The organism is Parazoarcus sp. PS-13 R2A (genome assembly GCF_057621855.1).
This window is the reverse complement of record NZ_JBYEXN010000003.1, coordinates 281919-338969: the sequence shown is the minus strand read 5'-3', so window position 1 is coordinate 338969 and position 57051 is coordinate 281919. Positions and strand designations below refer to the sequence as shown.

Sequence of the window (57051 nt, the reverse complement as noted above, 5' to 3'; positions counted from 1 at the left end):
AAGCACCAGGGGCATCGTCAGAACTACACCGAAATCCGCATCGACGCGATTTCGGCCTGAGCCAGGAGGTAAGTCGACATGGCACATAAAAAAGCTGGCGGTAGTTCCCGTAACGGCCGCGACTCAGAATCGAAACGACTCGGCGTAAAGCGCTACGGCGGTCAGTTCGTACTCGCAGGCAACATCATTGTTCGCCAGCGTGGCACCGAATATCACCCGGGCGACAACGTCGGCATCGGCAAGGATCACACCCTTTTCGCACTGACCAACGGCACCGTCAAGTTCATGGTGAAGGGCCCTGCCCGTCGCCGTACCGTGACGATTCTGCCTGAGGCAGCCGAGGCCTGATTTTCGCCTCGCGACCGGAAAAGCCCTATCCTTGCGGTAGGGCTTTTTTGTTTGTATCGCATCACCTGCTTTACCCGCTCCATAACCAGTACCCCTGCGACCCGGCTCGCGGCACCTGCCGCACCTGCCGCGTCCCTGCCAGCCGGAAGCATCATGAAGTTTTTTGACGAAGCCCGAATTGAAGTTGTTGCCGGAGACGGCGGCAACGGTGTTGCCACCTTCCGCCGCGAGAAATACATTCCGCGTGGCGGCCCCAACGGTGGCGACGGCGGTCGCGGCGGCAGCGTGTACGCAGTGGCCGACCGCAACATTAACACCCTGATCGACTATCGCTATACCCGCCACTTCCGCGCTGAGCGTGGCGAGAACGGCGGCAGCCGGGACTGTTACGGCAAGGGCGGCGAGGACATCACCCTGCGCTTCCCTGTCGGCACGGTGATCACCGAGCACGAAACGGGCGAGATGATTGCCGACCTCGACGAGGACGGCAAGAAGATCCTGATCGCCAGCGGCGGCCGCGGCGGTCTGGGCAACATCCACTTCAAGTCGAGCACCAACCGCGCACCACGCAAGCGCACCATGGGCCAGGAAGGCGAGCGGCACATGCTGCACCTCGAGCTCAAGGTGCTCGCCGACGTCGGTCTGCTCGGCCTGCCCAACGCCGGCAAGTCGACCTTCATCCGCGCCGTCTCTGCAGCCAAGCCCAAGGTCGCCGACTACCCCTTCACCACGCTGGCGCCGAACCTTGGCGTTGTCCGCACGGCCGAAAGCCGCAGCTTCGTGATTGCCGACATTCCCGGCCTGATCGAAGGCGCGGCCGAAGGCGCCGGCCTCGGCCACCAGTTCCTGCGTCACCTGCAGCGCACCCATGTGCTGCTGCACCTGGTCGACCTCGCTCCCTTCGACCCCGAAGCCGACCCCGTGCGTGACGCCAAGGCCATCGTTGATGAGCTGCGCAAGTACGACGAGGAGCTCTACAACAAGCCGCGCTGGCTCGCCCTCAACAAGCTCGACCTGATCCCGGAAGAAGAGCGCGCCGAACGCATCGCCGCCTTCCTCGAGGCCTACGGTCCGGTGGAACGCCACTTCGAGATCTCCGCACTCAAGGGCGACGGCTGCAAGCCGCTGGTCTTCGCCATTCAGGACTTCCTCGACGGTGAGCGCGCGCGCATCGAAGCCGAACGCCAGGAACGCCTCGCGGCCGAGCAAAGCCGCCTTGCAGCGATCGACGCCGCACGTGCCGAGGCAGAAGCTGCCGCGCTCGAAGCCGACCTCGACGAAGAGGACGACGAGGATGATGAGCGCGACGACGATAACGGCAGCGAAGCCGATCAGCAGGACGACACCACTCCCCGCTAACACTGCACCCAGGCAGTCGAACACCATGAGAGAGAAGATCAGGAATGCGCGCCGGCTGGTCGTAAAGGTCGGCAGCGCCCTTGTCACCAACAACGGCGCAGGCCTCGATCACGCCGCACTCGACGACTGGGCGCGTCAGATCGCGGTACTGCGCAGCAACGGCCGCGAAGTCGCCCTGGTCTCCTCCGGCGCCATCGCGGCGGGCATGCAACGACTGGACTGGACCAAGCGCCCGCAGGAGATGCACAAACTGCAGGCCGCTGCTGCAGTCGGCCAGATGGGCCTTGTCGAAGCCTACGAGAAGGCCTTCTCGCGCCACGGCCTGCAGACCGCGCAGATCCTGCTTACGCACGCCGACCTCGCCAACCGCACCCGTTACCTCAACGCCCGTTCGACGCTCACCACCCTGCTCGGACTCGGCGTGATTCCGATCATCAACGAGAACGACACCGTCGTGACCGACGAGATCAAGTTCGGCGACAACGACACACTGGGCGCGCTGGTCGCCAACCTGATCGAAGCCGAGACACTGATCATCCTCACCGATCAGAACGGCCTGTACACCGCCGACCCGCGCAAGGACCCTGCAGCAAGCCTGATCGGAGAAGGTCGCGCGGAAGACCCCGTGTACGAGTCCATGGCAGGCGGCGCCGGCAGCGGCATCAGCAAGGGCGGCATGATCACCAAGATCAAGGCCGCGCAGCGCGCCGCCCGCAGCGGTGCCCACACCTGCATTGCCAGCGGCCGCGAAACGAACCCGCTGCTGCGCATTGCCGCAGGCGAACCCGTCGGCACCCTGCTCTACGCCAGCAGCTCGCCGCTTCAGGCGCGCAAGCAATGGCTTGCCGATCACCTGCAACTGGCCGGCGATCTTGTGATCGACGATGGCGCAGTTACCGCGCTGAAGAACGGCCGCAGCCTGCTCCCCGTGGGCCTGATCGAGGTCAGGGGCGACTTCAGGCGTGGCGCAGCAGTGGCCTGCCGCAGCATCACCGGCGAGGAAGTGGCCAGAGGCCTGGTCAATTACAGCGCATCCGAATGCCGCCGCATCGCCCGAAAGCCGACCAGCGAGATCGAGAACCTGCTTGGCTACATCGACGAACCGGAACTGATACACCGGAACAACATGATTGGTCGCTGAGGGTTGCGCGTCGCTCTGCGACGAAATGCACACGCACCCAAAGAGTGCAAAGTACAATCTGTCTGTGCTTCCGGAACAATGGTTATGCAAATAACATGCCTGGGCAAATAGGATCGCCTTTGCGCCAGGCTGCACAGGAGGCGTCAGAATGACCAAGTGCAGAAAATGCCTGCTCCCGGCCTCAGCACCTGGAGCGGACCTTGACAACGCGGGTGTCTGTGCGTTTTGCCGGCAGAGCGCACCGCAAGAGAAGACCCCCCCTTCGTCGGCGGCTTTTCTCGACGACCTCGAGACAACGCTTGCCGCCTGTCGCAACAATCCCAATTCAGAATACGACTGCATCGTCCCACTCAGTGGCGGCAAGGACAGCCTCTACCTGCTACACCGCCTGAAGGTCGACTACGGCATGAGGGTGCTGGCGTTCACATGCGACATCGACCTTCCGCCCGTTGCGTGGAAGAATATCCGACTCGCACTCAAGAAACTCGATATCGACCATCTGGTATTTGCGCCCGCCTTTGGCTTTCTGAGCAAGCTCTTCCGCTACCTGCTTTGCAACCAGGAAGCCCGCGGTGCCGTATATACCGTTTCATACGTCTATGCCCCGCTTTTTGAGGGTGCAGCGATTCGGCTGGCGATCGAGAAGAACATTCCACTGATTCTGGCCGGCTACTCGCCGGGCCAGCCGGAGCCGGAGCGCATGCTATACGAGTTTTCTCCGACGCTCATTCGCGAAGAAGACTGGACGCCGCCTCACCTTGCGGCCTGCGGCGAGTTCTCGGAAGCTGAACTCACCGCCTTTTACAACCCGAAGAAGCTCCCCGCCGCAACCGCATTCCCGCGTTACCTTGCCCCGTACCACGCCTGGGACTACGATCAGGACAAAGTCATCCGGAAGGTCACCGAACTCGGACTGGTGCAGCGCAGCTCGCATGCAAGCCCGATCGTTAGCAATTACCCGATCAACTGGCTCATGATGTACTCGGATCTCAAACAATTCGGCTACAACCCATACGCACCGGAGTTTGCAGCGCTGATCCGCGAGGGAAAGGCGAGTCTTGCATACTGGCGCGTCATGGCTCCCGTCGTCGACTTCATGATTCGCAACAAGCTGGGCCTTGGCAGGGAGGTCAGACGCAGCATGGAATGGCTCGGACTGCGAGACGATGACCTGCGCATCAACCTGCCCAAGGGCGCGTACGACCCTCCGTTGCTGCGCGACGCCTGACATGCCCGCCCCGACAACAACCCTGCCAGAGCGACTGCTCGCGCGGTGCAAGGACACCCCGGATGCTGTCGCCTATCTCCATCAGGGTGATGATGGAAAATGGCTGCCCGTCACGTGGCATACCGTTGCTCAGCGAGCAATCGGCATCGCTCGCGGGCTCTCACTGCTTGGCGTGCAAGCAGGTGATCGCGTGGCAATCATGCTGCCCACCTCACCAGAATGGGAATACTGTCAGCAGGCCGTGCTCATGCTTGGCGCAACGGTGGTCGGAATCGACGCTCATGACGCCCCGTCCAATCTGCACCATATCCTTGAGCTGACTCAGCCGCGCGCGCTGGTCACAGGTAACGAGCGTCAGGTTGCGGTCATCAGGGAAACCTGGCGGGCGCCCGAGATTGTCGTGGTCGCCGTACCCGAGGAGACCCACCCGGATATCCACGCACTTGCGGACTTTTTGCAGACACTTGAGACGCACGCGACGCCCCCCCCAGCGCCCTCGCCCGACGACGTTGCAACAATCGTATTTACATCGGGAAGCACGGGGACACCGAAAGGCATTGCGTACACTCACCGCCAGGTTGCGCTTGCCTGCGATGCGATTCTTGATCGCTTTCCCTCGATTTCCAACGAGACCACCCTCGTTTGCTGGCTGCCACTCTCCAATCTGTTTCAGCGCATCATCAACCTGTGCGCAATTGTCTGTGGCGCAAGATCCTATTTTGTTTCCAACCCGCAGGACATCGTCCGCCTTCTCCCGGAGATCCAGCCCTCCCTGTTTATCGGCGTACCGCGATTTTTCGAGAAGCTGCATGCGGGCATCATGGCAGAGGTCGCGAAGCAGCCCGCACCTGTCAGGCTGCTGATTGCTGCGGCTTGGACAACGGGCATGAAGGCTGCAGCAATGCAACGGTCTCATGGTCAGGTCAGCCTCACCTGGCGCGCCCTGTCCATGCTCGCCAACCCGATACTGGCACGCTTGCGCGCAGTCATGGGCCAGCGCATGCAGTTCATGGTCAGCGGCTCGGCGCCGCTACCCTCGTGGCTCATGGATCGCTTTCACGGCCTTGGCTGGCTTGTGCTTGAAGCCTACGGTATCAGTGAAAACGTCATGCCGGTCGCACTGAACACCCCGACGCAGTACCGGTTCGGCAGCGTAGGGCGCGCATTGCCAGGAAACGAACTCCTTGTTGCCGAAGACGGCGAACTACTCATACGTGGAGATGGCGTGTTCAGCGGCTACTACGGGGCAGACGCGCACGACACCCCCATAGACAGCGAAGCGTACCTGCACACCGGGGACTTCGCCCGACTCGACGCCGACGGTTACGTCTGGCTTGAAGGGCGCAAGAGCGAGGTCTTCAAGACCTCGACCGGGAGGCGGATCGCGCCAGCCCCACTGGAGGCAGCGCTCAAACAGATCGATTATGTCGATCACGCCATTATCGTGGGGCGGAACCGCCCTTTCCCGGTGGCCATCGTTACTCTCAGCCCTGAACACGAAATGGGAAAGCAGGTACAAACGCCTGAGGGGCAAAGGACGATAAGCAGTGACGTCGCCAGGGCATGCGAAGCATTTACCCCCTACCAGCGCCCAGGCGCGGTCATCGCAAGCACAAGACCACTCGGAATTGCGACTGGCGAGCTTACCGCAAACCTGAAAATTCGTCGCAAACAGGTTGAAACGCGATTCGAGCGCGATATCGAGCGGGCCTATGAAGCCCCGCGCCTGTCACCTGACACGGACATCCGAACCAACCCTCCGGTGATTCTGACCCCATGAATACTTATTTCCTGACCGGCGCATCCGGTGCCGTTGGCAGCGCGATCGTCCCCCTGCTTCATGCCAACGAGAACGTGAAACTGCGCATTCTGCTGCGCGCTGAATCGGATCAGCATCTCGCAGAGAGATTCGAGAAACTGTGTGCGTTCTGGGGGATCGCGGCTGACGCCGAAACCCGGCGCCGTATCACCCCCCTGCGCGGAGACGCAGCCGAACCCGACTTCGGAATGCCTCCCGACGATTACGCCAAAGTCGTCAGTGACACCACTCATATCGTTCATTGCGCTGCGAGCGTACGGATGAACCTCAGCCTGGAAGAGGCCCGTCACTCAGCGGTAGGTTCGATGCAAGCCATTCTGACGCTCGCCCGGAAGCTTGCCGAGAACGGCACCCTCCGCAAGATCGATCTGGTGAGCACTGTCGGCATTGCGGGAAAGCGCTCGGGCGCGCTGCCCGAGACCTGGATCGATGAGCCCCGCGAGTTTCACAACACCTACGAACAATCGAAATCCGAAGCCGAGGCCTTGGCACGCAAAGCCCTCGAAGAGGAGAAACTGCCCATCACGATCCACCGGCCAAGCATGGTGATCGGCGACTCGCGCGACGGCAAGATCATCCACTTTCAGATTTTCTACTTTATCTGTGACTTCCTTTCCGGGCGCCGCACGTTTGGCCTGTACCCGGACTTTGGAGACGTTCGCCTCGACACCATTCCGGTTAACACGGTTGCCAGCACGATCGTCTCCTCAAGCACCGATCCCGAAACAGTCGGATCGATCTTCCACCTGTGTTCGGGTCCCGAGAAATCGATCAGACTCGTCGACCTTCGCCTGCTTGTCAGGGACGCATTCCACAGGCACGGACTCAACGTCCCGTTTGCACTGAAACTGCCTATTGGTCTTTTCATGGGCGCGCTCAACCTTGCCGGGCGATTCATGCAACCGGAGCAGAGGCGAGCGCTGGCAACGCTTCCGATCTACATGGACTACCTTGCCGATCAGCAGGGCTTCGATAATCGGAAGTACAGCGCCTGGCTTGAAAGCCGAAAAGAGGCGATTCCCGACGCCAAGGACTACTTGCCGCGAGTGCTCGCACGTTTTCTTGAGCAGAAACATCCGCTCGGGCCCAACTGAAGGGTCTCTGCGAGGTAGCGACAGCCAGACAGCTCACGAGCCTCCCGCAACGTCCGCATCTGTTGTCACAGAGCGGGGATCACACCACAAAAAAAGGGCACCCGAAGGTGCCCTTTTTCACAGCCACTGATCAACGATCAGGCGCGACGGCGACGTACCAGACCACCGCCGAGAAGGCCGAGGGCCAGAAGCGCCAGCGTACCGGGTTCCGGAACCTCTGCAACACCGCGGGTGTTCAGCGTACCAGCCAGACACCATGCGCCGGTTGCTGCAGTACCGGTCGAGCAACCGTTTGCCAGTCCGCCAGAAACGTCCAACGGATTCAGAACGAAGTTGTTGGCCGATTCCGTGTAAGCGAGGTCAGCCGTACCACCCGCAGCGTCGGGCACGCCGTTGCCGTCAAGGAAGGCAGCAAAAGCCGCATTTCCAGCAGCGGTGTCAACATCAAGCAGACCGTTGCCGAAGAAGTTCAGCGTTGCGCCGCTGAGGTTACCGGATGCCTGACTGACCACGTTGGCCGGAGTCGCGCCACCAAGGTTGCCGTGTCCGGTCAGCGACGCATACAGCGTGCCGCCCATGATCGTAGCCAGGTTCGCGTTCGAGTTCTGCGTCAGCAGGTTCAGCAGCGGACCGTTGAGGTAGTACAGGTTGACATCGGTACCGGTGAACTGGATGTCGGTTGCCGACGTGAAGGTACCGCCGGTGAAGTTCACCGTGTAGAACAGGCCGCATCCACCGCCAGCGGTGCAGTAGTTGCTGTTGCCGTTGATCGTGGTGATGTAGCCGTAGCCCATGCCAGAACCCGTACCCGGTGCAGTGGTGGCCGGATTGATGAACTGCTGGGCAAGCGTCATCGTTTCGATGTGGGTATTGGACGCACCAAGCGTACCAAAGTCAATGCCTGCAACCACCACGGCGGAAGCAGGAGCACTTGCCAGGGCTGCGCCGGTTGCGAGTGCGATCGCGATAAGATTTTTTTTCATTCCAGCACCTCTTGAGTAGTGTGAATTCGTTGCAGAACATCCGCTGCTACCAATAAGCAGTTAGCGTGCCAACAGTGTGGAATGACGTCTAAGCCAATGTTTTACAATAATTAAAAACAAAAACTCTCATTGCGAAAAAGCGTCCTGGATTCGTGAATGTAAAAAATCCCGACAGCCACACCAGCATCACAAAGCGGTTAATCCCGCCCGAAACCTGAACGCTTCCCCACACACCCGCGATGCCAATGCCTTTCCTTGAATTCACCGCGATGTGCCGGAGCATGCGGCTTCACACCACGGGTCAGAGGCCGGGAGGATCAGTCGGCTCGACGCCGCTCGCCGGCATTGCACTACCGACATCGTAGCGGCCCGGCGCTATCACCCCCTTGGGGTCCAGCGCCTTCTTGATGCGACCATTCAGACTCTTCAGTTCGGGGGCTCCGCGATAAACAGAGTCCCACCCGGCCAGCCCCGCGCGATACTGTTGAAGATTGACCGCCTGCATATCCTGCACCAGACGCGCGTAAAGTCCCTTTGCGCGCTCTACCTCATCAGGACTTTCCTTGTCATAGATGATCGCCATCAGGCACACGACTGAGCGCGGATTCATCATGAGCATGGCAACGTAGAAATCAAAGTCGTACTCTTCGAAGGTTTTTCGCGAGTCGGCAAGGTAACGGACGATCTCGGCGCCGATCACCGGCAGGATCGGCGCAAACCAGATCAGCCCGCAGCGGTCGGCAGCTGGATCGACATCGCTGTCCGGACGCGATGCGCCATGCCGGTAATAGGCATGCCGCACGAAGTACTCTGTCGGAATGCCTTTCAGAATCCTGTGCGCGTGAGGCGCAAGCTCAAGGACTGGAAGTGAGGTCTTGCCCAATCCATGCAGGAACGGCAGCATCCAGTCGTTTTTCTTCACCAGTCTGACGAGCTTATCGAGGAGCGATAGCCGCCCATCGGTCAGAAAAATCAAGCGCCCATAGGGGCCGAGCTCGCGGCGCAGCAGCTTGCGCTGCACCTTCACCTGCTCGCGCGTACCGTACAGCCCTCCGCCACAACTCCAAGGCGAGATTCGATACTTGTGCCGAAGGCCGTCAAGGTCAGCGGCGGAAAGCCGCCCCTTGGACGGCACATCTTCATGCAGGCGTTGTGTCAGAACGGTGATTGTGACGAAGTCATTGATCATGTGCAGCTTGCTTACAGCCACGCCCAACAGCGCAAGCTTGCGGTATGCGTCCATGACGGCCGGCACGTCGGCCTCATTTCGAATTTCAAAGACATAGGAATTGTATTCTTCAGGCTCAGGCATCAACCACAAGCCCGCCTGTGTCACCACCCCGAGGTTCGACTGGCTGAACAGCCCCTCGATATAGGGCCCCAAGCCCCATTTGTGTGTATGCCAGGTTCTTTGCGATTTCGACGAAGTACCAATCTGAACCAACTCGCCTGTCGGCAAGACGACTTCAAGGCCGCAGAGGTTTCCGAAGTGATCCCCGTAAGGCGTTTCACCAATACCTCGCTCCAGGGCGTTGCCAATGACGCTGCCTTCCGGAGGACCATCTGTGCAGTCCGCCCAAAGCCTGGAGCCTGTCTCCCTGAGATAGGCGTTCAACTGCTGGTAGCTTACGCCGGGCTCAATGACGACATAGGCGAGTTCTTCATTTACCTCAAGCACGCGGTTCATGCGCTCAAGGATGAGCACGATCGCGCCATCCTCAGTCGCCAGCGACGCCCCATAGCCCCAGTTCTTTCCCGTGCTGAACGGCCAGATCGTCAGTCCGTGCTCGCCAGCAAGCTTGATGACCCGGGAAACCTCCTCCCCGCTCCTCGGGAAGACGACCGCTGCGCAACGTTTCTGCCACGGAATGGTGCACCGGGAATAACGATCGAGATCTTCGCTGCTTGTACAGACGAACTCCGACCCGACGATTGCTTTCAGCTGGTCGGAAACCTGCTGCGTAAACCGCGTTTCGCTTTGTGTATTTGGCATCGTTCGTCCAGTCCTATTTGAGCGAATTTTGTGGATTGAGGCTTTGGAGCATTCAGCAGTACAAGGCTTCCCGATTGTCTCCCGAGCCTTCGCCTGCAGATCCTGTTCGTCCAGAGGCAGTTGCAGAGCCAGCCATTGCCGCCGACTGCGATGCGCCCTTCAACGATCCCCAGACATCCTGCAGGCAGTACTGAGGCAAGCTTACCAAAACCCTTCCCGTCCACGCACCGGAACTGCAGGGCGCACCTCTCGCCATCGCGCACAGTCAATCAACCTCGGTCTGCGCCCTCACGCAGCCGTTGCGCCAGAGACCTGCGCTCGCTTGGCACCGCTTCCAGGCGACAACTCCGTGCATTATTGGTCCAATGAAAATATGATAAGCGTCAAATGATGGACGCCGACCTCTAATGCATCTCCCCCCAGTGACACTCGCTCGCCAATCGATCGCGCTGGCAGCACGAAACGTTGCTCGCCAGAGGAGACGGGCACTTCTCGCGTTGGCAACATTGGCCGGAGGAGTGATTGCATATCTTCTCGCCGGTGGTTTCATCAACTGGATATACCAGGATATGCGGGAGTCGACGATCCACTCCCAGCTTGGCCACATCCAGATCACACGCCCAGGCTACTTTCGCGAAGGACTGGGTGATCCATACGCCTATCTGTTGCCCAGCGACACGGCTGCGGTGACCGAAGCGGTGGGCGAGCGACTCCGTACGGTAGCCCCACGGCTCGCATTCAGCGGCCTTCTCAGCAAGGACGACGCAACGGTGTCGTTTGTTGGCGAGGGTATCGACCCGGAACGAGAAGCCCCAATCACGCGTGCAATTATTATTGCCGCGGGATCCGATCTGCCAAACAGCCCACCTAACTCGGTTTTGCTGGGCGAAGGGCTGGCGGCAAATCTGGGTGCAGTACCGGGAGACTCGGTCGTACTGCTCGCGACCACTGCGTCCGGGGGGGCAAATGCAGTAGAGCTGACCGTGTCCGGCACCTTTGCAACTGTCACCAAGGCCTACGACGATACAGTGCTCCGGGTCCCGATTGACGTCGCTCGCAAACTCATGAGGGTGGACGGATCGACCAGTTGGGCGGTGCTTCTTGATCGCACCGCGGCAACGGCGGAAGTTGCCCAATCTCTCCGCAAAGCCCTGCCTGCCGCAGAGTTCGAGGTTATCCCCTGGAGTGAGCTCGCCGATTTCTACAACAAGACGGTAGAACTGTTCTCGCGCCAGATTGGTGTCGTACGGATCCTGATTGCACTGATCGTCATACTCAGTATCTCCAATACGCTTTCAATGGCCGTCATTGAACGCACTGGCGAAATCGGAACCTCCATGGCGCTTGGAGTTCGGCGACGTGGCGTTCTGACGCTGTTCATTTTCGAGGGGGCGCTACTGGGGCTCGCTGGAGGCATCATCGGCGTTGCGCTCGGCTACCTGTGCGGGGAGATCGTTTCGCTGATCGGCATTCCAATGCCGCCACCGCCAGGCATGGCACGTGGGTATATCGGCGCCATTTCCATTTCGCCGGCCTTGGCAATCGATGCGTTCCTACTGGCATTCGTGACGACCCTGCTCGCCAGCGTATTCCCCGCATGGAAGGCGTCACGCATGAATATCGTTGACGCGCTGCGTCACCAGCGGTGAGCACGATGCTATTCAAACTCGCTCTGCGCAATATCTTCCGCCAGAAAGTCCGGACCGCAATGACACTTGCAGCGATCATCTTCGGCGTAGCCGGACTGATTCTGTCGGGTGGCTTCGTTCAGGACATTTTCGTGCAGTTGGGGGAGGCAATCATTCACTCCCAAACAGGCCACGTACAGGTATTTCGCCAAGACTTTCTGGAGAAGGGCACACGTCAGCCGGACCGCTACCTGATCGACCAACCGGAAGCCGTCGCCGACCTGATCAAGGCGCAACCGGGGGTCAACGAAGTGGCTGCGCGTCTGAGCTTTGCAGGCCTGCTCAACAATGGCAAACGTGACCTGCCGATCATCGGCGAGGGGGTAGAGCCGGACAAGGAGTCCCGTCTGGGCACCTATCTCAGCATTACGGCGGGGCGTCAACTGACCGACGACGACACCTTCGGAATGATGATCGGACAGGGCGTCGCTCACTCCCTCGGCGTCAAGCCCGGCGACTCGGTCATCCTGGTCATGAACACGACAGATGGCGCACTCAATACGCTCGACTTCGAGATCATTGGCGTCTTCCAGAGCTTTTCCAAGGATTTCGACGCCAGAGCTGTACGCATTACCCTTGGTGCCGCCCGCGAACTGATGGCTACGGCGGGCGCTAATCTGCTGGTGGTAACGCTCGATCGCACCGAGGACACAGAGACTTCTCAGGCGGCCATTGCAGGCGCCCTCCCTGCGGGACTGGACTCACGCAACTGGCGGCAACTTTCGGATTTCTACGACAAGACCCTGCAGCTGTATGACAGACAGTTTGGCGTGTTGCAGCTGATCATCCTTTTCATGGTCGTGCTCTCTGTTGCAAACACCGTCAACATGAGCGCCTTCGAGCGCCTTGGTGAGTTCGGAACCTTACAGGCGTTGGGCAACACGCGCAGGCAGGTTTTCCGCCTGATCCTGCTCGAGAATGCACTGCTGGGTCTGATTGGTGCGACACTCGGTGTGCTGGCTGGCATCATCCTTGCGGTAACGATTTCCGCAATCGGCATCCCGATGCCTCCGCCTCCGAATGCAAACGTGGGCTACACGGCATTTATCAGGGTAGATTCCGCCACTATTGCGATTGCCTTCCTGATCGGGGTGGCTGCAGCTGCGCTTGCTGCCATATTTCCTGCGAACCGTGTAGCGTCAACGCCTGTCGTCGACGCACTCCGGCAGAGCAACTAACGCTTTCAGGCTCACGAATCATGAAGATCTTCGAACGCTTCAACCTCGGCCACGGCTTTCGCAAGTACTTCGAGATTGCACCGGCAACGAACGAAGCCCTGCGCAACGACGTCTTCCGCATCCGCCACGAAGTCTATTGCGAAGAGCTGAAGTTCGAGCCGGAGCGTCCTGACCGGCTTGAAACCGACGAATACGATCCGCACAGCCTGCACTGCCTGATCCGCACCTCGAACGCACCCAATCACCTGGTGGGGTGCACCCGGCTGGTATTGGCAAAGCCGGACGATCCGCTTGCGCCGCTGCCATTCGAACGTACCTGTGCGAGCACGCTTGACCGCTCGATCATCGATCCGCTAAAGCTTCCGCGCGGCCGCATCGCAGAGGTGTCGCGCCTTGCGGTGCGAGGCACGTACCGGCGACGGAAAGGCGACGACAAGGCCGCAGTCGCGATCAGTGACGATGACTTCGGTACGGGCGACCGCCCTCGCTTTCCCTACATTCCGATCGGCCTCTACCTCGGGGCCGTGGCACTGGCTGCGCGCAGCGGCATCGACACGTTGTTCGTCCTCACCGAACCGCGTCTCGCGTCGCACTTCGGCAAGCTCGGCGTCGACATCCGTCAGATCGGCGGGCCGGTGGAGCACCGGGGCACTCGCGTTCCTTCAATGATGGACGTGCCCAGCATCATCAAGAACATGCGTTTTCTTGTAAAGCCGATGTGGCGCGTGGTGCAGGAAGAGATCGAGAACGGCTTCGAAGACGCATCAGGCAGCAAGAAGCTCACCGGGGACTGAACGCGCGTGCGGCACCTTGCCTGCGCCCTCTCCAAATAAACGAAGGCCCGCAACATGCGGGCCTTCCTGTTACTGCTCAGGCTTCATCCGGATGGATCACCCAGCCAGCGCCTGCTTGATCTGATCGAGCGTGCTCGGATCGTCGATCGTGGTCAGGTCTCCGGCATCGCGGCCTTCTGCCAGCGCCTGGATGGAACGACGCAGCATCTTGCCTGAACGGGTCTTGGGCAGACCGTTGATGAACAGCACACGGGCCGGACGGGCGATTGCGCCAAGGCTCGCATCCACCTTTTTCATCACCTCTTTCTCAAGTGCCGCACGCTTCTCTGCCGTATCGACCACGCTGGCATCCTTCACCACCGCGAACGCCATCGGCATCTGACCCTTGAGTTCGTCGTGCACACCAACAACCGCCACCTCGGCAATTGCGGGATGCGTCTGCACCGCCTCCTCAATCTCGCGGGTTCCCAGACGATGGCCGGCGACGTTGATCACGTCGTCCATGCGCCCAAGGATGGTGTGATAGCCCTTCTCGTCCTTGATGCCCCAGTCCGACGACGAGTACACCACCGGATCGGTAAAGAGCGTGAAGTAGGTCGACACGAAGCGCTCGTCCTGCCCCCACACGGTGGACAGGCAACCCGGCGGCAGAGGCGGCACGATGCCTACAATGCCTTTCTCGTTGGCGCCACACTCGGTGCCGTCCTCGCGATAGATGCGAAGGTCGTAGCCGTAGACCGGGAAGGCCGGCGAACCGAGCTTGATCGGGCTGTCTTCGACACCGCGGCACACGGCCAGCATCGGCCAGCCGGTTTCGGTCTGCCAGTAGTTGTCGATGACCGGGATGCCGAGCTCTTCCATGATCCACTGGTGCGAGGTCTCGTCCAGCGGCTCGCCCGCCAGGAAGAGGTGCTTGAGCGAGGAGAGGTCGTACTTCTTGAGGAAGGCTGGATCCTGCTTCTTGAGCACACGCACCGCGGTTGGCGCCGAGAACATCACGCTCACTTTGTACTTCTCGACGATCTGCCACCAGATGCCTGCATCAGGACGCAGCGGCGTACCTTCGTACATGATGGTCGCCATGCCGCCGACCAGCGGGCCATAGACGATGTAGCTGTGACCGACCACCCAGCCGATGTCCGAGGTCGAGAACATGGTCTCGCCTTCGCCGCCGGTAAAGATGTGTTTCATCGACGCAGCCAGCGCCACCGTGTAGCCACCGGTGTCGCGCTGAACGCCCTTGGGCTTGCCCGTGGTGCCGGAGGTGTACAGGATGTAGCTCGGCTCGGACGATTCAAGCCACGTCACCGGCACTTGCGCATCCATATGCTTGGCACGAAGCGCAGCGTAATCGACGTCACGCCCCTCGACTTTGGGGAAACCCTTGTCCAGTCCGCGGTCGATGATCAGCACCTTGGCCGGCGGAAACTCGGCCAGCTTGCAGGCTTCGTCGACCAGGTGCTTGTAGGGCACCGGCTTGCCGTTGCGCATGCCGGCGTCCGAACTGACCATCAGCACGGGCTTGGCATCGTCGATACGAGTGGCCAGCGAGCCGGCGGCGAATCCGCCGAACACGACCGAGTGAATGGCGCCGATGCGGGCGCAGGCCAGCATGGCAAACGCAGCCTCGGCAATCATCGGCATGTAGATCAGCACACGGTCGCCACGCTTCACCCCGAGTTCGAGGTAAATCGCGGCCATGCGCTCTACTTCGCGCTGAAGTTCGGAGAAGGAATACACCTTCTCCTCATTCGTCTCGGTGGAAATGTAGACCAGCGCGCGATCGTTCGGCCGCTTTGCGGCATGACGGTCTACTGCGTTGTAGCAAAGGTTCGTTTCGCCGCCCTTGAACCACTTCACGAAAGGCGGGTTGGAAAAATCGCAGACCTGGTCGGCCGGTTTGTGCCAGTCGACCAGCTGCGCCTGCTCGCCCCAGAAGCCGTCGCGATCCTCGATCGACCTGCGGTGAAAGTCCATATACGTAGTCATAAGCATCCTCTCCCTTGTATTTTCCCTGTACTTGCAAATGACATGCCGTCCACCGAAAGAAGCCGGCAATACGGCACGGATACAACTCACACGGAGGTTTGGGTTCCCTCCGTATCATCACTGCCGGACACGCGCCCCTTGTCGTATTGTTTGAGCTGTTCGAGCGGAAGCCCGCATTGCAGCCGGGACTCCATTAACTCGAGCAGGGGAAGCAGTGTGGCAATGACATCCGGCAGTCGCTCAGCCACCTCGTCGGCGGCTCCGACCCGGAGTTGAAGCAGGGCATGGTCGATGCTGATTGCCTGCTTCAAATGACGGTCGACCATGGCCTGATCGACTTCTCCCTGATCACCGACCACCCGGTTGCCGCCCGCGACGACGCCGCGCTGCACCCGTTTGGCCGCTGTTTCGATCAGGTGTTCCACTGTCTGCATTCCGTCGACCGCAGAACTGGAAACACCGATCGTGACACTGATGCGAATCCGCTCGTCGCGGTAGGTCATCACCAGCTTTTCCATTGCACGCTGCAGCCGCAGGGCAAAGGCGCAGCACCCCATAAGGTCCGTGCTGGGTGACAGGACAGCAAAGCGCGATGGCGCCAGCTGCGAGACAGTGTCCTCCTTGCGCACCTTGGTGGACAGGATCTTGGACAGCTTGCGTGTGATCAGCTCGGCGACATGTGAACCATGCCACTCGCCCAGCTGCTCGTAGTGATCGATATCAATCACCATGACCGAGATGTCGGCCCGATGCCGACGCGCAAGTGCCATTTCCTGCTCGGCATGGTGACTGAGGTAGGAGGCCGTGGCCAGGCCGGACACGGGATCGAGCGGACTCTGTGTGGCGAGTGCGGCACGACTTTCATCGAGCTCACGCCGGGTGCGTGCATGGCGGACGAGCGAATCCAGTCGTGCCAGCAACTCGACGCTGCTGGCGCCCTTTGCCACGAAGTCGTTTGCACCGAGCCTGAGCGCCTTGTCCCTCGCCTCGTCGTCCTCGTCGCCCGAAATGATGATGACGGGGAGGTCCTGAACCCGCTGGACCCGCGACCCGCGAATACGCTCCAGCAGGCCAAAGCCGTCCAGACGCGGCATGCCGATATCGGTCAGCACCACCTGTATTGCCGGATCCACCAGCAAGGCCTCCCAGCCCGCCTCGCCATCGGCTTCGTCGCGGACATCAAAGCGGCCGCGAATATGCTTGGTAATCGTCGCCCGCACCATGCGCGAATCGTCGACAACCAGCACCTTTGTCATCGGCAGGCTTTCGTCATCGCTCATGGTCGGCTCGCTTTCAGGGTCTCAGGCGCCGACGCGAACGACGGTCCGCCCCTTCACCCGCCCCTCGATGAAGGCACCGAATGCATCGGGCAGTTCATCGAGATCAATCATACGGGTGACTTCGGCAAGGTGCTGCGGTTTGAGGTCGCCCGCCAGACGATCCCACACGCGCTGGCGCGTCGGAAAGCCCATGTAGCCCGAGTCGATGCCAAGCAGGCTGACACCACGCAGAATGAACGGAAACACGGTGGTATTGATGTTGAAGCTCGCCGCGTTGCCGATGCTCGCCACCGTACCCGCCTGCTTCATCGTGGCCAGAACCCAGTGCAGCACCTGACCGCCGACGTTGTCTACTGCGCCGGCCCACTGCGCGGCTTCGAGCGGACGCGTCTTGTCGAAATCGACGTCGCTTCGCAACAGGATCTCGGCCGCACCCAGGCCGGTGAGGTACTCACGCTCGGCGGCTTTCCCGGTCAGCGCAACCACGTGATAGCCAAGTTGCGCCAGCATGTCGATGGCCAGGCCGCCAACGCCTCCCGTTGCACCGGTGACGACGACCGGGCCATTGGCAGGCGCCAGCCCGTTGTCTTCCATGCGCACCACGCCCAGCGCGGCGGTAAACCCGGCCGTCCCAAGCGCCATGGCCTCGAAGAGATCGAGACCCGCAGGCAGCGGGACAACCCAGGCTGCCGGCACGCGCGCGTATTCTGCGTAACCACCGTGATGCGCAACACCGATATCGAAACTGGTTGCGATCACCTTGTCGCCCGCAGCGAAGCGGGGATCGGCACTTTCGACCACCTCGCCCGACATGTCGATACCGCCTACACAGGGAAAACGACGAATGATCTTGCCCGTCCCGGTAGCCGCCAGTGCGTCCTTGTAGTTGATGCTGGAGTAATGAACCCTGATCAGCACCTCACCCGCATCCAGCGCATCGGGCGCAAGCGTCGTCAGCGCGCCACCGGCTTTGCGGTTCTCGTCCTGCGTGATTACGTAAGCCTTGAAAGCGTTCATCCGGGCTGTCTCCGTAGCGGTCAAGCGGAAAGTCGCCAAGGATAGCCGGCGTCCGCTGTTATTCTGATCTGATTATAACGAAAAGCGGAGGCCTGCCCTTTTCGGCAGCACGATGCGGATCCCCTTTAATTTGCGACCGGGCCGGTCGATAATCAAACCAATGATCTCCGGGCGGACGACGACATGGCTTTTCTGACTCACGCACTTCCTGCTGTCGACGACTACGTGGAGTTCTTCTCCCATCAGCAGTTGCCGGTTCTGCGTCATACCGTGCGCGAATTCGACGCAATGCGGGAGGAGATCGACAGCGTGAGCGGCAAGCGTGTCGCGAGCGTCGTGCTGGGCGATCCATTGATGACGATGAAGCTGCTTTCCCATCTGGAGCAGCACCGGCGACGTTCGCAGAATCACGATATCACCACGATCGATCGCGCCATCATCATGATGGGCATCACACCGTTCTTTGAAACCTTCCGGGAACTGACAACGGTGGAGGAGACGCTCTCAGCACACCCCAAGGCACTGATCGGCGTGCTCAAGGTCATCGGTCGAGCCCGCAAGGCCGCCAAGCTTGCGCGTGACTGGGCCGTCATCCGGCACGACCTCGACGTGGACGAGATCACCGTCGCAGCGCTGCTGCGCCAGGCCACCGATATCGTGTGCTGGATTTTCGCACCGACACTCACGCAACAAGCCTATGCGCTGCAGGAGGCCGATCACACGCTGCGCAGTTCGGACGCCCAGCGCCAGGTGTTCGGCGTCTCCGCCCGCGACATTCAGCTCGCGCTGGTGCATGCCTGGAAAATGCCTGAACTCCTTATACACCTGCTCGACGAAAGCCGCAGCGACCACCCCCGGGTGCGCACGATCACGCTTGCTGCAGACGTCACCCGCCACCTGGCACATGGCTGGGAGGACGATGCGCTACCCGACGACATCGCCGACATCTGCGCCTTGCTGCATATTGCACCCGACGCCCTGCTGCGCCGACTCAACGCCCCCGATTCGGCCTTCTCCCGCTTTCTGCCGCCCGATGCCTGAGCGACCGGATCGCAACCAGAACAGACGCAGCAGCCCATTCCTGCGCAGTCCTGCCAAGGCAGTTCGCAGCCGTCGCGCATCGGCAGCCGCCCCCGCAGCAGGCACCTGAGCGCCAGGCCCCAAGGCGCAGATGCAGGATTCATGCACCAGCACGCACGTCACATGCCGGCACTTGCGTTAACATGGCGAGTACAAGATATGCGAGCATGGATATATTGGGGGCCGATGCATGAGTGTAATGAGTGCAGTCTTTCTCGGCGGGGCGGTCATCGCCCTGCTTTATGGCATCGTCGTGTACAACGGCCTGGTGCAGCTCAAACACAACGTGGCCAAAGCGTGGGCCAACATTGATGTGCTGCTCAAGCAGCGCCACGATGAACTCCCCAAGCTGGTGGAAGTCTGCCGCCAGTACAAACAGTTCGAGCAGGAAACCCTCGCCCGCGTGACCGAGGCACGTGCGCGCGTCTCCAGCGCTCGCGAAAAGCACGATGTCGCCGCCCTTGGCGCAGCAGAGGGAATGTTGCGGATGGGGCTCGGTCAGATCTTCGCCGTTGCCGAGGCCTATCCGGAACTGAAGGCCAACGAGCATTTCATGCAACTGCAGACCCGCATCACGGCACTCGAGAACGCCATTGCAGACCGTCGCGAGCTCTACAACGAATCGGTCAATGTCCACAACATCCGGATCGAACAGTTTCCGGACCTGTTCGTTGCCAGGCTATGCCAGTTCGTCGCCCAGCCCCTGCTCGAGTTTGCGACAGCCGAAAAGGCCGACGTGGACATGAAGGCCTTGTTCGGTGCCTGAGAACGGGTCGCCCTTCCCTGCAACGCGCTGACGCATGCTGGTTCGCCTGCGCCGCGACGGCTTCAATGCTGCGCTTCCGTTTGCCCAGCTCGCGCTGATCGTTTTTGCACTTCGTGCCGACACCGGCTGGGGTAGCGTGCTCGCGCTCGCCCTCTTGCTGGCGACGGGGCTTTTCGGCTGGTTGCGCTCGGTCCGGCATGCGCGGCTCATTCTCGACACGCCCACGTCACGCATCGCCTCGGCGGCCCAGGGCTATACCGAACTGCGCGGACGCGGTCACCCTCTGGACGGCACGCCAGTACTGTCCCCGCTCAACGGTCTGCCCCTGCTCTGGTACCGGCTCTCCGTTTATCGCAAGACCAGTGACGGAAAATGGCGCCATGCGGAGACGCGTGAGAGCGACGCCTCGTTTCTCCTCGACGATGGTTCCGGCGTCTGTGCAGTCGATCCGGAAGGCGCGGAGATGCTCGTGCGTCGTCGCGACGTCAGCGAACGTGGCGACCTGCGCCAGATCCAGTGGTCATTGCTCAAGAATGACCCGGTTTACGTGCTGGGTGATTTCTTCACGCTTGGCAGTATCTCGCCGGATCTGGACATCTCCCGCCAGGTGCGCGAACTGCTCGCGCACTGGAAGTCAAACCAGCCCGAACTCCTCAAGCGCTTCGACCTCGATGGCAATGGCAGCATCGACCTTCAGGAGTGGGAACTCGCCCGTGCGCAGGCCAGACGCGAGGTGCTGCGCCAGCGCGACGAAATCCTCACTGCGCCGGAAGCGCACGTTATACGAAAACCCCAGCAACGCCTGTACCTGATCTCCGACCTTGACCCTCAAGCCCTCGCACGCCGCTACCGCCGGTGGTCGATCTTTCACCTCGCGGTCTTTCTGGGCGCGGCGGGGGCCACGGCCTGGCTTCACCAGATCGGCGTCTTCTGAAAAGGCCTGGGCTGCTCGGATTACAGCCCTCCAGGCCGGCCTCAATCTAGCCAGCGCCGCGACTCTCGAGGGCCTCCCAACGCAACATCGCGGCATCAATCTCGCCTTCGATCTCATCCAGACGGGCGCTGAGCTGGGCCACCTCCTGCGGTGCACGCTGGTACAGGCCCGGATCGGCGAGCCTGGCCTGCACTGAGGCCTGCTCGGCCTCAAGCTTTGCGATTCTGTCGGGCAGACTCTCAAGCTCGCGCTTCTCGTTGAACGACAGCTTGTCGGCACGCTTAGCCACTGGTTTATCTGCCGCCACCGCCTTGCTTGCGCTCGCCTGCGTGCGCTGCGCGGCGACTCGCTGCGCTTCGCGCTCGGCCTGCACCCGCTGCCATTCAGCGTAACCGCCTGCATACTCGCCCCAGTGACCATCCCCTTCTGCCGCGATCACCTGTGTGACCACGTTGTCGAGAAAGGCGCGGTCGTGGCTGACCAGAAACAGCGTGCCGTCATAGCTTGCAAGCAGGTCTTCGAGCAGATCGAGGGTTTCGATATCAAGATCGTTGGTCGGCTCGTCCAGCACCATCACGTTGGCAGGCCGTGCAAACAGGCGGGCCAGCAACAGGCGGTTGCGCTCGCCCCCCGACAGCGACTTGACGGGCGAACGCGCACGCTGAGGCGCGAACAGGAAATCGCCAAGATAGCCGATCACATGCTTGCGCTCGCCGCCAATCTCGATGAAATCCGATCCCGGGCTGATGACCTCGGTCAGGGGCAGCTCCGGATCGAGCTGGGCGCGCAACTGGTCGAAATAGGCCACGGTGAGCCGGGTGCCACTCCGGATACTGCCCTCGTCCGGCTCGATCTCGCCCAGAATGAGCTTGAGCAAGGTCGTCTTGCCCGCACCATTGGGGCCGATAAAACCAATCCGGTCGCCGCGCATGATGCGGGTGGAGAAATCACGCACCACCACGCGGTCGCCATAGGCCTTGGTCACATTGGTCAGCTCTGCGACCATCTGCCCGCTTTTCTCGCCACGGTCGACCGCCAGATTGACGTTGCCGAGGCGATCCCGGCGCGCCACGCGCTCCCTGCGCAGCGCTTCCAGCCGCCGAACGCGGCCTTCATTACGCGTGCGCCGGGCCTCCACGCCCTTGCGAATCCAGACCTCTTCCTGCGCCAGCATCTTGTCGAAGCGCGCATTGGCCTTGGACTCGGACTCGAGTTCCTCGGCCTTACGCCGCAGATAGTCCTGGAAGCGGCCGGGATAGCTCGCGAGCTTGCCCCGGTCCAGTTCCGCGATGCGGGTTGCCACATTGTCGAGAAACACCCGGTCGTGGGTAATCAGCATCACCGCACCGCGAAAATCCCGGATCAGCCCTTCGAGCCAGAGGATGCCGTCGAGGTCGAGATGGTTGGTGGGTTCGTCGAGCAACAGCAGGTCGGGTTCTGCCACCAGGGCGCGGGCAAGCGCAACACGCTTGATACCGCCACCCGACAGGCTCGACACCAGGGCCTCACCCGGCAGTGCCAACAGTCCGAGCATCTGATCGACGCGCTGGCTCAGGCGCCAACCATCGGCGGCTTCAATCGCATGTTGCAACGCATCGAGCCGGGACAGGGCGTCAGCATCGCCGTGGTCGGACACCGCGACCATGGCCGCATGGTAATCGACCAGCAGTTGTGCGGCATCGCCAAGCCCGTCTGCGACGGTGGCAAAGACATCGCGATCGAGCGGAAAATCCGCCTCCTGGGGTACATAGGCAACCGTCAGCCCGGACTGGCGCCACACAGTGCCGTCATCAAGCGTTGACTGGCCTGCCAGTGCGCGAAGCAGGCTGGATTTACCCGAACCGTTACGGCCGATGAGCGCAACGCGCTCTCCGGCATCAAGCTGAAACTCGGCGTGAGCGAGCAGGTCGACGTGACCGAAGGCAAGACAGGCGTTGTCGACAGATAGAAGTGGCATGGCGTGCTCGACTGTGGCGAATTCTGGAAAGAGAAAGGGATCTTAACGGGCTGCACCCTTCGCGGACACAAAGCCGCATAATGCAGCGCAACATTTGGACAGCCGACCAGTGTAAGGATACGGGGAAGACACCGGGTGAACACACTGCTTTCACGACTTGCCGAACGCGCCGCCACGGAGGCGGACCAGACCCGAATCTGGGTGGAACTGGTCGACAGCATTCGCCCGCCGCACGCCAGCCGTCATGAAACGGCCAGTGAGGCCTTGCGCTCGCTGACGCACATCCTCGCGCGTCGAGACGAGTTGAGGCGCCCCTTGCGCTCGGCTTTCCTGCGTCTGTTCATGGAGCGCAAGCAGGTTTCACTCTACGTTTCGTCGGGCCTGCTGCCGTCGACGGGCTTCTTCTCGGAAACCGGCCGGCGCATCTCGGACAAGTTGCTGCCCGACGTTGTCGACACAGCCTACATGAAGGATGTGCTGTCGGTTGTTTTTCATCGTCACGACGACGAAGTCTGGGTGAATGCGATTGCCGATGAAACCTGGATCGATTTCATCCATGCCTTGCTCGCCCCGGAGGGGGATGCGATTCCCGCCAGTCCCGGGCACAAGGCGCCGATGGCGGTCACCGAGATTCTCGAAGCGCTGCGCATGCTGTCGTACCACGTTTCGGCTATCGGACTCGACCCCGAACTGGTGCGGGTGGACCCGAAACTGGAAGAAGTCGAGTCGCCATTTCTCGCCCAGAATGCGGAAATCGTCCGTTACCTTCGTCACTACAAGACGTGGTGGAGCGCGCCGGACACGCCGATTGATGACTCGGATCACCTCACGGTCATGCTCGACCAATGCGCCGAAGTCCTGCTGCGCATCCGCAGACGAGCCATGCGCCGGGGCACGAGCCTGACCCTGACCTTCAAGCTCGAGCGACTGCGACAGCACCTTGAGCGGATCGGTGAGTTGCTCGGACTCTTGCACGATCTCTACGCTTCACGGCTGCTGATGCCCCTGCTCCCGCGCGCAGTACGACTGTTCAAGCGCCTGGTGCATGCCGAATGCCGCAAGAACCGCCTCTCCGACTACTGGGGGAAGAACGTCGAACTCCTGTCCCTGCGCATGACCGAGAGCGCAAGCAAGACTGGTGAGCGCTACATCGCCTCGAATCTGCGCGAGCATTTCGAACTACTGCGTTCAGCGGCGCTCGGCGGTTTCATCATCGCCCTGATGGCCGCTCTCAAGGTTCTGATTGACCGCCAGGACTTTGCCCCCCTGAACGAGCTCCTGGGCTTCTGCCTCAACTATGGCCTCGGTTTCGTACTCATCCACATGCTCGGCGGCACCGTCGCAACCAAACAACCTGCGATGACGGCGAATGCAATTGCGGCATCGATCGGTGAAACCCGGGGTAAGACGCGAAGCCTGGACAACCTCGCCGACCTCATCATCCGGACCATCCGCAGCCAGGGCGCGGCGATTCTGGGCAACGTCTGCATCGCCGTGCCGGTCGCGATCGGGCTTTCGCTCGCCATCCTGGAGCTCACGGGCACACAGTTCATCGACACGACCAAGGCCGCAGCCCTCCTTGATGAAGCAGCCCCGCGTGGCAGCACCCTGTTCTTTGCCGCCGTCGCAGGCGTCTGTCTGTTCCTGTCCGGCCTGATCTCGGGCTATTACGACAACCTGTCAGCATACAACCGGGTTCCGCAGCGCCTGCTGCAGTTGCGCTGGCCACGGCGACTCCTCGGCGAAGCACGCATGGCACGCGTATCACGCTATGTGGAGAACAATCTGGGGGCGCTCGCAGGCAACTTCTTCTTCGGCTTTCTGCTTGGCGGCGCCACGGCCCTCGGAGTGCTTTTCGGGCTGCCGATGGATATCCGCCATATCGCGTTTTCCTCGGCCTATGCCGGCTACGCCATTGCAGCGTTCGACTTCACCCTTCCGACGCATGTACTGAGCCTCGCGCTCGGCGGGGTCTTGCTGATTGGCGTGGTCAACCTTGCGGTGAGCTTCACGCTCACGCTGTATGTCGCCATGCGGGCACGGCGCATCACCTTCGCACAGGGCAGGACACTAAGCACTCTGGTGCTGCGGCGCATGCTGTTTCGGCCCAAGGATCTTTTCATCGCGCCACGACGGAATGGCACGGCTCAGCGGACTGACGCAGGACCGCAAACGCGCCAGCCCCCTTCGAAAACGACTTCATCTGCCGAAAACAACCGAACCCCGGACGGAGAAAAGACGCCGCCGCCCCAATCGCCGCTTTGAACAGCGGCGCCAACCGGATAGAATGCCGGCCGGCCTCCTTGTAGTTCAATGGATAGAACAGCCGCCTCCTAAGCGGCAAATGTGGGTTCGATTCCCGCCGAGGAGACCAACGCCCATCAGGCTTGATGACCTCAGTTCAGGCCTTCGATCAGGTTCGCCAGGTATTTGACGGGAATCGCATAGCTGATGCCCGAGGGGCTGCTCAAAATATTTTCCTTCGTCGTCTTCACGAACACCATGTTGACGACGCCGAGCACTTCTCCTGAATCGGGATCGAACACCGGGCTGCCGCTGTTTCCCGGGTATGCGGTAGCGTCAAGCTGATACACACGAAAGGCACCGCCTGCCAGCCGCCTCACCAGGGCAGGGTTCAGATCACGCGCGTTGCCCTGTGGAATCCCGATCGGCGTGAGCGCAGAAATGATCCCGCGATGCGTGACCGGCGTCATGCCCAGTGCATTCCCGATTGGAAAGCCGGTGAAGGCGATTGACTGCCCTTCCTGCGCGCCGCCGTTACCCGAAAGCGTCAGAGGCGGGAGCGAATTTCCCGCATCAAGACGCAGCACCGCAAGATCGCGCTCCGGGTCGACCGCAACCCGTGTAACCCGTCTTACGCCACGTGTCTGCTCGTCTCCGGGCAGCACAACAACGAGCATTTCGAACTGATCCTCCGAAACCACGTCGGGGATAACGTGCGCATTGGTTGCAATCAGGCGCCCATTGCCAACCGCAAAACCTGTCCCGAGAAAACGGAAGGGGGGACTCCGGGTCTGCTGGTAAGTGCCTACGGCGACCACCGACTCCTTGATGTGCGGCACGGTCTCGATCAGCCCTGCAGCGACCGGCAGAGCCAGGATCAGGGCAAAACCACAGCCCAGAATGCGTGCGGCACGAGACAGAACGGGCAAAAGCAAACCAGTCATGAGTCCTGCTCCTTTTGCGCGGCCAGACGAAAGGTGGAGATTGCCGAACTGGGCGCAACGACACTGCTGTCGTATGGGTGCTGACGATTGCGCACGAACGCGAGGATGCGTTCGACGTATTTCTGGGTCTCGCGATAGGGCGGTACGCCGCGATAGCGCTCGACAGCGCCCTCTCCCGCATTGTAGCCGGCCGCCACCAACGCAATGTCGCCTTCGAAGTAGGCAAGCAACCAGCGTAGATACGCCAGCCCCCCCTTGATGTTCTCTTCCGGGTCGAGCGGTTTGCGCACGTTGAAGCGCTCTGCTGTCTCCGGAATGAGCTGCATCACGCCCATTGCGTTCTTCGGCGACAAGGCCGAAGGATTCAGATTCGACTCGGCGAGCGCAATGGCAAGCGCAAAGCGCGGCCGGATGCCGTAACGCGGCGCATGCTCCACCAGCAAGCGGGCAATCCGTTGCCGGTCTCCCGACATCGCTGCAATCAGTTCATCGGCGGGCCACTCGGCGAGCAGCGTGCTTGCCGGCGGATGCAGACAGTCGGGCACGGCGCCGGTGTAGTCACCCGTATAGCGCGTCATTTTTTCTGCATGTGCATTGCCAAGGAAGGCAGCCATCGCAAAAAGGGTCCCTGCATACTCATCGTTGCGGGCGACACCGCGTGCATTGGCGTACATCCAGCCAAGGGCATACATCGCCTCGGGGTCGCCGAGACGGGCCGATTCGCAATAGAGCACCGCAGCGTGCTCGGGGTCGCTGCGCACACCTTCCCCATGCTCGTAACTCAATGCCTGCTCTGCCAGATAGCGCGCCTGACGGGCAAACGCCAAAGCAACCTCGTCCTCCGGCGCCGCATGCGCTGGGGAGACACTGTTCATCATCAAGCAGGCGGAGAACAGCCCCCACCTGCTCAACCGGCGCCAGACCGACAGGTTCGGCATCACGCCTGGCGCGAGGAACATCAGAGCCGCCAAACCCGCGCGCCGGCGGACTTCAGCGCATCCAGATCATAGGCAGACTTGACGTCGGTGAATACGCCACCCGGAACCAGCTTTTCCAGAATGCGCTCGACCGGCATCTGCAGATATTGGCTGTGCGACACCGCTGCGACAATGGCCTGCGCCTGCGGGAGATCGTCCCATTCAGTCAGGCTGACACCGTACTCGTGCAAGGCCTCATCAGACTCGGCAACGGCGTCATGCACGTAGACCTTGCAACCATAGCTCTGCAGCTCACGAATGACATCGATGACCTTGCTGTTGCGCAAGTCCGGGCAGTTTTCCTTGAAGGTCAATCCAAGCACGATGACATCCGCCCCCTTGATGCTGGAACCTGCGCCAATCATCTCCTTGACGGTCTGCTCTGCGACGAACTTGCCCATCCCGTCGTTGATCCTGCGACCGGCCAGGATCACCTGGGGGTGATAGCCGAGCATGTCTGCCTTGTGCGTCAGATAGTAGGGGTCGACGCCGATGCAGTGGCCGCCGACAAGGCCCGGCCGGAACGGAAGGAAGTTCCACTTCGTGCCGGCGGCCTTGAGCACCTCGAGCGTATCGATCCCGATCTTGTGAAAGATCAGCGACAGCTCGTTCATCAGCGCAATGTTGAGGTCACGCTGGGTGTTTTCGATGACTTTCGCCGCCTCTGCGACCTTGATCGAACTGGCGGGATAGACGCCAGCCGTGATCACCTCGCCGTACACCTTGCTGACCGTCGCGAGCGTCTCCGCGGTATCGCCAGAGACGACCTTCACGATCTTGGTGACCGTACGTTCCTTGTCACCCGGGTTGATCCGCTCAGGCGAATAACCAACAAAGAAGCCCTCCTTCCACTTCAATCCTGACTCGCGCTCAAGGATCGGAATGCAGACCTCCTCGGTCGCCCCCGGATACACCGTCGACTCGTATACGACGATAGCGCCAGGCTTGAGGTTTCGTCCGACAGTCTGGGACGATTTCACCAGAGGCGTGAAGTCCGGCTGATGCGCTTCATCGACCGGGGTCGGCACCGCGACGATAATGAAATCCGCATCCTTGAGGACGGCAGGGTCGGTGTGGCAGCTCAGCTGAGTTGCCGCGCGCAGATCTTCCGACGATACCTCGCCCGTGGGGTCCACAAAATCACGATAGGCCGCCACCTTCTCTTCCGACAGGTCGAAACCCAGCGTGCGGAACTTCTTTCCGAACTCAACGGCCAGGGGCAAACCAACGTAGCCCAGGCCAATAACGGCGATCGTACTCATTGAACTGTTTCCTTGATCAAATCAAAAAATTCAGCGCTGAAGCATCAAGCGAGACAGGCGCCTGGGTCTATGGGCAGGCATTACACTCATCGAAGCCCCGACTTCCAGGAACATGCTGTTCAAAGCGTCTTAAGCAACTCCGCCGCCTCTGCCTGGATAGGCGAACCAGCTTCCAGCTTGGGCAACAAAGCCTGCAGCATCTTCTTCGCATCAGCCTTGCGGTCAAGCCTGGCGTAGGTTTTTGCCAGATTCAATCGCAGCGTTGCGATATCCGGCGCAAGGGATACGGCACGCTCAAGGTTGGCCACGCCTTTCTCGATCTGCCCGGCGTCAACCTGAATCATCCCGATCGTATCGAGCACCACAGGATTGCCCGGCGCCGCCGACAGCGCCTGTTCGGCATACGTCAATGCCTGCCCATCCTTGGCTGCTGCAGCGGTCCACGCAAGATTATTCAGAATCAGGGCATTGCCGGGAGAAAGCTCATTCATCGCACGGAACAACTGCAAGGCGTCACCATAGCGTTTCTCGCCGAGCGCACGTTCAGCCATGTACCCGCGTGCAACAAGATCGTTTGGCTCGCTATTCAGCCAGTCGTTCATCACCTTGTCGGCTTCGGCCTTGCGGGAGCTTCGCATTAACGCGGAATGAAGCTTGTTCACCAACTCGCCGCTCTTGCCGCGATCCATGGCCTTGCGGTAGGCAGCGGCAGCCTCTGCCCATCTTCCGCTGCTGACAAGCACATCACCCTCGAGCACATATCCGGCAGCAACAGTCGGCTGCTGCTTCTGAACCGTCTTCGCCGTTTGCAAGGCTGCGTCCCGGTCACCACGAGATGCCTGAATCGCAAACAGCCGTTGCTGTGCCTCAAGCAAGTCCGGCTTCAGCGCGAGGGCCTTGAGCAGACTCTGCTCCGCCGCGCTGTCATCCTTACCCTGCCGCTGTGCATCCGACAGTAATACCAAAGGCCCCGGAGACCGTGGTGCGAAGCTGCTCAGCTTGTTCAACGAGGCGATGGCTTGCTGCGTCTCCCCTGCAGCCATCTGCGCACGTGCTAGCGCTTCGATCGCACGCGGATCGGAAGCGTGCGCAGTCGACGCCTGCAAGGCGATCGTCATGGCCTTCGCCGGCTCGCGCACCCTCAGGAAATGTTGAATCAGCGCAAGTTGAGGTGGCAGCAGTCCCGGGCCGGCGGCCGCGGCGCGCTCGAGACTGGTCAGGACCTCCTTCGGATCTGACCCGGTTGCACTTTGAAGGTCGGCATAGGCCAACCATGCCTCGACATTCTCCGGAGTGGCCTTGATGATGCGCTCGAAGCGCGCCTTCGCTACCTCAGGCTTCTTTTCAGCAAGATCCAGGCGCCCAAGATTGATGGCGGCAGCGAGAAAGCCGGGTTGAAGCTCAAGCGCTTTGTCAAAGGCGAGACGCGCACCGGCAACATCGCGTTTCGCAAGAAGGATTCCGCCCTTCAAGTTATATGTCTGCGCACTATTCGGCTGTTTCTGCTCCAGAACTTTCTGGGCATCGAGCGCTCGGTCAAACTCACTCCTGCGCATGTGCGCAAGAATCAATGCAAGGTCTGCCTGCCCGGAGCTTTCATCAAGCGCAGAAGCCGCCTCTAGATCGGCATATGCGCGCGCCACGTCGCCCCCAGCAAGGCGGGCCACCCCGAGACGTGTCCGTGCACGAGCGTCGTCGGGAGTCCCTTGCGCCGATCTCGCGAGGAAGACCTCAGCCCGCTCGTAGTCCCCCATCGCCAGGTAGATCTGGCCGACAAGACCAGCCAATGCGGCATCCTGATCCTGCGAGGCCAGCAGGGGTTGAATGATCTCGAGCGCACGAGACGCTTCGCCCGTTGCAAGGTGAGATGCTGCAAGCAGCCTGCGAGCGAGCGTTTGCCTTGGCGCTCGAGCCACGACCATGGATAGATGCGGCCTTGCCTGTGTATGCTCATTCATGCGAACCAGTACCGAGCCCGCCAACAACCGTGCAGGAAGGAACTCCGGCACGTTCTTCACCACTTCCAGAATTTCATCACGCGCCTCGGGCAGGCGACCGTTACGGAAATCAAGAAACGCCTGCACGTATCTCGTTGACGGATGCTTGGGAGCAATCTTCTTCATTGCCTCCAGCTGGATTGCAGCACCTTCAAAATCGTTCTGCCTGAGCATGAGCGACACCAAGGCGAAATTGTGGCTGACCGAATCCGGTTTCGCCTTGACTGCCGCCTTGAGCGCGGCAACGGCCGCCTCCTGATTGCCTTGCACCATCATCACGTCTGCAAGCAAGACCTGCGCCTCAGCCAGATCCGCCCGGCGCGCAATCACCGACTCAGCCTCCGCGAGCGCGCCAGCCGCGTCTCCGGAAAAGAGCTTGGCACGCCCAAGCCCGACGCGGGCGAGATCGTCTTCAGGATTCAACTCAAGCGCGCTCTCAAACGCCTTACGTGCCTTCTGCACGTCTGCCTTGGCCAGGTGAGCATCCCCCAGAACACCAAGCAGTTCAGCCTGCGCTCTGTTGTCATTCAACGTCGTAGCGCCAAACTCCTTCAGCACTCGGTCGACCTCGGCAGAGCCCAGCAACGCCCGTGCGAGCATAGGCGTCACCTTCTCGTTCGCATAACCGTATTGCAGCGCGCGCTCGAACTCCTTCACTGCCCCCAGCATGTCCCCTTGCTCAAGGTTGATTTTGCCGAGCAGATAGCGCCCTTCGGCCAGACTCCCATCCTCCTGCAGCGCGTTCTTGAGCTGGATGACCGCCGCATTCAAATCATCTTTTGCAATATAGCCCTTCGCCGACTCGAGCATCGCCTCGGGGCTGTCGCCGCACCCTGCCAGCAGGACAGCGGATACCAGCACGGTGACAGCGCTGCGGGCATGCGCCGGCCATGTGGAGTGACTCCGGCTACTACGCGTCTTCGACAAGATCAATTCTCCTTCTTCAATCCGAAACGATTCATGAGATCGTAAAGCGAGGGCCGACTTACGCCGAGCACTTCAGCTGCCTTTGCGATGTTGCCATTGGTACGGGCGATGACGCGCACCACCGCCCGACGCTCCGCCTCATCTCTGACCTGCCTGAGATTGAGCATCTCAAGGTCTTCATCTGCGCTCTCCAGGCCAAGATCCTCGGCCGTGATCCGGTTGCCGTCAGCCATGATCACCGCGCGCTTCAGGCAATTCTCAAGCTCCCGCACGTTTCCAGGCCATGCATGAGCCTCAAGTGCGGGAATCGCATCCTCTGCGAGATGCATGCTTCCGCGACCATTCTCGGCGGCAAAGCGCTGGACGAAAGCATGTGCGAGCAGAATCGCATCCCCTTCGCGCGCTCGCAGCGGCGGGATATCGACCACGATCTCGGCAAGTCGGTAGTAGAGATCCTCGCGAAACAGCCCGGCCTCGATCTGAGCCTTCAGATCACGATGAGTCGCACAGACGACGCGCACATCGACCGGGATCTCCTGGCGTCCACCGATGCGCTCAATGACCCGTTCCTGTAGAAAGCGCAGGAGTTTCGCCTGCAACGGCATTGGCAGGTCGCCAATTTCGTCGAGAAAGAGTGTGCCTTTGTGAGCGGTTTCGATCTTGCCCGGTGTCTGCTTTGCTGCGCCCGTAAACGCCCCTTTCTCGTAACCGAAAAGCTCGCTTTCGAGCAGGTTCTCGGGAATCGCAGCGCAGTTGATCGCTACAAAACGCTCCTTGGCACGCGGCGACATCGTATGCAGGCCGCGGGCAAGCACTTCCTTACCGGTACCGCTTTCTCCGAGCAGCGCAACCGTGACAGCGGCAGACGCAACCTTCTCAATCATCCTGCAGACCTTCAGCATCCCGGGATCGCGCGTCAGCAGGCCGGAGAGCGGCCCCGTCTGACTCTCGCGCAGCCGCGTATTCTCCGCCTGAAGGTCATGAAGCCGAAACGCGCGCTCGATGGTCAGCGCGAGCAACTCGGGCTCGAAGGGCTTACCGAAGAAATCGTATGCCCCCATTCCCACCGCACGCACAGCATTCTCACGATCGTGCTGCCCTGTGAGCACGATGACCTTGGTGTCGGGCGCCAGCGCCAGCATCTCCGCCAGAAGCGCAAAGCCTTCAGACACATCATCGGGGGCAGGAGGCAGACCAAGGTCCATGGTCACGACAGCGGGCTCATGGCGACGCAACTGCGCAATCGCGCTCTCCCGGTCGCTGGCCACAACCGTCTCGAAACCGTCGAACGCCCAGCGCATCTGCTTCTGCAGGGCTGGATCGTCTTCAACGATCAGTAAGGTTCGCTGCTTCTCGGCCATGCTGACTGACCACTCCCTGATCTTCAATCAAACTGCCCCGGACCATCCGCGGCAAGACTATGGTGACGCAGGTGCCGACGCCCTCCTCGCTTTCGAAATGGACATCACCACCCAACTCCCTGATGTACTGCCGGGTCTCGTAGACGCCGATTCCCATACCGCTCGACTTGGTGGTTTCGAAAGGACGGGCAAGGCGGTCGCGAAGAAAAGCCTCTGACATGCCGCGCCCGGTATCCTGCACGACAATCCGGATTCGATCGTCATCGTCGGCATCCAGACGTACTATCACCTTACCATCCTCCGAAGTCGCCTCAAGTGCATTTTGCACGATATGACCAATAACTCGCTCGAGTCGCTCAGGATGGGCGCCAACCGACCAGTCACCAGCAGGTGGAAGCATCAGTTCGACCATGGGTAGCTGAGTTCGGCGACGGCGACAGATCGCTTCCAGTGTCGATGGCAAGGCAACGGTTCGCGTCGGGTCGATCGAGCGCTTCTCCTGCAATTGCGCCATCAGCCCTCGCATGCGCGCTTCAACATGCGCCACGGTTTCCAGCATGTCATCCTGAAACTCGGGATTGTGACGGTGGCGCTCAGCGTTTTTCAGCATCAACGAGAGCTGGGCAACGAGGTTCTTCAGGTCGTGAACCACGAAGGCCGACATGCGATTGAACGACTCGAACTTCCGCGCTTCGAGCAAGGCCTCCGCTGACTGCATCCGCGCCAGATAACTCGCGGCCTGACGCTGTGCGGTCTTGAGCAGGTCCAGCACCTCCCAATCGACATCGAAACGCGCTCTGGGTGCGCTCAGAACGAGGAATCCCGCCAGATTCCCGCCACTCTTAAGCGGAATCAGCAACCAGGCGTCAGGAAACAGCGCAAGCCACTCCGGCAGCACAAGCCCCTTGTACACGGCCGGACTGGAGCGATACTCTTCAAGATTGACCACCCACTCGCGCTCATCAAGGAACCGCAGGAATGGAGAGTCTGGCGGTTCGGAAACATCCACCTGGGGCTGATTCAACCTAGAGTGGACTGAAACTCGCCCATCCGCCCCCCTCAGCCACAGGCTTCCCCCCGGACTCTCCACCAGATCCGACAAGGCCTTGATCACTGACTCACCGAGATCGAGCTTCCCATCGGCCGACGACAGAGCCTGGGTAAACCTGAGCCACTCATTGCGATAGTCATAACGATAAGGAAACAGGTGCTTGTTGATCAGTACCCGCATTCGTGCACGCTGGGCGCCCGAGAAGAAGAAAATGGCCAGCAACAGCAACGCGGCAAACAGAAGGGCAGCCTGGAGCGCACGCCCCCAGTCGCCACCGAAGTAACGGACGTAGTACCCCGCACCTGCAACCGCCAGCAAGTACAGCCCGGCAACAGCCAACGCGGTCGAATGAAACACCGCCTCCCGAGACATCGCCATCCTCAGCGACCACGAGGAAGTCCTCGCGCCCGACAGTGCAATCAAGGGCACCACCAGGGCGTGAGCCACGCCACGCACGGCCCAGACATCGGGATCGAGCCGGCCGAAAAGGAAGCCTTCCGCAAACAGGTAGAGCTCGAACATGTAACTGGCACTGAGGCCAAGGCAAAGCGGCTTGAGCCCCCAGCGCGACTCGCGGGGCATGCCTCGGTAAAGCTGTTCAACCAGCACCAGTCCGAACACGGCAGACGCAAGCGCTGCGGAAATGGCAAACCGGGAGGCTGCTTCGGGAGAAAGAAGCTCGAAGCCTGACAGAAGGACGCTAAGAAGTTGGGCGCCGATAACCAATGCAGCGACGCCGGCAGGCCATCTGACACTTGACGGGATAAGCGGCTTCAGCAGAATCAGCAGAAACGCGAACCAGCAAGCTGAACGGAAAACGTCAAGCACGAGGGCAAGCTGAAACAGCCAGCCAGCCTGATTGCGTGCATATGAGGCAGACACCAGCGCCCAAGCAAACGATACCACTACGGCGACGAGCAGGAGCCCCCCCTTGGGAGCCCCGCGCCAGGCAGCGTAGAGATAGACGCCAAACACGAAATACACGAGGGCCGTCAGACCATAGCCCCACACCGCGAAATCAGCCAATACTCACTCCCTGCGCTGGCACCCGACAGTCAGTCCCCGCGGCGCAAAGAGGGGCCCGCTCAGAAAAGCACGCGAAACCTCAATGTGCGCCTTCTCCGGTCAGCACGACCCGAACCGTTTCGAAGAGAACAAGCGTATCGAGCACCAGTGTATGGTTCTTGACATAGTACAAATCGTACTGCAGCTTCTGGATTGCATCGTCAACCGAGGAGCCATACTGATACCGCACCTGCGCCCAACCTGTCACCCCTGGCTTCACGCAGTGCCGAACGCCGTAGAACGGAATCTCTTGTGCCAGCTGATCGACGAAATAGGGGCGCTCAGGCCTCGGGCCGACCAGACTCATCTCTCCCACCAGCACGTTTAGCAGTTGCGGCAGTTCGTCGATGCGCAGCTTTCTGATAATGCTCCCCACGCGTGTTGCGCGATCGTCGTTCGACGCTGCCCATCTGGGCTTGCCATCCTTCTCCGCATCCGTGCGCATGCTACGGAACTTGGTCACCTTGAAGGTCTTGCCCCCCAGACCAACACGCTCCTGCCGATAGAAAATCGGGCCGCCATCTTCAAACAGGATCAGCAACGCCGTGATCAGCATGATAGGCGCCGCCAGCAACAGCAGCACCGTTGCGGCAAAAAGGTCGAAGCAACGCTTGATCAGGGCTCGCCCAAGACTCTGCCTGAATCCGTCACCGTAGATCAGCCAGCTGGCACGCAGGGAATCCACCCTCACCTGCCCTTGCACGCGCTCGAAGAAGGAAGACAGGTCAAACACCCGCACACCATCGAGCTTGCAATCGAGCAGTTCGCGCAGAGGAAGCACGCCGCCCCTGCGCTCACGCACGGCAACGATCACCTCATTGACCCGGAGCTTGCGTACGACCTCAACGAGCCCGGAGCCTGACAGCACTTTCCGCGGATCGACCTCAACAGGATCGTCACCGCCGCCTGAAAAGAAACCGACAATCTCCATGCCGCCTTGGGCCGGGCAGGCAAGCGCGCGCTGAACTGCCAAGGCGTCGGGGCCAGTCCCTAGAATCAGGACCCGGGGGGCGAACAAGGAGGATGCCTGACGGCGATTGACCAAGGCCCTCATCGACAGCACAACCCCCAGCATGAGCAGAACCGATGCCTGCATCGCGCCAGAATTGAACCCCGACCATGGGAGCCAGCGAAAAACGCCGTAAGCGACAGGGAGACTGACCAGCACCGACAGCAAGACCCTCGCAATGGCGGCACGATGCGAATACTGTGCCGCGGGTCGATACAAACCCATTGCCGAATTCAACGCAACCATCAAAAATGCGAAACTCAGGGCCGAAGGAATCACGACCTCCCAATCGACGGTCTCTGCGTGCGCCTGGAAGGTCACTGCGAGCACGACTGCAACAAACAGCAGCAGGGCATCAAGCAGGATCTGTTGCAGCGTATGTGACGGGAAATAGTGGCTGAATACCTTCAGCATGATTTTTCCTTCAAACCAGTCGTTGAATGCTCTTGCGCCAAGGATGCACATCACATGCAGCCGTGCGTATCCCTGCAGATACGATAGCGGATCACTCCAGACACGCCCGTTAAACCGGTCACGAACCGCACCTGCGGCGCCTTCTCGAGCAGCGAAAAAGTCATAATTAACTGTTTTATATTGATTTTCATACTTGGTTATTTTTCGCCGTCAGGATATTAGCACAGGCGTATTGCATTCCCGCTGTGCAGCAAAAAATGACAGCAGTCAGGCTGCAGGCGCGCTCTGCCGGGCTACACATAGGATATGCTTGAGCCACCGAACGACGATTCAGACCCCTTTCCGCTCACTTCCAGGAGAAATCAATGGCTAACGAAGTTCGTGACTTTTCGGAGATGTATGGTTACAGCTATGAGGACCTCAAGGAGGGCATGACCGCCGCCGTCTCCCGAACCGTAACCGACGCAGACATCCTCATGTTTGCAGGCGTATCAGGCGATACAAATCCGGTGCACCTTGACGCAGAGTTTGCGGCCAGCACCATGTTCGGTGGCCGGATTGCACACGGGATGCTGTCTGCAGCCTTCATTTCGACGGTTTTCGGCACGCGTCTGCCAGGACCGGGCTGCATCTATCTGTCCCAGACCCTGAAGTTCAAGGCGCCCGTCAAGGTCGGCGATACCGTGGTCGCACGCGTGACGCTCACGGCGCTGAAGCCTGAGAAGCGACGCGCCGTTTTCAACACGGTGTGCACAGTAGGGAGCACCGAGGTGCTGGCAGGCGAGGCCGAGATCTTTCTGCCGCCGCGCGGCTGATCAGCGACGCGTAAACGGAGATCACAACCGGAACGCATGTCCGGTTGTGATTCAGGTGCTTGTTGCTTTGCGCGGCACACACTGCCGCTTCGCGCGAACTGTTAATTCTCGCTTTGGCGGAACCCCTCGTGAATCGGCGAGCTTGCTTGCGCGTCAGTCTTCGACGCTGGCGACGACAATCCCGATGGCCGAATCTGCATCCTGCGAGAGCGCAAGACAATGCTCGCCGCCGCCGACGAGATAGAGATTGAATCCATCCGCCTCAAATGCGGGAGACAAACGGGCCGGAATATCGTCTTCGGAACAGGCGACGAAACGCAGACCTGGCCATTCCTTGCGCAATACGCTCACACAGGCATCACCGAGCCCCTCTTGGGCGACGAGCGCGGCAGCTTTGGCCAGAATGGCTTCGGTAATCATGCGTCAAGCTCCGCGCCTGGCATATAGCGCTGCAAACTGGAAGGCGCTCTGCCAAGCAGCTTGGCAAGCCATGGTGGCGGACTCTGCAGCGTCCCCTGCAACTGCGCAAGGACCTCACGCGCAGCACCACCGACCGGATACTTCACCGGATGAATCCCCGCACGGACGACTTTCGCTGCCGCCGGGCCGCCGATCGACTGCATGTACGCAAGATGACAGTCCCCGATCAGTTCGGCGCGCGCGACGTTGCGGTCTTCGGCATCATCGGTCACCCGCGTTGAGCGAACCTCGGACAGGAAGATCCCGGTCTCGGACACCAGATAGATCAGGAAACGGCTGCAGGAGCCGAAGTGCCCGTCGAGCATCTCCCCTGAATTCGAAGCCACCGCGACCCGTAACAGGCCCTCGCCAGCAGGCGCATCGGCATCAGGTACGGGCGCGCCATCGTCGATCCCCTCTCCCCACAGGTAGCGCACGGCAGACTTGAGCGCACTCGCGTCAACGCCAGGGTCGACGATCTCGTCCCCCTGCAGCATGGCCTTGATATCGGCCACGGTCATACGGGCAAGCTTGGCTTCGGTCACTGGGGTACCGAGCCGGTCACCAAGGGAACGCACGAACGCGGACACCTTGACGTCGGGTAAAGCACGCGCGGCAAGCGCGATGCGCAGCGCGGCCTCACGGGTCACAGGGCTGGCTGTGGAACTGGCGGCATTCATGACTGACCTCCCGGGCAGGAAAAACAGACGGGGCGTGCCATGAAGACACGCCCCGGATTCAGGATCAGGCCGCGAGCGGCACGATACAGGTGTCGGTGCCCGGGCAGACCGCGACGCACTGCGGCTCGTCGAACTCGCCCTCACACTCGGTACAGGTATCCGGATTGATCTTGAAGATGCCGCCCTTGTCGGTAATCGACTTGGTCGGGCAAACCGGCTTGCAGTCACCACACGAGGTGCATTCAGCCTGAACGATCTTGAGTGCCATGATGAACTCCTTTCTGTGCGGAAACGCCCTTATTCGGGCGCGTCCACTCGCTTTGCACGCACGGAAACCGGCAGTCGGGCCGGTGCTTCCTGTGGCTGGATGTAATAGGTGCCACCGCTGGCAAGCTTGAGCTCTCCACCCCACTTTTCCGGGGTGTCGAATTCGATCGAGGAGATGTTGTCCTCGAGGTCGCGCTTGGGCAGATAGAACACCAGACCACCTGCGTCGTTCTTGCGAATCATGATATTGGCCACAACGGACCTCCTTGTAGGCTCGGGCCCAAGACCCGACACCAGATCGGCCTGAGCCCTCTCCGGCAACAACCACATCCGGCCGGGCAGGACGGGAGAGCTCCCCCGTCCTGCGCCGCGCCGGACGACCTCGCGATCAGCGGATCAGGTCGTAGTTGTAGTCGGTGGTCCCCATGCCGCGGGTCTCGTCGTCAAGCCGCTCCAGCACTGCATTGACCAGGGTGGTGAGGATGTACATCGCGCCCTCGTAACCCAGGGTGGTCATCCTGTGCAGGTGGTGACGATCGAAGATCGGGAAGCCGAGACGGATCAGCGGCACCTCGAACTCCTTGCCCTTATGCACCGTATCGCGCTGGATGTACTTGCCGTACGAGTTGCCGATCAGGAAATCGGGCTTGTCGGTAAAGCACAGGCTGCGCAGATGCCACAGGTCGGCACCGGCGTGGACCTTGCAGTTGGCACCCACCGGCGACTCGGCCAGCATCTTGTCGACCGCCTTGGCCCAACGCTTGTTGGCGTTGTTGCACACGATGTGGGTCGGCTCGGCACCGAGCTCGAGCAGGAACTTGACCATGCCCATGACGAAGTCCGGATCGCCGTAGAGCGCGAACCTCTTGCCGTGCAGCCAGGTGTGGCTGTCCTGCATCATGTCCATCAGGCGGCCACGCTCGAGCGCCAGCGACTCCGGGATCTCCTTGCCGGTGATCTCGGACACCTTCATCAGGAACTCGTCGGTCCATTCCATGCCCATCGGAATGTTGAGCTTGGGAATGTCGTGGTTCCAGGTGTTCTCGACGAACTTCTTCGTCTTTTCGAGCTGCCAGGGCTGCAGCAGGATGGTGTTGTGCGCATTCGGCGCGTCCTTCACCTCATCCATCGTGGTGCCACCCGAGTACATGCGGAACTCGCCGTCAGACGGCGTATCGAGCACTTCCGTGGGGTCGGACAGCAGGGTCGCATCGACCCCCATCTCGCCCATCATGCGCTTGATCACGCGATAGTTGCCGAGGTAGGTCTCGAAGCCGGGAACGAAGTTGAGCTTGCCGTTGCTGCCGGCAACCTTGCCTTCCATGCTGTTGAGCGTGAAGTAACGTGCAATGCCCTCGAACATGTTGTCCCAGCCGGTGGTGTGGCTGCCGACGAAGGACGGGGTGTGCGCGAACGGCACCGGGAAGTCCTGCTCGATGTGACCGGCCTTCTTGGTGTTGTTGATGAAGGCGTTGAGGTCGTCACCGATCACCTCGGCCATGCAGGTGGTCGACACGGCAATCATGTCGGGCTTGTACAGCGCCTTGGCGTTCTCCAGGCCGTCGAACATGTTCTTCTGCCCGCCGAACACGGCGGCATCTTCCGTCATCGAGTCGGACACGCAGGAGATCGGCTCCTTGAAGTGACGGTTGAAGTAGGTGCGGAAGTAGGCCACGCAACCTTGCGATCCATGAACGTAGGGCAGGGTCTTGTGGAAACCGAGCGAGCACAGCACGGCGCCGAGCGGCTGGCAGGCCTTGGCCGGGTTGATGGTCAGCGCTTCGCGCTTGAAGTTGAGGTCCTGGTATTCCTGGGTGGTGGTCCACTGGAACACTTCCTCAACCTTGTCCGCCGGATGGCGTTCTTCGAACAGATCCTGTTTGTTCTTCAGCGACGCCTTGTAGTCGTCGTCACGGAACAGGGGGTAGCAGGGCTTGATATCGTCAACGGTCTGCATTTCTGGCTCCTTGCCTGCGCCGCCAATCTGCGGACGCCAGGCACAAGGTTTTGGGTTGCGCGGGCCCGAGCCCGCGCATCAACACTGTGCGCACCGGGAGAAGCATCGGGACCCGATTCATCCTTTCTCCGCAGGGCGGAGAAAGGAATCGCAGGCGGATCTCGACGTCGTACCCGGCTGACTCGCGTGCTTTACGCAGCGGCCTTCACTTCTTCGGCGGGCTTGACGGCCTTCCACGGCGGGGTTTGCTTGCCCCAGCACGGGTTGTTCAGCGTCATGTCCATGTCACGGGCAAAGATGGCAAAGCCGTCAAAGCCGTGATACGGGCCGGAGTAGTCCCAGCTGTGCATCTGGCGGAAGGGAATGCCCATCTTCTGATAGATGTACTTTTCCTTGATGCCGGAGCCAACCAGGTCGGGCTTGATGCGCTTGACGAACTCCTCCAGCTCGAAGCCGGTGACGTCGTCGTACAGCAGCGTGGCGTTGCCCATTTCCTGAATCGTGCGATCGTAGTCGTCGTTGTGGCCGAACTCGTAGCCGGTGCCGACCACTTCCATGCCCAGATCTTCGTATGCGCCGATGACGTGACGCGGACGCAGGCCGCCGATGTAGAGCATGACGCGCTTTCCCTGCAGACGCGGCTTGTACTTGGCGATGACGGCTTCCATCATCGGCTTGTACTTAGCAATCACGCGCTCGGCGCCTTCCTTGATCGAGTCGTCGAAGAAGGCTGCGATGCGACGCAGCGACTCTTCGATCTTGGTCGGGCCAAAGAAGTTGTACTCCATCCATGGAATCCCGTACTTCTCTTCCATGTGACGGCTGATGTAGTTCATCGAGCGATAGCAGTGCAGCAGGTTCAGCTTCGCCTTCGGGGTGTTTTCCATTTCGGCGATGGTGCCGTCACCTGACCACTGTGCGATCACGCGCAGGCCCATCTCCTCGAGGAAGATGCGCGATGCCCAGGCGTCGCCGCCGATGTTGTAATCGCCGATGATGGTGACGTCGTACGGGGTCGATTCGAAGTGCTGACCGTCGCGGTTCGACAGCACCCAGTCACGCACCGCGTCGTTGGCGATGTGGTGACCGAGCGATTGCGACACGCCGCGGAAGCCTTCGCAGCGCACCGGCACCACGACCTTGTTGATTTCCTTCGCGGCCTTCTTGGAGACGGCTTCGATGTCGTCACCGATGAGGCCGATCGGGCACTCCGACTGCACGGTGATGCCCTTGTGCAGCGGGAACAGGCTTTCGATCTCGTTCATGATCTTGGCGAGCTTCTTGTCGCCGCCGAAAACGATGTCCTTCTCCTGGAAGTCGGAGGTGAAGTTCATCTCGGCAAAGGTATTCACGCCCGTGGTGCCGACGTAATAGTTACGACGACCGGCACGTGAGTACTGACCGCAACCGACGGGGCCGTGGGAGATGTGGATCATGTCCTTGACCGGACCCCACACCACACCACGCGAACCGGCGTAGGCACAGCCACGGATGGTCATCACGCCGGGCAGCGACTTGCGGTTGGAGGTAATGCACTTCTTGGACTGCTCGACCGACTGGTCGTTGATCGCGAGGTGTTTTGCGCGATCCTTCTTGGCCTTCTCGGGATAGACCTCGAGCACTTCCTGGATCAGGCTCTCGGTTTCTTCACGGGTGAGCGTAGACATCTTGCTTCTCCTGTTCACGACGACACCAATCTGTGCACGGCGTGGGTAGGTTTGCTCGACACCCGACGACACAAGCGGTGTTGTGCCGGCGGGCGGTTAGGCAGACATCTGCCTGCCGGACAACGGTCAGGCAGCAGCAGCGGCAGCGGCGTCAGCAGCCAGTTCAGCGGCGGTCTTGCCGATGATGGCGGTGTTTTCCACTTCCATGATGCCGAACTCCATCAGCAGTTCTTCAAGCTCGTCCATCGTGATCGGGGTCGGAATCACGAACTTGGTGTTATCGACGATCTTGCGGGCCAGCGCACGGTACTCATCTGCCTGCTTGTGCGTCGGGTCGTACTCGATCACGGTCATGCGGCGGATCTCGGCGTGCTGCACGGCGTTGTCGCGGGGTACGAAGTGGATCATCTGGGTGCCGAGTTTCTCAGCCAGCGCCATGATCAGTTCGTCTTCACGGTCGGTGTTGCGGCTGTTGCAGATCAGACCGGCCAGACGCACGCCACCCGAGTTGGCATACTTCACGATGCCCTTGGCGATGTTGTTGGCGGCGTACATGGCCATCATTTCGCCGGAACAGACGATGTAGATTTCCTGCGCCTTGTTCTCGCGAATCGGCATGGCGAAGCCACCGCAGACCACGTCACCCAGCACGTCGTAGAAAACGAAGTCGAGATCTTCGTCGTATGCGCCTTCCTCTTCGAGGAAGTTGATGGCGGTAATCACGCCACGGCCGGCACAACCGACGCCGGGCTCAGGACCACCGGACTCGACGCACTTGACGTCGCCGAAACCAACGGACAAAACGTCCTCGAGTTCGAGGTCTTCCACGCTGCCGGCTTCAGCGGCGAGTTCCATCACCGAGTTCTGTGCCTTCGAGTGCAGGATCAGGCGGGTCGAGTCGGCCTTGGGATCGCAGCCGACGATCATCACCTTCTTGCCGGCTTCGGCAAGTGCGGCGACGAGGTTTTGTGTGGTGGTGGATTTGCCGATGCCACCCTTACCGTAGATGGCGGCTTGACGAAGTTTTGCCATGGTGCGTTACTCCTTGTCGGAACTGAACTCGTGAATCGATCGTGTTGCGTTGAACCACGAGCACTCTTTTGCAATCAGCGTGCCAGCTTGATTGAAAACGCCTAATGCTCTGTTTTATTAAGGATTTTTCAAGATTGTCGCGTAGCAACCCGCCCCCGCCGTCTGACAAAGACCCTACAATTTGTAGGGGCGACAACATTCACGTCGCAATTCCTGCAAGCCTTGCACGCCTGAGCGTTGCGCCAGCGGCAAGGCGCTCGCTGAACCGCTGCAACCTGCCGGCGGAGGCCCTTGGCAGCTTCGCTTTCCAGCTCGCCCCATGTGCGCTCTGCCTCGACGGCGTCCTGCCCTTGCACCAGCCCCTGTTCGACCGCCTCGACATGCTCGATTCCGCACCGGAACGCGCCTGCGTGTTCCGAACCTACATGAACGCGCATTTCATGCTCGACGACGCACCCGCCCTTGGACTGTCGGAAAATGTGCGCCTCGATCGCAGCAGGATGGACTACCTGCGTCTGCTCAGAGGCTGGCTGTTCGATTCGGAAAGCCGGGAGGGGGCGATCCTCAAGGCCTGGGTGGAGTCTCGCTTCGGCCTCCTCACCCGCTACCATCGCGGAGCGCTGGGCGCCGAGGACAGCGCTGCGCGCAGCGGCTTCGATCAGGAGGTCGCCGCCGGTCTGTATTCCACCGCTGGACTGGAAGCACAGGTGGACCTGCTCTATGGATGGACGCAGTACGAACTTGCACGGCGCTTTCACGGGCGTACCCACCTGCAGCTCTACCGCGGCTGTTCCGGCCCGAAGGCACTGCGGGAGTTGCATGCGCTCGATGACGGCAGGCGCGTGGTCGAACTGAACAACCTCAGCTCCTTCTCCGCCAGCGCCGAGCGCGCTGACGAGTTCGGCGATCGCGTCTTTTCATGCGCCACCCCCATGCCAAAGATCCTCGCCTTCAGCGGACTCATGCCGGGACTGCTGCAGGGCGAGAATGAATACCTGGTCATCGGCGGTGTCGCCGCGATCACGATCGAATACTGAAGTCCGCAGCCTTGTCGGAAGTCGGACATTGGCATGTCGGGCGCACGACAGCATCGGGTGCGCCCGCGCCTCCATCGCCGCCCGGAACCGCAGCCGTGAGGGGGCGGCTCCTCTGGACTCCGGTGGCATCGATCTTGCTGATCGAAGCAGGAAATCGCGAAGTACGCGCCCTGCAACCACAAGGAAGCCCCATGACGACCGTCTTCGACCAGATCCGCACCGGCCTCGCTGCCGATGGAGTGGTTCCATTCATCGGCGCAGACGCCCTTGCCGATGTCACCCACGGCAAGACCGGTGCCAAGATTCCGGCCACCAGCGACGAACTGATTCTCGCGCTCAACAACGGCCAGCCCATGGCGCCGCGGCTGATGTACGAGTTTCCACGTGCAGCAATGAACATCGAGCTCAAGCGAGGACGCAATGCAGTCAATCGCGCACTCGAGACCATTTATGCAGATACCGGGTGGTCTCGCGCTGGCCTGCACGATTGGCTCAACGGGCTGAATCTGCCCTATATCATCGACCTCAATCGTGACACCGGCCTCCAGCAGGCGTGGGCAAGCCGCCCGCATACGCTGATCGTTGGCATCGCCCGCATCGCCGGCGGGCTGCGCTACAAGCTCTTCAGCCACGATGGCACCGCCTACACCGCAGCACAGGACGAAAGCGGCATCGACCCTGCCGCCCCCATCCTGTTCAAACCCTGTGGCACGCCGTGGCCAGAGCCGAACTGGATTGCATCGGACGCCGACTTCGTCGATTACATCACCGAGCTCATGGGCGGCTTTGCCATCCCGCCGTATCTGAAGGAAAGGCGCAAGGGGCTGCGCTACCTGGTGCTCGGAGCACGTCTGAATCGCGACACCATCCGCATGCTGCTGGCCGACTTCATCTACAGCGCCGGCGAGCCCGCGGGCTGGGCGCTGATTCCCGGTGCGAACGACAAGGAAAAGCGTTTCTGTGCCCGGCTGGGTCTTGAAGTGGTCGATGCCGACTGGCGCGAACTGGCCGGCATGCCCCTGATCGAGGCCGCGTGACAATGCGCGAATGGGACGAGGCCAGACACGCGCTCGGCAATGCCGGGATGGATGCAACACATCGCGCCTTTGTCGGTCTCGTTACCCGGCTGGCAAGCGCAGACGATGCCAGCTTTCCGGCACTGTTCAACGAACTGCTTGATCACAGCCGCGAGCATTTCGCTGCCGAGGATGCGCTGATGCGTTCCAGCCGTTTTGCGGCTACCGGAGAACACATTGGCGAGCACCAACGGGTGCTTGCCGAACTGCGCGCGTTCAACCGCAGCGTGAAGGGAGGAAGGCTCATGGTCGCCAGAGCCTACGTTCGGGAGAGCCTGCCCGAATGGTTCGACCTGCATCTGTCGACAATGGACGCAGCGCTCGCCGCCCATCTGCGCAAGCAACACGCTGCCGCCTGAAACCGCATGCGCCAGAAGTCCGGCTACGTGCCGGACCTCAAATCACCGGATGTGATACGCCGGCGACAGTTCGATCAGGGCAGACGCATCGCGCACGCAGGCCTCGCGCACGCTCGGGCTGAGTGCGCGCAGCCATTCCCGTGGCAAGGCCCGCTCACCACACAACGCCCCCATCACCATGCCGGCAATCGCACCCGTCGTATCGGCGTCGCCGCCGCGATTCACGATATCGACCAGCACGGGCTTGAAGCCGTCCTGGGTGGCCACCGCCTGGCATACCGCCCGCATCGTATCGACGATGTAGCCGCTGGGGTTGTCACAACGCCGGCCGCGGTAGTCGAAGTCGGCATGTGCCGACGCCAGCCGGTCTGCACATGCAACGACCTCATCGGTACCCGAGCCTGCGAGCGCCGCTTGAACCATCTCGATCACGCTCAGCGTTGCCGCATCAGTCAGAGGGTTGTTGTGGGTGACGCGCGCCTGCACCAGGGCCGCCCGGGACACGAGTTCGGGCGCCGCACCATGACTGGCCAGCGCAACCGGCAGGCAACGCATGGTCGCCCCATTGCCGGCGTCGGATGAAAGGGGCGCCTCCGTGCTGCCGCTCAGGCGCCAGCGCACGATGCCTCGGCGCACCGTGTTGCCGATATCGACCGGCTTGCTGCGCATCCATCCATCGAACGCCCGGGCGCAGGCGTCAGCATCGGGCATGCCTTGCGTCTCGATCCACGCCCCGGCCAGGGCAAGCGTCATCGTGGTGTCGTCGGTAACATCGCCAGCCGCAAGACGCAGCCAGCCGCCTCCGCAGATCCTGTCATGCACCCCGTACTGCGCGCCAATTTCGCGTGGGGTCATGAACTCCACGGTCGCACCGAGCGCATCACCGATCGCAAGGCCCAGCATCGCGCCGCACGCCCGGTCGCGCAGCAGATCGCGTGCCTCGTCGTGAACAGGATCCGGCGCATGCATCGTCCCGCGGCGCGCGGAAGCCTGCGAAGTCACACCTCGGGCCCGAAGCAGTTGGCATAGTCGGCACACGCCTCGCACGATGGTGATGCGCAGACATAGATGCCTTCACGCTGGCACAGCTCGCGGTAGAGGAATTTCTTCCACTTCATGTCGCGATTATTGGCCTCGGCGAGCGCGGGGAAATTGAGCGCGATGAGTTGCGACAGCTCCCGGCGTGACGGCAGGCCGAGATCCTGCCAGAGATGGTCACTCCCCATGCACGCGGTTGCCATGACCACGGCCATGTCGCCGGCACCCGCCACGACATCGGCAGCATGGTCCGCAACGAAACGAAGAAGATCATCAAACTCGGGGTGAAGCACGGGCGTCGGCCCCAGCGCCTTGTTCGGACGCCAGACCAGGCCAGGAAAATGCCGCTCGACGAGCGCAGCGAAGCGCGCCTCGCCAAGTCCGAAATCTGCAGGCAGCACGCCCTCGCCGACCGTCCACCCGGCAATCAGATGGGCAATGAACTCGTCGTTCGGGTGGCCAGCTGCGTGATCCATCAAGTGCGCGTGCAGCGCGTTACGGACGGGTGAAGTACGAGAGCTCAGGGGTGCCAGCATGATGAAAGACTCCTTCTGGTTCGATCCAGTGCGCACCGGACAGGCAGCCCCGTGCCGATGCGCGCGATCCGGTCAGTACTCGACCAGCAGATCCTCGTCGCGCAGGATCATCTGGCATGCAAGGCGCCACGGCGTGACCGAGACATCCTCGACACGCATGCGCTCGATGTCCTCGCCGTTGATCTTCTTGTGCTCGCGCAACACGACGAGCTCCTTGTCGGTAAGACGACTTGCCATCGGGTCGGTACGCTGTCCGTGATTGGCGAGCGGCGTGATCTTGACCATGCAGGTCGCGCACTCGCCGTCTTCACAGGAAAAATCGATCGGAATGTGATTTTCCTTGGCGATCTTCAGAATGGTCTGGGTGTGCGATCCGGCCACGGCATAGACGGTCTTGTCCTTGTGGATCGGGCTTGAAAAGGTGATGTTAGGCATGGTGAAACTCCACTGCGGTTGATTGAACGGCCTCTCTGCCGGTTGTTGTCGGATTCAGCCCGGTCTCACCACGACGTGCCCGCCGAGCACCTGCGCCTGGCATGCGAGCCGGTTAGCGACACCTGCGTAGTTTTCCTTGAGCACCTTGTCCTCGAGCACCGAAGGCGTGGCCAGATGCTCGGAGCCAGTGACGATTTTCATCATGCAGGTGCCACACTCGCCCTCGCGGCAGCCATAGGTGAGACCGGCACCGATCTTTTCTGACACTTCGATCAGACGGGTTCCAGCGGGAACGGTGACGGTGACGCCGATGTCTTCAAACGTGACCTGGGCCTTGGGCATGGTCGGGCTCCTATGCGGTAAGCGCGTTGGGCGCGGTAAAGTCGATATGACGAGGGGCGACACGGCCAACGAGGTGCTCGGCCAGTTCGCGACCAAGCGCCGCGCAGCTCTCGAGTTCGTCGTCGGTGGGAATGAGCTTGACCTTCACGCCAGGTCGCGGGACACGAAGCTTGAGGCCGCGCAGACGGTCCTCGACCAGCCCAACGGCTTCGCCGCTCCAGCCATAGGAGCCAAACGCGCCGCCGAACTTGCCCTTGACCTTGACCAGTGTCAGCGACGAGAGCAGATCCCACACCGGCTTGACCGCATCGCCGTTGATCGTGGGCGAGCCGAACACCAGACCGTCGGCCTCCTCGATGAGATCCACGAACGGGCCGGGGTCGCCGCCGGCAAGGTCGTACATCGAAACGCGGACGCCCTCCACGCCCTCGGCACCATTGCGCACTGCCTGAGCCATGCGCTCGGTGTTGCCGTAGGCGCTGATGTAGAACACCAGCAGCGTCTTCTCGCGCCCGCCCGCCTCGTTGGCCAGCAGAGGGGCGGCAAGCTGACGGTAGCGTCGAACGTAGCTCGTCGGCGCGTCACGCAGGATCGGGCCATGTGCCGGCGCCACGAGACGAAGCGGGAGCGGCTCGATCAGGTCGAGCGCGGTCAGCACATGCTCGCGGAACGGCCGCATGATGTGCTGGTAGTAATAGTCGAACGAAAAGCGGAAATCGCCGACGCTGTCGTTGAACAGGCGCGAATCGCAGAAGTGACAACCGAACACGTCACCCGAGAACAGCAGCCCTTCCTCCTCGACCCAGGTGCATTGGGTATCCGGCCAGTGCAGATAAGGCGTATGCAGGAAGCGCAGGGTGCGACCGCCAAGGTCGATGCGGGTGTCCTCGTCGACCGGAATGATGCGGGCCTCGTCCAGACTTTCCTTGACCAGGCCCTTGAGCATCTTCAGGGCCGGATAGGAGAGGTAGAGCGAGGCCTGAGGCGCGGCCTTGAGCAGCGCGGGCAGCGCGCCCGTGTGGTCGGGTTCGAGATGGTTGAGCACGATAGCGCGGATCTCGTCCGGGCGACAGCAGGACCACAGCCGCGCGAAGAAGTCCTCGGCAAACTCGGCCTTGACCGTATCGATCACGGCCACACCTTCGCTTCCCCGCACGGCATAGGCGTTGTAGCTGGTGCCATTGGCCGTGCGCAGGATGATGTCGAACTGGCGCAGGTCCGGGTCGAGCGCGCCCACCCAGAACACATCCGGGGCAATGGCAACCGGCTCGCCAGGACGAACTGCACCGGCGCGACTCATGGAAAGCTCGCTCCGGACGGCGGCGCACAGTAGACCGCAGGGTTACGCGGGGGCTTGCACTCAGCCACCTCGGCGGCGCTGGTTGCATGACTGCAGCCCTGCGGCACGGCCCCGTCGGGCAGCCGCACCCCGCGCTGCACAAGCCACACGGCATCGAATCCGCAGCAGCGCTCGCCAGCCAGTTCGATCAGTGGCCGGCGAATCAGCAGGGGCTCGGCAACGAGGCGCGAAAGTGCGGCCTCGGCGCTGAACTCGGCGGGAACGACCGTCCCCGCCTTGACCGCGGGCGCGGCTGGATTGAACCACTCGCGCACCGGTCCGGTGCCGAAGAACGCCGACAATGTGCTCGTCGTCCATGGCTCCGTCAGGAGATCACGGACGACGACCTCACAGCCGGCCTCCCGCAGCAGCCCGATCTGACGCGTGTTGGTCGCGCAACCGGGCTTCCACCAGAAGCTTACTGTCGGCATTCCGCTTCCCTCATCTGCTCGAGCAGGTGAAGCGGAATGCCGGTCAGCGAACCCAGCGGATTCAGCGCATCGCCATACTCATCGACGATCGCCCCCTCGATCGGGCAGATCTCCGCACATTGCGGCAGATCGTGATCGCCAAGGCACTCGGTGCACTTGTCGGGGTTGATGAAGAACAGCGGCTCGCCCGGCTGCATGACCGCCGAGATGGCCTTGTTCGGACACAAGGGCTCGCAGGCATAACAGCCCACACAGGAATCGACGATTTCAAGTGACATGTCTGTTCTCCTGTCAGGCAGCCTGGGCCGAAGCGCCGGCCACGGGCAGATCGAGCTTGCCAGCCGCTGCCATTTCGTCATACACGGCGCGGATGGCCTCCTCGATCGGCTCCATCGCATGCTCGCCATTGGGCTGAATGCCGGCCTTTTCTAGATCGGCCCAGGGCTCGAAACCGATCTTGCTTGCGAGCAGGACCTCGACCCCTTCGAGTGACTTGATGATGCCGCCGAGCACGGTTTCGCCGTCCCCACAGGACTCGTCGCCCATGCAGTACGCAGTGCACTTGCGGTGACCGAGGAAGCGGTGCTCCTTCGGACCCACTTCGTACACCAGGAACTCATGTGCATGCCCGAAGTGCTCGTTGATCACCCCGCCGCCCTTGGTCGCAATCGCGATGCGGATGTTGCGGGTCGCAGGCGCAGCCTCGTCCTCCACCGGTGCATCCGGATTGAATCTGGGCGCGGCCTTGAGCGCACGCTTCATTTCGAGCTCGTTGGTGATCGCTTCATGCACCTTGGCGCGCTCGACCATGGCGGTGGCGTAATCGACTTCCATCTCGTCGATCTTGTCGAGGGTGAACTCGTCACCGCGGTCCTCTCCCAGCAGGCCAACCGCATCGGCACGACACTGGCGGCAATGACGCATCATCGACATGTCGCCGGAGCAGTCGTCCTGCAGCGCCTGGAGTTCGAGCGGCGTCGGCTCGGGCTGCCCCATGATGCCGTAGTAGGTGCCGTGCTCGGCCTCGGCGATCAGCGGCATCACGTTGTGCAGGAAAGCGCCCTTGGCCTTGACGATCTTCGACACCTCCTTGAGGTGCTGGTCATTGACGCCCGGGATCATCACCGAATTGACCTTCACCAGAATGCCGCGGCTGGTGAGCATCTCCAGCCCTTTCTGCTGCTGCTCGATCAGGATCCTCGCGCCTTCCACACCCCGAATGCGCTTGTTCTCCCAGAAGATCCACGGATAGATCTTGGCGCCGATCTCGGGATCAACACAGTTGATCGTGATCGTGACGTGGTCGATGTTGTGCTTCGCCAGCTCGTCCACACAGTCCGGCAGCGACAGGCCATTGGTCGACACACAGAGCTTGATGTCCGGCGCCTGCTCCGAGAGCTGACGGAAGGTCTCGAAGGTGCGCTCAGGGTTGGCGAGTGGGTCTCCGGGTCCGGCAATGCCGAGCACCGTCATCTGCGGAATCGCGGCTGCCACGGCGAGCGTCTTCTTGACCGCCTGATCCGGCGTCATCAGTTCGGACACGACGCCCGGACGGGATTCGTTGGAACAGTCGTACTTGCGGTTGCAATAGTTGCACTGGATGTTGCAGGCGGGCGCGACCGCGACGTGCATGCGGGCAAAGTAGTGATGAGCCTCCTCCGAATAACAGGGGTGGTCCTGCACTTTGCTGCGGATATGGTCGGGCAGATGCGACAGCGCATCCGGCTCGGTACCACAACCGCTCTCACTGCAACCGCCTCCGGCACTCGGGGGCGCGGCGTTGCTGATGACCGGGAGTTCCATCGTCAATCCCCTAGTAGATGTCTGACGGGGATTCTTCTGCAAACCGCGTGCCAGGGAGAGGACGGCGCTAGAGCGCTGAATTTACTGAAACTTCGTCACGCCGCAGGCACAGATTGTAGGAATTACAACAGGGCACGCTGTGGGACTCGCGACACCTTCGGCACAAGACCGCCTGCTTGCACGCATGCCACCGGCAGCCTCGAGTGCGCAACTGGAGCCGAAGGCGACGCTGCCGGGACTGCTCATTCTTTCCGCATCGGAAGCGTTCACCTCGCGTTCACTTGGCATATGCAATTTTCACAGTCCGGGAAGCCCCCGTATCCCAAAGCATCCTCCACCTCTCACGACGCATTGCTGAACCGGAGATCAAAGCATGAAACCACTGTCCCGATACCTGGCACTGTCCGGCCTGTGCGCCCTTGCCCTGACGGCGCACGCTCAACAATGGGAGCCCCTCCCCGAACAGCCCCCGATCCCTGCTGACAATCCGCAAAGTCAGGCCAAGATCGACCTGGGCAAGACCCTGTTCTTCGATCCACGCCTCAGCGAACACGGCACGCTGTCCTGCAATTCCTGCCACAACGTCATGGCCGGCGGTGACGACAATCGCCCCAACTCGATCGGCATGCACGATGCCCGTGGCGGACGCAGCGCACCGACGGTATGGAACGCGGCCTACCAGTCGGTGCAGTTCTGGGACGGCCGGGCAGGCACGCTGGAAGAACAGGCCAAAGGCCCGATCACCAACCCGATCGAGATGGGCATGAGCGATGCGGTCGTAGCCGTTGGCCGGCTGGAGCAGATTCCGGCCTATCTGCCGCTGTTCAAGGCCGCCTTCCCGGCAGCATCAAAGCCGATCACGATGGACAACGTGGCCAAGGCCATCGCCGCCTATGAACGCACACTGGTGACGCCCGACTCACCCTACGACCGCTACGTGAAGGGCGACAAGACGGCCCTCACCGCGCAGCAGGCCCGCGGCATGAAGACATTCGGCGACCTCGGCTGCACGGCCTGTCACGCCGGCGCGAACTTCAGCGGACCGCCCATGCCGATGGCGCAGGGCTTCTTCATGAAGTTTCCGACCTTTGCAGGCAGTGCGTTCGACAAGCAGTACGACCTGCTCTCGGACACGGGCCGACACGCATCGACGGGCAAGGACAGCGACAAGCACATGTGGCGGGTGCCGACCTTGCGCAACATCGCGCTGACAGCCCCCTACATGCATAACGGCAAGGTTCCGACACTGGAAGAGGCCGTACGGGTGATGGCTAAGACGCAGCTCAACCGGGACATCGACGCCACCCAGCTTGCGGATGTCGTGGCCTTCCTCGGCAGTCTGAGCGGGAAATTCCCGGAGCAGACCATGCCCCGGCTGCCGCTGACCAGCGGCAACTCCATCGTCCCCCCGATCGACCCCCACCTGAAGAGCGCAAGAGCAGCGAACTAGCACTGCGCAGGCCGGAAGACGGGTGCTCCCGTCTCCGGCTCAAGTCGGCATCACGACTCGAAACACGCGCTCATGTGAAGAGTGCCGCGCCTTCTGCAATCGCAGAACAAGCCGAAGGGCATGGGTGCATGCCGACAGGCCCCGCTGAACATTGCGTGAAGACAACATTCAGCGAAGCGTCGCGATCTCGAATCGATCGAGGCGAATAAGCGCACTCAGATCTGACGCACCTTGATGTTGAGCGTCTGGATGCGATAGGCAATCTGTCGCGGCGTCATATTCAGCAGTCGGGCGGCCTTGGCCTGTACCCAGCCGGCCTGCTCAAGTGCAGCGATGACCCGCTCGCGCTCATCCAGATCCGGATCATCGAGATCCACCGAACCGCCTCCACGCATTGGCGAGACACGCTCTTCGACACCCGAGATCAGCACCAGATCGCGATCGATGACGCCATCCTCGCTCATGACTGCCGCACGCTCGATACAGTTTTCGAGCTCGCGCACATTGCCCGGCCACGCATGGTGAAGAAGGATGCGCAGGGCGCTGTCGGTGATCGAAAGCGGACGTCCCTGCATTTTTGCCACCTTGCCGACCAGGAACGACGCGATCTCGGGAATGTCCTCGACGCGCTCCCGCAGCGGCGGCAGCATGATGGGCATGACGTTCAGGCGATAGAACAGATCCTCGCGGAACTTGCCCGCTTCGACTTCCAGTTCCAGATCGCGATTGGTTGCTGCAATCACCCGCACATCCACCCGCAATGTGCGCACGCCGCCAACGCGCTCCAGCTCGCCTTCCTGCAGCACGCGTAACAGCTTGGCCTGGAAGGACGCGGAGATTTCGCCGATTTCGTCCAGGAAAAGCGTGCCGGCATCGGCCGTCTCGAAACGCCCCTTGCGCTGCGTGAGCGCACCGGTGAATGCCCCCTTCTCATGGCCGAAGAGCTCGGACTCCAGCAGGTTCTCCGGCAGGGCCGCACAGTTGAGCTTGACGAAGGGCCCCGCTGCGCGCGGGGAGTTGTAATGGATGGCCTGGGCGATCAGCTCCTTGCCGGTGCCGGTCTCGCCGCGCACCAGCACGGTCGTGTTCCACTTCGCCACCTGCCGTACCTGATCGAACACCTTACGCATCACGGCGGTGTGCCCGATGATGCTGTCGAAGCCGAAATGGCTCCGCACGGTGCGCCGCAAACTGTCGCGCTCCTCCGAAATATCCCGGCGTTCCTGGCGCACCTGACGGGAGAGTCTCACCGTCTGACCAATCAGGTTTGCCACCATCTCCGCAAAATGGGCATCGTCGTCGAGGCGTTCCCGAACCGCCAGCGGAGGCTGCAGCGCAAGCACACCGACGGTTTCATGTGCGGCCCGGATCGGCACGCCGATAAAGGGTGCGTCGGCGTCGAACACCCCGCGCTGACGCAGGTAATCGGGGCTTTCGGCAAGGCGCTGGAGAACGAGCGGCCTCGAGCGCTGCTGTACGCTGCCGATCACACCCTCGCCCGCACGCCAGCGGATATCCGGATCGATCGTGCTATCCACGCCATGCAGGGCCGAAATCGCCATCGCCTCCCCATCCGGCTCGCTCAGGGTAACCAGGGCCCGATTGAAGCCGCACTCCTCATCCAGTACACGCAGGAGTTCCGCAAGGGTTTCGCGCAGTTCCAGCGAACGCGACAACACCCGGCTGACCCGATACAAGGCCTCAAGCGACGATTCGAGCCAGGCTGCGCGTGCCTCGTCCAGCGGATCGCTCGCAGTCATCTTCCGCCCTCCTCATCGGCCACGGGAACCTGGCCCAAGGCAGGAATGCTTACCAGAAGCCGGCAGCCGCCTGCATACGCGGGATCGATCTCGAGCACACCGCGATGCCGGCTGACGATCTCCTGAGCCAGCGACAATCCAACCCCGCGCCCTGCTGCGCGTCCCTTCTTGGTCGAGAAGAAGGGCTCGAACACTTTCAGGCGCAATTCGTCGGGAATGCCCGGGCCGGTATCGGTCAGCGCCGCGCGCACATACTTGCCACGCACCTCGGTGCTCAGGCTCAGGTTGCGTTCGGTCCAGCCGCGCACATTCATGGCTTCCACCGCATTCGTCACCAACTGCCGGAACAGGGCCCTCAGTGCGGTGGGGTTGCCCTGGACCGAAGGCAGGACATGCGCCGGCAGCCAGTCGACCGTTACCCCTGCTGACAGGAAGGTCTCTGTCTCGAGCATCAGCACGTCACGCAGAACCTCATTGAGGTTAACCAGTCCGGTGGGCGCCTCGGGCTCGGGCGGCATGGCCGCCTGCAAGGTGGAGATGGCCTCCTCTCCCGCACGCTGCGCATCCGCAAGCGCCTTGGCGAGCGCATCACCTCCTGCAGCACCGCCAGCACGGCGACGCTGCAGACTCGCCGCCGCCGAGATCAGATTCACCGGCCCCTGCAACTGAAAGATCGCCCCCGACAATGCCTCGCGCAGGCTCTGGTTGAATTCGCCCTCGGACAGCATCGCGCGCATCGCTGCAATACGCAGCGCCTCCTGCTGACGCTTGGAGGCACTGATGTCGTGCATCACCAGCAGCATGTAGTCGGAGCAACCATCGCCGTAGAACGCATCGGGGCTGGTATGACGCTCCTCGAACCACGACACCGAACACGAATACCAGCGCGGCTCGCCCGAATCCGAATCGAAGCGCAGTTCGTGGTTGAGCAAGGCACGGCGGTGAGCCAGTGCATGCTTGAAACTCTCACCGAGACTTTGACGCAGTGCATCCATCACCGAATGTGCGGGCTCGGTCACCCGCATGTCGGAGACCACACGGCGGTAAGCAGGGTTGTCGAGGACGACCTTGCCCTCGACGTCGAGCAGCGCAACCGCGACTGGAGCCACCGAGATCACCGACTCGATGAGCTGCTTGTGATTGCTCAGCTGCTGTGCCAGACGGTGCTCTTCGGTGGCGTCCCAGTGCATGCCGAGGTAACGGGTTTCCTCTCCCTTGATCGCGGCGGAGCGCAACGGCGTGACCGTCAGCTCGGCCACATAGGGCGTTCCGTCACGCCGGCGGTTGAGCAGGCGCCCGGTCCATGACTGGCCGCTTTTCAGGGCCAGCCACATCGTCTGGTAGACCGAGCGCGGTGTCGATTTGTAGGACAACAACGACTGGCGCTGCCCGACCACCTCGGAGGCGGCATACCCGGTGATCGCCGAAAAGGCCGGGTTCACATACAGGATGTGCGCATTGACATCGGTGATCGAGATCGCAATCGCAGATTGCTCTACCGCATCGTGGAACACGGCATCGGAGAACACGGCATGCATCGAATCAGGGGCCGACATTGAAGCCTCTCAAGGGACAGTTTGATCGTCTCTAGCAATCATTGTGCCAAACCTCACAATTCGATGCACTTGTCCGGTGCATGACAGCGGGAAACCTGTCCTGCCACGAAATCGGCGCTTTTCGGGCTGCGCCAGGCGTCAGCGGAACCCGCCACAGACCTTGTCGTGTTTACGACAATCTCTGCGCAACTGACGTACTCGAAACATGCCGGCGCACCTCCTGAAACATCACACCTCCATGAAATCAGTTACTTGCAGACAATCCCACTGTGGCATGTCTCATGCAACACACAGCATGAAAACCGCAATGACGGAGATCGTCGGCAATGAGTGAATGGTTGATGCTGCTGCTGGGCACGGCGCTGGTAAACAACGTCGTGCTGGTGAAATTCCTAGGCCTGTGTCCCTTTATGGGGGTCTCGCGCAAGATCGACAGCGCGCTTGGCATGGGAATGGCCACGACCTTCGTGCTCACGCTCGCGAGTGCCGTGACCTGGGTGCTCGAGCATGCCCTGCTCGCCCCCTTCGATCTGGCTTATCTGCGCATCCTGGGCTTCATCCTGGTCATCGCCGCAACCGTCCAGTTCGTCGAAATGGCGGTCAAGAAGAACGCGCCCGCCCTGTACAAGGTGCTCGGCATCTATCTTCCGCTCATCACGACCAACTGCGCGGTGCTCGGCGTGGCGCTGCTCAATGTCCAGGAGGGCGCGGGCTTCGTTCGCAGCGTCGTCTATGGGCTGGGCTCAGCAGCCGGCTTCACCATGGTTCTCGTACTGTTCGCCGGACTGCGCGAGCGCCTGGCGCTCGCACGCGTGCCGGCAGCCTTCGCCGGCGCGCCAATTGGTTTTGTAACTGCCGGACTGCTGTCGCTCGCGTTCATGGGCTTTTCCGGCCTCACCAACCACTGACCGACACTCTCAAAGGAGCCGACATGTTGATCGCCGTAGTTAGCCTCTCCGTGATGGGCGCTGTTTTCGGCCTCGGGCTGGGGCTTGCCGCACGCTTCTTCCATGTCGAACGGGACGGCGTCGAAGCCGAAATCGAAGCCATGATGCCCGGCACCAACTGCGGTCAGTGCGGCTTTCCCGGTTGCGCAGGCGCCGCCGAGGCGCT

General features: G+C 61.3%; 51 protein-coding genes and 1 tRNA gene (2 of these 52 running past the window's edge). 22 read left to right on the top strand and 30 right to left on the bottom strand.

Annotation, left to right across the window (positions count from 1 at the left end; translation table 11 throughout):
- The 7 genes from rplU to AC22G6_RS05400 all read left to right on the top strand — a co-directional run.
- A protein-coding gene (gene rplU, locus AC22G6_RS05430) for a 50S ribosomal protein L21 (RefSeq protein WP_108949261.1) crosses the window boundary here: on the top strand, positions 1 to 60 show its 3' end. The gene continues 252 nt to the left of window position 1, outside the view; only the last 60 of its 312 coding nucleotides appear in the window; its start codon lies beyond the left edge, outside the window; the stop codon is at positions 58 to 60.
- An 18-nt stretch (positions 61 to 78) separates the two neighbouring features.
- Positions 79 to 348 carry a 50S ribosomal protein L27 gene (gene rpmA, locus AC22G6_RS05425; protein ID WP_108949262.1) on the top strand — a complete coding sequence of 90 codons (270 nt, stop codon included), beginning with the start codon at positions 79 to 81 and terminating at the stop codon, positions 346 to 348.
- A 153-nt stretch (positions 349 to 501) separates the two neighbouring features.
- Positions 502 to 1707: an Obg family GTPase CgtA gene (gene cgtA / locus AC22G6_RS05420; RefSeq protein WP_487365921.1), complete on the top strand. Its 1206-nt coding sequence runs from the start codon at positions 502 to 504 to the stop codon at positions 1705 to 1707.
- 25 nt (positions 1708 to 1732) lie between these two features.
- Positions 1733 to 2848 carry a glutamate 5-kinase gene (gene proB / locus AC22G6_RS05415; protein WP_487365920.1) on the top strand — a complete coding sequence of 372 codons (1116 nt, stop codon included), beginning with the start codon at positions 1733 to 1735 and terminating at the stop codon, positions 2846 to 2848.
- A gap of 148 nt (positions 2849 to 2996) precedes the next feature.
- Positions 2997 to 4076, top strand: coding sequence for an adenine nucleotide alpha hydrolase family protein (locus AC22G6_RS05410; protein WP_487365919.1), 1080 nt, complete (start codon positions 2997 to 2999; stop codon positions 4074 to 4076).
- 1 nt (position 4077) lies between these two features.
- Positions 4078 to 5856 (top strand): AMP-dependent synthetase/ligase, encoded by a 1779-nt coding sequence (locus AC22G6_RS05405; protein ID WP_487365918.1) that lies wholly within the window; start codon positions 4078 to 4080, stop codon positions 5854 to 5856.
- On the top strand, positions 5853 to 6989 hold the full coding sequence (locus AC22G6_RS05400; protein ID WP_487365917.1) for an SDR family oxidoreductase: 1137 nt from the start codon (positions 5853 to 5855) through the stop codon (positions 6987 to 6989). The genes AC22G6_RS05405 and AC22G6_RS05400 overlap by 4 nt, the downstream gene beginning before the upstream one ends.
- 137 nt (positions 6990 to 7126) lie before the next feature.
- Here AC22G6_RS05400 and AC22G6_RS05395 read toward each other — a convergent pair whose 3' ends face one another.
- Together AC22G6_RS05395 and AC22G6_RS05390 are read right to left on the bottom strand one after the other, a co-directional pair.
- Entirely contained in the window at positions 7127 to 7972 is an 846-nt protein-coding gene (locus tag AC22G6_RS05395; protein ID WP_108949268.1) for a PEP-CTERM sorting domain-containing protein, read from the bottom strand.
- A 301-nt stretch (positions 7973 to 8273) separates the two neighbouring features.
- Entirely contained in the window at positions 8274 to 9965 is a 1692-nt protein-coding gene (locus AC22G6_RS05390) for an FAD-binding oxidoreductase (protein ID WP_487365916.1), read from the bottom strand.
- Positions 9966 to 10372: 407 nt separating this feature from the next.
- Between AC22G6_RS05390 and AC22G6_RS05385 the strand changes: the two genes are divergently transcribed.
- From AC22G6_RS05385 to AC22G6_RS05375, 3 genes are read left to right on the top strand one after another with little or no spacing between them, the layout of a single operon-like run.
- Positions 10373 to 11614, top strand: a complete 1242-nt coding sequence (locus AC22G6_RS05385) for an ABC transporter permease (protein WP_487365915.1) — start codon at positions 10373 to 10375, stop codon at positions 11612 to 11614.
- A 5-nt stretch (positions 11615 to 11619) separates the two neighbouring features.
- Complete coding sequence (locus AC22G6_RS05380) at positions 11620 to 12831, top strand: ABC transporter permease (RefSeq protein ID WP_487365914.1); 1212 nt, start codon at positions 11620 to 11622, stop codon at positions 12829 to 12831.
- Positions 12832 to 12851: 20 nt separating this feature from the next.
- On the top strand, positions 12852 to 13625 hold the full coding sequence (locus AC22G6_RS05375) for a PEP-CTERM/exosortase system-associated acyltransferase (RefSeq protein ID WP_487365913.1): 774 nt from the start codon (positions 12852 to 12854) through the stop codon (positions 13623 to 13625).
- A 96-nt stretch (positions 13626 to 13721) separates the two neighbouring features.
- On the opposite strand, the gene AC22G6_RS05370 is transcribed toward AC22G6_RS05375, so the two are convergent.
- The 3 genes from AC22G6_RS05370 to AC22G6_RS05360 all read right to left on the bottom strand — a co-directional run bounded on the left by AC22G6_RS05370 (position 13722) and on the right by AC22G6_RS05360 (position 17911).
- Complete coding sequence (locus AC22G6_RS05370; RefSeq protein ID WP_487365912.1) at positions 13722 to 15620, bottom strand: propionate--CoA ligase; 1899 nt, start codon at positions 15618 to 15620, stop codon at positions 13722 to 13724.
- 80 nt (positions 15621 to 15700) lie between these two features.
- Complete coding sequence (locus AC22G6_RS05365) at positions 15701 to 16894, bottom strand: GGDEF domain-containing response regulator (protein WP_487365911.1); 1194 nt, start codon at positions 16892 to 16894, stop codon at positions 15701 to 15703.
- 21 nt (positions 16895 to 16915) lie between these two features.
- Positions 16916 to 17911: an oxidoreductase gene (locus tag AC22G6_RS05360; RefSeq protein ID WP_487365910.1), complete on the bottom strand. Its 996-nt coding sequence runs from the start codon at positions 17909 to 17911 to the stop codon at positions 16916 to 16918.
- 183 nt (positions 17912 to 18094) lie between these two features.
- Between AC22G6_RS05360 and AC22G6_RS05355 the strand changes: the two genes are divergently transcribed.
- The 3 genes from AC22G6_RS05355 (at position 18095) to AC22G6_RS05345 (ending at position 20691) form a co-directional block, all read left to right on the top strand.
- Positions 18095 to 18952, top strand: a complete 858-nt coding sequence (locus tag AC22G6_RS05355) for an HDOD domain-containing protein (protein ID WP_108949276.1) — start codon at positions 18095 to 18097, stop codon at positions 18950 to 18952.
- A 229-nt stretch (positions 18953 to 19181) separates the two neighbouring features.
- Entirely contained in the window at positions 19182 to 19757 is a 576-nt protein-coding gene (locus tag AC22G6_RS05350; RefSeq protein ID WP_108949277.1) for a LemA family protein, read from the top strand.
- A 34-nt stretch (positions 19758 to 19791) separates the two neighbouring features.
- A complete protein-coding gene (locus tag AC22G6_RS05345; protein ID WP_108949278.1) occupies positions 19792 to 20691 on the top strand; it encodes a hypothetical protein in 900 nt (299 codons plus the stop codon).
- Between the two features lie 46 nt (positions 20692 to 20737).
- Here AC22G6_RS05345 and AC22G6_RS05340 read toward each other — a convergent pair whose 3' ends face one another.
- Positions 20738 to 22648, bottom strand: a complete 1911-nt coding sequence (locus AC22G6_RS05340; protein ID WP_487365909.1) for an ATP-binding cassette domain-containing protein — start codon at positions 22646 to 22648, stop codon at positions 20738 to 20740.
- A gap of 135 nt (positions 22649 to 22783) precedes the next feature.
- Here AC22G6_RS05340 and AC22G6_RS05335 point away from each other — a divergent pair, with 135 nt between their 5' ends.
- On the top strand, positions 22784 to 24913 hold the full coding sequence (locus AC22G6_RS05335; protein WP_487365908.1) for a site-specific recombinase: 2130 nt from the start codon (positions 22784 to 22786) through the stop codon (positions 24911 to 24913).
- 34 nt (positions 24914 to 24947) lie between these two features.
- Positions 24948 to 25022, top strand: a tRNA-Arg gene (locus AC22G6_RS05330).
- Between the two features lie 22 nt (positions 25023 to 25044).
- On the opposite strand, the gene AC22G6_RS05325 is transcribed toward AC22G6_RS05330, so the two are convergent.
- The 7 genes from AC22G6_RS05325 to AC22G6_RS05295 form a co-directional block, all read right to left on the bottom strand.
- Complete coding sequence (locus tag AC22G6_RS05325; RefSeq protein ID WP_487365907.1) at positions 25045 to 25836, bottom strand: S1 family peptidase; 792 nt, start codon at positions 25834 to 25836, stop codon at positions 25045 to 25047.
- Positions 25833 to 26714 (bottom strand): lytic transglycosylase domain-containing protein, encoded by an 882-nt coding sequence (locus AC22G6_RS05320; RefSeq protein ID WP_487365932.1) that lies wholly within the window; start codon positions 26712 to 26714, stop codon positions 25833 to 25835. The genes AC22G6_RS05325 and AC22G6_RS05320 overlap by 4 nt, the downstream gene beginning before the upstream one ends.
- 80 nt (positions 26715 to 26794) lie before the next feature.
- Positions 26795 to 28075 (bottom strand): nucleotide sugar dehydrogenase, encoded by a 1281-nt coding sequence (locus AC22G6_RS05315; RefSeq protein ID WP_487365906.1) that lies wholly within the window; start codon positions 28073 to 28075, stop codon positions 26795 to 26797.
- Positions 28076 to 28194: 119 nt separating this feature from the next.
- Complete coding sequence (gene prsT, locus AC22G6_RS05310; RefSeq protein ID WP_487365905.1) at positions 28195 to 30999, bottom strand: XrtA/PEP-CTERM system TPR-repeat protein PrsT; 2805 nt, start codon at positions 30997 to 30999, stop codon at positions 28195 to 28197.
- A 2-nt stretch (positions 31000 to 31001) separates the two neighbouring features.
- Positions 31002 to 32360 carry a PEP-CTERM-box response regulator transcription factor gene (gene prsR, locus AC22G6_RS05305; RefSeq protein WP_487365904.1) on the bottom strand — a complete coding sequence of 453 codons (1359 nt, stop codon included), beginning with the start codon at positions 32358 to 32360 and terminating at the stop codon, positions 31002 to 31004.
- Entirely contained in the window at positions 32326 to 34437 is a 2112-nt protein-coding gene (prsK, locus tag AC22G6_RS05300) for an XrtA/PEP-CTERM system histidine kinase PrsK (protein WP_487365903.1), read from the bottom strand. The genes prsR and prsK overlap by 35 nt, the downstream gene beginning before the upstream one ends.
- A gap of 79 nt (positions 34438 to 34516) precedes the next feature.
- Entirely contained in the window at positions 34517 to 35899 is a 1383-nt protein-coding gene (locus tag AC22G6_RS05295; protein WP_487365902.1) for a TIGR03013 family XrtA/PEP-CTERM system glycosyltransferase, read from the bottom strand.
- Positions 35900 to 36264: 365 nt separating this feature from the next.
- On the opposite strand from AC22G6_RS05295, the gene AC22G6_RS05290 reads away from it, so the two are divergent.
- Positions 36265 to 36714 carry a MaoC family dehydratase gene (locus AC22G6_RS05290; RefSeq protein WP_108949284.1) on the top strand — a complete coding sequence of 150 codons (450 nt, stop codon included), beginning with the start codon at positions 36265 to 36267 and terminating at the stop codon, positions 36712 to 36714.
- 153 nt (positions 36715 to 36867) lie between these two features.
- Here the strand turns inward: AC22G6_RS05290 and AC22G6_RS05285 are convergent, their stop codons facing one another.
- The 7 genes from AC22G6_RS05285 to nifH form a co-directional block, all read right to left on the bottom strand.
- Positions 36868 to 37134, bottom strand: a complete 267-nt coding sequence (locus AC22G6_RS05285) for a DUF6129 family protein (protein WP_487365901.1) — start codon at positions 37132 to 37134, stop codon at positions 36868 to 36870.
- Complete coding sequence (locus AC22G6_RS05280; RefSeq protein ID WP_108971170.1) at positions 37131 to 37853, bottom strand: dinitrogenase iron-molybdenum cofactor biosynthesis protein; 723 nt, start codon at positions 37851 to 37853, stop codon at positions 37131 to 37133. Before AC22G6_RS05280 ends, AC22G6_RS05285 begins: the two co-directional genes overlap by 4 nt.
- A 64-nt stretch (positions 37854 to 37917) precedes the next feature.
- On the bottom strand, positions 37918 to 38121 hold the full coding sequence (locus AC22G6_RS05275; protein ID WP_108949287.1) for a 4Fe-4S dicluster domain-containing protein: 204 nt from the start codon (positions 38119 to 38121) through the stop codon (positions 37918 to 37920).
- Between the two features lie 29 nt (positions 38122 to 38150).
- Entirely contained in the window at positions 38151 to 38375 is a 225-nt protein-coding gene (nifT, locus tag AC22G6_RS05270; RefSeq protein ID WP_108971171.1) for a putative nitrogen fixation protein NifT, read from the bottom strand.
- Positions 38376 to 38508: 133 nt separating this feature from the next.
- Positions 38509 to 40077 carry a nitrogenase molybdenum-iron protein subunit beta gene (gene nifK, locus AC22G6_RS05265; protein WP_487365900.1) on the bottom strand — a complete coding sequence of 523 codons (1569 nt, stop codon included), beginning with the start codon at positions 40075 to 40077 and terminating at the stop codon, positions 38509 to 38511.
- Positions 40078 to 40268: 191 nt separating this feature from the next.
- Complete coding sequence (gene nifD, locus AC22G6_RS05260; protein ID WP_108949290.1) at positions 40269 to 41744, bottom strand: nitrogenase molybdenum-iron protein alpha chain; 1476 nt, start codon at positions 41742 to 41744, stop codon at positions 40269 to 40271.
- Between the two features lie 126 nt (positions 41745 to 41870).
- Complete coding sequence (gene nifH, locus AC22G6_RS05255) at positions 41871 to 42776, bottom strand: nitrogenase iron protein (RefSeq protein ID WP_108971174.1); 906 nt, start codon at positions 42774 to 42776, stop codon at positions 41871 to 41873.
- A gap of 134 nt (positions 42777 to 42910) precedes the next feature.
- Between nifH and AC22G6_RS05250 the strand changes: the two genes are divergently transcribed.
- From AC22G6_RS05250 to AC22G6_RS05240, 3 genes are all read left to right on the top strand, one after another.
- Positions 42911 to 43813 (top strand): NAD(+)--dinitrogen-reductase ADP-D-ribosyltransferase, encoded by a 903-nt coding sequence (locus tag AC22G6_RS05250; RefSeq protein ID WP_487365899.1) that lies wholly within the window; start codon positions 42911 to 42913, stop codon positions 43811 to 43813.
- A 191-nt stretch (positions 43814 to 44004) separates the two neighbouring features.
- Positions 44005 to 44850 (top strand): SIR2 family protein, encoded by an 846-nt coding sequence (locus AC22G6_RS05245; RefSeq protein WP_487365898.1) that lies wholly within the window; start codon positions 44005 to 44007, stop codon positions 44848 to 44850.
- Between the two features lie 2 nt (positions 44851 to 44852).
- Entirely contained in the window at positions 44853 to 45248 is a 396-nt protein-coding gene (locus AC22G6_RS05240; RefSeq protein ID WP_108971176.1) for a bacteriohemerythrin, read from the top strand.
- Positions 45249 to 45290: 42 nt separating this feature from the next.
- Here AC22G6_RS05240 and draG read toward each other — a convergent pair whose 3' ends face one another.
- From draG to nifB, 8 genes are all read right to left on the bottom strand, one after another.
- Positions 45291 to 46217 (bottom strand): ADP-ribosyl-[dinitrogen reductase] hydrolase, encoded by a 927-nt coding sequence (gene draG / locus AC22G6_RS05235; protein WP_487365897.1) that lies wholly within the window; start codon positions 46215 to 46217, stop codon positions 45291 to 45293.
- A gap of 29 nt (positions 46218 to 46246) precedes the next feature.
- A complete protein-coding gene (locus AC22G6_RS05230; protein ID WP_487365896.1) occupies positions 46247 to 46822 on the bottom strand; it encodes a nitrogen fixation protein NifQ in 576 nt (191 codons plus the stop codon).
- Positions 46823 to 46894: 72 nt separating this feature from the next.
- Positions 46895 to 47257, bottom strand: coding sequence for a 2Fe-2S iron-sulfur cluster-binding protein (locus AC22G6_RS05225; RefSeq protein WP_487365895.1), 363 nt, complete (start codon positions 47255 to 47257; stop codon positions 46895 to 46897).
- 54 nt (positions 47258 to 47311) lie between these two features.
- Positions 47312 to 47599, bottom strand: coding sequence for a 2Fe-2S iron-sulfur cluster-binding protein (locus AC22G6_RS05220; protein ID WP_108949296.1), 288 nt, complete (start codon positions 47597 to 47599; stop codon positions 47312 to 47314).
- A gap of 10 nt (positions 47600 to 47609) precedes the next feature.
- Complete coding sequence (locus AC22G6_RS05215) at positions 47610 to 48899, bottom strand: FprA family A-type flavoprotein (RefSeq protein ID WP_487365894.1); 1290 nt, start codon at positions 48897 to 48899, stop codon at positions 47610 to 47612.
- Entirely contained in the window at positions 48896 to 49369 is a 474-nt protein-coding gene (locus AC22G6_RS05210) for a thioredoxin domain-containing protein (protein ID WP_487365893.1), read from the bottom strand. The genes AC22G6_RS05215 and AC22G6_RS05210 overlap by 4 nt, the downstream gene beginning before the upstream one ends.
- Positions 49357 to 49647 carry a 4Fe-4S binding protein gene (locus AC22G6_RS05205; protein WP_108949299.1) on the bottom strand — a complete coding sequence of 97 codons (291 nt, stop codon included), beginning with the start codon at positions 49645 to 49647 and terminating at the stop codon, positions 49357 to 49359. The genes AC22G6_RS05210 and AC22G6_RS05205 overlap by 13 nt, the downstream gene beginning before the upstream one ends.
- A 13-nt stretch (positions 49648 to 49660) precedes the next feature.
- On the bottom strand, positions 49661 to 51172 hold the full coding sequence (nifB, locus tag AC22G6_RS05200) for a nitrogenase cofactor biosynthesis protein NifB (RefSeq protein WP_487365892.1): 1512 nt from the start codon (positions 51170 to 51172) through the stop codon (positions 49661 to 49663).
- A gap of 373 nt (positions 51173 to 51545) precedes the next feature.
- Here nifB and AC22G6_RS05195 point away from each other — a divergent pair, with 373 nt between their 5' ends.
- Positions 51546 to 52622, top strand: coding sequence for a cytochrome-c peroxidase (locus AC22G6_RS05195; RefSeq protein WP_487365891.1), 1077 nt, complete (start codon positions 51546 to 51548; stop codon positions 52620 to 52622).
- Positions 52623 to 52837: 215 nt separating this feature from the next.
- Here AC22G6_RS05195 and nifA read toward each other — a convergent pair whose 3' ends face one another.
- A complete protein-coding gene (nifA, locus tag AC22G6_RS05190) occupies positions 52838 to 54382 on the bottom strand; it encodes a nif-specific transcriptional activator NifA (protein WP_487365890.1) in 1545 nt (514 codons plus the stop codon).
- Complete coding sequence (gene nifL, locus AC22G6_RS05185; RefSeq protein ID WP_487365889.1) at positions 54379 to 55938, bottom strand: nitrogen fixation negative regulator NifL; 1560 nt, start codon at positions 55936 to 55938, stop codon at positions 54379 to 54381. Before nifL ends, nifA begins: the two co-directional genes overlap by 4 nt.
- A 326-nt stretch (positions 55939 to 56264) precedes the next feature.
- Between nifL and rsxA the strand changes: the two genes are divergently transcribed.
- Positions 56265 to 56846 (top strand): electron transport complex subunit RsxA, encoded by a 582-nt coding sequence (rsxA, locus tag AC22G6_RS05180; protein WP_108949304.1) that lies wholly within the window; start codon positions 56265 to 56267, stop codon positions 56844 to 56846.
- Positions 56847 to 56869: 23 nt separating this feature from the next.
- Positions 56870 to 57051: the 5' end (the start) of an RnfABCDGE type electron transport complex subunit B gene (locus AC22G6_RS05175; protein ID WP_108949305.1), read on the top strand. The gene runs 346 nt beyond the window's last position; only the first 182 of its 528 coding nucleotides appear in the window; the start codon lies at positions 56870 to 56872; the stop codon falls past the right edge of the window.

Excerpts from the sequence above, each read along its gene's own strand:
- nifK (WP_487365900.1), bottom strand. The coding sequence starts at position 40,077 with ATGCAGACCGTTGACGATATCAAGCCCTGCTACCCCCTGTTCCGTGAC.
- AC22G6_RS05365 (WP_487365911.1), bottom strand. The coding sequence starts at position 16,894 with ATGAGCGATGACGAAAGCCTGCCGATGACAAAGGTGCTGGTTGTCGAC.
- nifH (WP_108971174.1), bottom strand. The coding sequence starts at position 42,776 with ATGGCAAAACTTCGTCAAGCCGCCATCTACGGTAAGGGTGGCATCGGC.
- AC22G6_RS05280 (WP_108971170.1), bottom strand. The coding sequence starts at position 37,853 with ATGAATGCCGCCAGTTCCACAGCCAGCCCTGTGACCCGTGAGGCCGCG.
- nifB (WP_487365892.1), bottom strand. The coding sequence starts at position 51,172 with ATGGAACTCCCGGTCATCAGCAACGCCGCGCCCCCGAGTGCCGGAGGC.
- rsxA (WP_108949304.1), top strand. The coding sequence starts at position 56,265 with ATGAGTGAATGGTTGATGCTGCTGCTGGGCACGGCGCTGGTAAACAAC.
- AC22G6_RS05395 (WP_108949268.1), bottom strand. The coding sequence starts at position 7,972 with ATGAAAAAAAATCTTATCGCGATCGCACTCGCAACCGGCGCAGCCCTG.
- AC22G6_RS05370 (WP_487365912.1), bottom strand. The coding sequence starts at position 15,620 with ATGCTTATGACTACGTATATGGACTTTCACCGCAGGTCGATCGAGGAT.
- rpmA (WP_108949262.1), top strand. The coding sequence starts at position 79 with ATGGCACATAAAAAAGCTGGCGGTAGTTCCCGTAACGGCCGCGACTCA.
- proB (WP_487365920.1), top strand. The coding sequence starts at position 1,733 with ATGAGAGAGAAGATCAGGAATGCGCGCCGGCTGGTCGTAAAGGTCGGC.
- AC22G6_RS05385 (WP_487365915.1), top strand. The coding sequence starts at position 10,373 with ATGCATCTCCCCCCAGTGACACTCGCTCGCCAATCGATCGCGCTGGCA.
- AC22G6_RS05230 (WP_487365896.1), bottom strand. The coding sequence starts at position 46,822 with ATGCTGGCACCCCTGAGCTCTCGTACTTCACCCGTCCGTAACGCGCTG.
- AC22G6_RS05410 (WP_487365919.1), top strand. The coding sequence starts at position 2,997 with ATGACCAAGTGCAGAAAATGCCTGCTCCCGGCCTCAGCACCTGGAGCG.
- prsR (WP_487365904.1), bottom strand. The coding sequence starts at position 32,360 with ATGGCCGAGAAGCAGCGAACCTTACTGATCGTTGAAGACGATCCAGCC.
- AC22G6_RS05375 (WP_487365913.1), top strand. The coding sequence starts at position 12,852 with ATGAAGATCTTCGAACGCTTCAACCTCGGCCACGGCTTTCGCAAGTAC.
- AC22G6_RS05295 (WP_487365902.1), bottom strand. The coding sequence starts at position 35,899 with ATGCTGAAGGTATTCAGCCACTATTTCCCGTCACATACGCTGCAACAG.
- nifL (WP_487365889.1), bottom strand. The coding sequence starts at position 55,938 with ATGTCGGCCCCTGATTCGATGCATGCCGTGTTCTCCGATGCCGTGTTC.
- AC22G6_RS05245 (WP_487365898.1), top strand. The coding sequence starts at position 44,005 with ATGACGACCGTCTTCGACCAGATCCGCACCGGCCTCGCTGCCGATGGA.
- AC22G6_RS05215 (WP_487365894.1), bottom strand. The coding sequence starts at position 48,899 with ATGAGTCGCGCCGGTGCAGTTCGTCCTGGCGAGCCGGTTGCCATTGCC.
- AC22G6_RS05390 (WP_487365916.1), bottom strand. The coding sequence starts at position 9,965 with ATGCCAAATACACAAAGCGAAACGCGGTTTACGCAGCAGGTTTCCGAC.
- AC22G6_RS05240 (WP_108971176.1), top strand. The coding sequence starts at position 44,853 with ATGCGCGAATGGGACGAGGCCAGACACGCGCTCGGCAATGCCGGGATG.
- AC22G6_RS05275 (WP_108949287.1), bottom strand. The coding sequence starts at position 38,121 with ATGGCACTCAAGATCGTTCAGGCTGAATGCACCTCGTGTGGTGACTGC.
- AC22G6_RS05210 (WP_487365893.1), bottom strand. The coding sequence starts at position 49,369 with ATGCCGACAGTAAGCTTCTGGTGGAAGCCCGGTTGCGCGACCAACACG.
- cgtA (WP_487365921.1), top strand. The coding sequence starts at position 502 with ATGAAGTTTTTTGACGAAGCCCGAATTGAAGTTGTTGCCGGAGACGGC.
- AC22G6_RS05360 (WP_487365910.1), bottom strand. The coding sequence starts at position 17,911 with ATGAACGCTTTCAAGGCTTACGTAATCACGCAGGACGAGAACCGCAAA.
- nifD (WP_108949290.1), bottom strand. The coding sequence starts at position 41,744 with ATGTCTACGCTCACCCGTGAAGAAACCGAGAGCCTGATCCAGGAAGTG.
- AC22G6_RS05195 (WP_487365891.1), top strand. The coding sequence starts at position 51,546 with ATGAAACCACTGTCCCGATACCTGGCACTGTCCGGCCTGTGCGCCCTT.
- AC22G6_RS05380 (WP_487365914.1), top strand. The coding sequence starts at position 11,620 with ATGCTATTCAAACTCGCTCTGCGCAATATCTTCCGCCAGAAAGTCCGG.
- AC22G6_RS05405 (WP_487365918.1), top strand. The coding sequence starts at position 4,078 with ATGCCCGCCCCGACAACAACCCTGCCAGAGCGACTGCTCGCGCGGTGC.
- AC22G6_RS05315 (WP_487365906.1), bottom strand. The coding sequence starts at position 28,075 with ATGAGTACGATCGCCGTTATTGGCCTGGGCTACGTTGGTTTGCCCCTG.
- AC22G6_RS05355 (WP_108949276.1), top strand. The coding sequence starts at position 18,095 with ATGGCTTTTCTGACTCACGCACTTCCTGCTGTCGACGACTACGTGGAG.
- AC22G6_RS05220 (WP_108949296.1), bottom strand. The coding sequence starts at position 47,599 with ATGCCCAAGGCCCAGGTCACGTTTGAAGACATCGGCGTCACCGTCACC.
- AC22G6_RS05285 (WP_487365901.1), bottom strand. The coding sequence starts at position 37,134 with ATGATTACCGAAGCCATTCTGGCCAAAGCTGCCGCGCTCGTCGCCCAA.
- AC22G6_RS05350 (WP_108949277.1), top strand. The coding sequence starts at position 19,182 with ATGAGTGTAATGAGTGCAGTCTTTCTCGGCGGGGCGGTCATCGCCCTG.
- AC22G6_RS05205 (WP_108949299.1), bottom strand. The coding sequence starts at position 49,647 with ATGTCACTTGAAATCGTCGATTCCTGTGTGGGCTGTTATGCCTGCGAG.
- draG (WP_487365897.1), bottom strand. The coding sequence starts at position 46,217 with ATGCATGCGCCGGATCCTGTTCACGACGAGGCACGCGATCTGCTGCGC.
- AC22G6_RS05340 (WP_487365909.1), bottom strand. The coding sequence starts at position 22,648 with ATGCCACTTCTATCTGTCGACAACGCCTGTCTTGCCTTCGGTCACGTC.
- nifA (WP_487365890.1), bottom strand. The coding sequence starts at position 54,382 with ATGACTGCGAGCGATCCGCTGGACGAGGCACGCGCAGCCTGGCTCGAA.
- AC22G6_RS05345 (WP_108949278.1), top strand. The coding sequence starts at position 19,792 with ATGCTGGTTCGCCTGCGCCGCGACGGCTTCAATGCTGCGCTTCCGTTT.
- AC22G6_RS05325 (WP_487365907.1), bottom strand. The coding sequence starts at position 25,836 with ATGACTGGTTTGCTTTTGCCCGTTCTGTCTCGTGCCGCACGCATTCTG.
- AC22G6_RS05290 (WP_108949284.1), top strand. The coding sequence starts at position 36,265 with ATGGCTAACGAAGTTCGTGACTTTTCGGAGATGTATGGTTACAGCTAT.
- AC22G6_RS05400 (WP_487365917.1), top strand. The coding sequence starts at position 5,853 with ATGAATACTTATTTCCTGACCGGCGCATCCGGTGCCGTTGGCAGCGCG.
- AC22G6_RS05225 (WP_487365895.1), bottom strand. The coding sequence starts at position 47,257 with ATGCCTAACATCACCTTTTCAAGCCCGATCCACAAGGACAAGACCGTC.
- AC22G6_RS05320 (WP_487365932.1), bottom strand. The coding sequence starts at position 26,714 with ATGATGAACAGTGTCTCCCCAGCGCATGCGGCGCCGGAGGACGAGGTT.